This window comes from Bacteroides sp. 2_2_4 (assembly GCF_000157055.1).
Taxonomy (GTDB): domain Bacteria; phylum Bacteroidota; class Bacteroidia; order Bacteroidales; family Bacteroidaceae; genus Bacteroides; species Bacteroides ovatus.
The window spans coordinates 112,946-170,616 of sequence record NZ_EQ973361.1 but is presented as its reverse complement, the minus strand read 5'-3'; the positions used below and the strand labels follow the sequence as shown (position 1 = coordinate 170,616).

At 41.6% G+C, this 57,671-nt stretch carries 46 protein-coding genes, 1 tRNA gene and 1 pseudogene; 24 read left to right on the top strand and 24 right to left on the bottom strand.

From position 1 onward, the window contains the following. Nucleotides 1-357 precede the first annotated feature (357 nt). Entirely contained in the window at nt 358-534 is a 177-nt protein-coding gene (locus BSCG_RS30015; protein WP_008776268.1) for a hypothetical protein, read from the bottom strand. Nucleotides 535-951: 417 nt separating this feature from the next. Here BSCG_RS30015 and BSCG_RS12005 point away from each other — a divergent pair, with 417 nt between their 5' ends. After that, complete coding sequence (locus tag BSCG_RS12005; RefSeq protein WP_008776266.1) at nt 952-1,386, top strand: DUF6078 family protein; 435 nt, start codon at nt 952-954, stop codon at nt 1,384-1,386. Nucleotides 1,387-1,541: 155 nt separating this feature from the next. Here the strand turns inward: BSCG_RS12005 and BSCG_RS12010 are convergent, their stop codons facing one another. From BSCG_RS12010 to BSCG_RS12020, 3 genes are read right to left on the bottom strand one after another with little or no spacing between them, the layout of a single operon-like run. Next, nucleotides 1,542-2,921, bottom strand: coding sequence for a TolC family protein (locus BSCG_RS12010; RefSeq protein ID WP_004312368.1), 1,380 nt, complete (start codon nt 2,919-2,921; stop codon nt 1,542-1,544). Beyond that, the gene (locus BSCG_RS12015; protein WP_008650183.1) at nt 2,918-6,058 is read right to left on the bottom strand and encodes an efflux RND transporter permease subunit; all 3,141 of its coding nucleotides are present in this window, start codon (nt 6,056-6,058) and stop codon (nt 2,918-2,920) included. Before BSCG_RS12015 ends, BSCG_RS12010 begins: the two co-directional genes overlap by 4 nt. Continuing rightward, nucleotides 6,055-7,125 carry an efflux RND transporter periplasmic adaptor subunit gene (locus BSCG_RS12020; protein ID WP_008776265.1) on the bottom strand — a complete coding sequence of 357 codons (1,071 nt, stop codon included), beginning with the start codon at nt 7,123-7,125 and terminating at the stop codon, nt 6,055-6,057. Before BSCG_RS12020 ends, BSCG_RS12015 begins: the two co-directional genes overlap by 4 nt. 179 nt (nt 7,126-7,304) lie before the next feature. Here BSCG_RS12020 and BSCG_RS12025 point away from each other — a divergent pair, with 179 nt between their 5' ends. Further along, nucleotides 7,305-8,165, top strand: coding sequence for an AraC family transcriptional regulator (locus tag BSCG_RS12025; RefSeq protein ID WP_008776264.1), 861 nt, complete (start codon nt 7,305-7,307; stop codon nt 8,163-8,165). Here BSCG_RS12025 and BSCG_RS12030 read toward each other — a convergent pair. Then, nucleotides 8,155-9,507, bottom strand: coding sequence for an MATE family efflux transporter (locus tag BSCG_RS12030; protein WP_008776263.1), 1,353 nt, complete (start codon nt 9,505-9,507; stop codon nt 8,155-8,157). The two genes, BSCG_RS12025 and BSCG_RS12030, sit on opposite strands and share 11 nt — an antisense overlap. 105 nt (nt 9,508-9,612) lie before the next feature. On the opposite strand from BSCG_RS12030, the gene lysS reads away from it, so the two are divergent. From lysS to BSCG_RS12045, 3 genes are read left to right on the top strand one after another with little or no spacing between them, the layout of a single operon-like run. Continuing rightward, the gene (gene lysS, locus BSCG_RS12035; RefSeq protein ID WP_004306657.1) at nt 9,613-11,340 is read left to right on the top strand and encodes a lysine--tRNA ligase; all 1,728 of its coding nucleotides are present in this window, start codon (nt 9,613-9,615) and stop codon (nt 11,338-11,340) included. Nucleotides 11,341-11,366: 26 nt separating this feature from the next. Further along, nucleotides 11,367-12,362 (top strand): NAD(P)H-dependent glycerol-3-phosphate dehydrogenase, encoded by a 996-nt coding sequence (locus BSCG_RS12040; RefSeq protein WP_004299378.1) that lies wholly within the window; start codon nt 11,367-11,369, stop codon nt 12,360-12,362. 18 nt (nt 12,363-12,380) lie between these two features. Continuing rightward, nucleotides 12,381-13,718 carry a glucose-6-phosphate isomerase gene (locus tag BSCG_RS12045; RefSeq protein WP_008650174.1) on the top strand — a complete coding sequence of 446 codons (1,338 nt, stop codon included), beginning with the start codon at nt 12,381-12,383 and terminating at the stop codon, nt 13,716-13,718. A 157-nt stretch (nt 13,719-13,875) separates the two neighbouring features. Here the strand turns inward: BSCG_RS12045 and BSCG_RS12050 are convergent, their stop codons facing one another. Next, complete coding sequence (locus BSCG_RS12050; protein ID WP_008650173.1) at nt 13,876-14,382, bottom strand: DUF5035 domain-containing protein; 507 nt, start codon at nt 14,380-14,382, stop codon at nt 13,876-13,878. A 190-nt stretch (nt 14,383-14,572) separates the two neighbouring features. On the opposite strand from BSCG_RS12050, the gene BSCG_RS12055 reads away from it, so the two are divergent. From BSCG_RS12055 to BSCG_RS12070, 4 genes and pseudogenes are all read left to right on the top strand, one after another. Next, a complete protein-coding gene (locus BSCG_RS12055) occupies nt 14,573-15,394 on the top strand; it encodes a hypothetical protein (protein ID WP_004306654.1) in 822 nt (273 codons plus the stop codon). Nucleotides 15,395-15,417: 23 nt separating this feature from the next. Then, nucleotides 15,418-16,101, top strand: coding sequence for an HAD family hydrolase (locus BSCG_RS12060; RefSeq protein WP_008776261.1), 684 nt, complete (start codon nt 15,418-15,420; stop codon nt 16,099-16,101). A gap of 119 nt (nt 16,102-16,220) precedes the next feature. After that, nucleotides 16,221-19,076, top strand: a pseudogene (locus BSCG_RS12065) (bifunctional fucokinase/fucose-1-phosphate guanylyltransferase); the annotation flags it as partial. Between the two features lie 612 nt (nt 19,077-19,688). Then, nucleotides 19,689-20,117, top strand: a complete 429-nt coding sequence (locus tag BSCG_RS12070) for a hypothetical protein (RefSeq protein WP_004326194.1) — start codon at nt 19,689-19,691, stop codon at nt 20,115-20,117. A gap of 193 nt (nt 20,118-20,310) precedes the next feature. Here the strand turns inward: BSCG_RS12070 and BSCG_RS12075 are convergent. After that, nucleotides 20,311-20,383, bottom strand: a tRNA-Arg gene (locus BSCG_RS12075). Between the two features lie 221 nt (nt 20,384-20,604). Between BSCG_RS12075 and asnA the strand changes: the two genes are divergently transcribed. After that, nucleotides 20,605-21,642 (top strand): aspartate--ammonia ligase, encoded by a 1,038-nt coding sequence (gene asnA, locus BSCG_RS12080; protein ID WP_008776257.1) that lies wholly within the window; start codon nt 20,605-20,607, stop codon nt 21,640-21,642. Between the two features lie 6 nt (nt 21,643-21,648). Beyond that, nucleotides 21,649-22,311: a uracil-DNA glycosylase gene (gene ung, locus BSCG_RS12085; RefSeq protein ID WP_008776256.1), complete on the top strand. Its 663-nt coding sequence runs from the start codon at nt 21,649-21,651 to the stop codon at nt 22,309-22,311. A 155-nt stretch (nt 22,312-22,466) separates the two neighbouring features. Here the strand turns inward: ung and BSCG_RS12090 are convergent, their stop codons facing one another. Both BSCG_RS12090 and BSCG_RS12095 read right to left on the bottom strand, forming a co-directional pair. After that, the gene (locus BSCG_RS12090; protein WP_008776255.1) at nt 22,467-25,181 is read right to left on the bottom strand and encodes a putative LPS assembly protein LptD; all 2,715 of its coding nucleotides are present in this window, start codon (nt 25,179-25,181) and stop codon (nt 22,467-22,469) included. Between the two features lie 89 nt (nt 25,182-25,270). Then, on the bottom strand, nt 25,271-25,807 hold the full coding sequence (locus BSCG_RS12095) for an HDIG domain-containing metalloprotein (protein ID WP_004312347.1): 537 nt from the start codon (nt 25,805-25,807) through the stop codon (nt 25,271-25,273). Between the two features lie 70 nt (nt 25,808-25,877). On the opposite strand from BSCG_RS12095, the gene BSCG_RS12100 reads away from it, so the two are divergent. The 3 genes from BSCG_RS12100 (at nt 25,878) to BSCG_RS12110 (ending at nt 29,104) form a co-directional block, all read left to right on the top strand. Then, complete coding sequence (locus tag BSCG_RS12100) at nt 25,878-27,044, top strand: exo-beta-N-acetylmuramidase NamZ domain-containing protein (protein ID WP_008776254.1); 1,167 nt, start codon at nt 25,878-25,880, stop codon at nt 27,042-27,044. Nucleotides 27,045-27,350: 306 nt separating this feature from the next. After that, a complete protein-coding gene (locus tag BSCG_RS12105; RefSeq protein WP_008650148.1) occupies nt 27,351-28,595 on the top strand; it encodes a TPM domain-containing protein in 1,245 nt (414 codons plus the stop codon). 143 nt (nt 28,596-28,738) lie between these two features. Next, the gene (locus tag BSCG_RS12110; protein ID WP_008650146.1) at nt 28,739-29,104 is read left to right on the top strand and encodes an MmcQ/YjbR family DNA-binding protein; all 366 of its coding nucleotides are present in this window, start codon (nt 28,739-28,741) and stop codon (nt 29,102-29,104) included. A gap of 222 nt (nt 29,105-29,326) precedes the next feature. On the opposite strand, the gene BSCG_RS0127540 is transcribed toward BSCG_RS12110, so the two are convergent. Next, on the bottom strand, nt 29,327-29,797 hold the full coding sequence (locus BSCG_RS0127540; protein ID WP_004312343.1) for a GNAT family N-acetyltransferase: 471 nt from the start codon (nt 29,795-29,797) through the stop codon (nt 29,327-29,329). Nucleotides 29,798-29,804: 7 nt separating this feature from the next. Then, nucleotides 29,805-30,764 carry a transporter gene (locus BSCG_RS12115; RefSeq protein ID WP_032849560.1) on the bottom strand — a complete coding sequence of 320 codons (960 nt, stop codon included), beginning with the start codon at nt 30,762-30,764 and terminating at the stop codon, nt 29,805-29,807. Between the two features lie 81 nt (nt 30,765-30,845). Here BSCG_RS12115 and BSCG_RS12120 point away from each other — a divergent pair, with 81 nt between their 5' ends. The 3 genes from BSCG_RS12120 (at nt 30,846) to dnaA (ending at nt 34,772) form a co-directional block, all read left to right on the top strand. Beyond that, nucleotides 30,846-32,105, top strand: a complete 1,260-nt coding sequence (locus tag BSCG_RS12120) for an N-acetylmuramoyl-L-alanine amidase (protein ID WP_004299350.1) — start codon at nt 30,846-30,848, stop codon at nt 32,103-32,105. 9 nt (nt 32,106-32,114) lie between these two features. Further along, nucleotides 32,115-33,008, top strand: coding sequence for an MlaD family protein (locus BSCG_RS12125; RefSeq protein WP_004299349.1), 894 nt, complete (start codon nt 32,115-32,117; stop codon nt 33,006-33,008). 351 nt (nt 33,009-33,359) lie between these two features. Beyond that, a complete protein-coding gene (gene dnaA / locus BSCG_RS12130) occupies nt 33,360-34,772 on the top strand; it encodes a chromosomal replication initiator protein DnaA (RefSeq protein WP_004299347.1) in 1,413 nt (470 codons plus the stop codon). A gap of 96 nt (nt 34,773-34,868) precedes the next feature. On the opposite strand, the gene BSCG_RS12135 is transcribed toward dnaA, so the two are convergent. Then, nucleotides 34,869-35,612 (bottom strand): NADPH-dependent oxidoreductase, encoded by a 744-nt coding sequence (locus BSCG_RS12135; protein WP_004321972.1) that lies wholly within the window; start codon nt 35,610-35,612, stop codon nt 34,869-34,871. Nucleotides 35,613-35,896: 284 nt separating this feature from the next. Between BSCG_RS12135 and BSCG_RS12140 the strand changes: the two genes are divergently transcribed. From BSCG_RS12140 to folB, 4 genes are all read left to right on the top strand, one after another. Then, on the top strand, nt 35,897-38,440 hold the full coding sequence (locus BSCG_RS12140; protein ID WP_004299345.1) for an adenosylcobalamin-dependent ribonucleoside-diphosphate reductase: 2,544 nt from the start codon (nt 35,897-35,899) through the stop codon (nt 38,438-38,440). Nucleotides 38,441-38,571: 131 nt separating this feature from the next. After that, nucleotides 38,572-41,253, top strand: a complete 2,682-nt coding sequence (locus BSCG_RS12145) for a 4-alpha-glucanotransferase (RefSeq protein ID WP_008776252.1) — start codon at nt 38,572-38,574, stop codon at nt 41,251-41,253. Between the two features lie 302 nt (nt 41,254-41,555). Continuing rightward, complete coding sequence (locus tag BSCG_RS12150; RefSeq protein WP_008776251.1) at nt 41,556-42,608, top strand: acyltransferase family protein; 1,053 nt, start codon at nt 41,556-41,558, stop codon at nt 42,606-42,608. Then, the gene (folB, locus tag BSCG_RS12155) at nt 42,592-42,963 is read left to right on the top strand and encodes a dihydroneopterin aldolase (RefSeq protein ID WP_004307975.1); all 372 of its coding nucleotides are present in this window, start codon (nt 42,592-42,594) and stop codon (nt 42,961-42,963) included. Before BSCG_RS12150 ends, folB begins: the two co-directional genes overlap by 17 nt. 131 nt (nt 42,964-43,094) lie before the next feature. Here folB and BSCG_RS12160 read toward each other — a convergent pair whose 3' ends face one another. From BSCG_RS12160 to mtaB, 4 genes are read right to left on the bottom strand one after another with little or no spacing between them, the layout of a single operon-like run. Further along, nucleotides 43,095-43,619, bottom strand: coding sequence for a methylglyoxal synthase (locus tag BSCG_RS12160; RefSeq protein WP_004299341.1), 525 nt, complete (start codon nt 43,617-43,619; stop codon nt 43,095-43,097). Nucleotides 43,620-43,622: 3 nt separating this feature from the next. Further along, nucleotides 43,623-44,651 (bottom strand): glycosyltransferase family 2 protein, encoded by a 1,029-nt coding sequence (locus BSCG_RS12165; protein ID WP_008776250.1) that lies wholly within the window; start codon nt 44,649-44,651, stop codon nt 43,623-43,625. Between the two features lie 2 nt (nt 44,652-44,653). After that, nucleotides 44,654-45,577, bottom strand: coding sequence for a lysophospholipid acyltransferase family protein (locus BSCG_RS12170; protein ID WP_032849559.1), 924 nt, complete (start codon nt 45,575-45,577; stop codon nt 44,654-44,656). A gap of 2 nt (nt 45,578-45,579) precedes the next feature. After that, entirely contained in the window at nt 45,580-46,899 is a 1,320-nt protein-coding gene (gene mtaB / locus BSCG_RS12175) for a tRNA (N(6)-L-threonylcarbamoyladenosine(37)-C(2))-methylthiotransferase MtaB (protein ID WP_008025005.1), read from the bottom strand. Between the two features lie 110 nt (nt 46,900-47,009). Here mtaB and BSCG_RS12180 point away from each other — a divergent pair, with 110 nt between their 5' ends. Then, nucleotides 47,010-48,683 carry a long-chain fatty acid--CoA ligase gene (locus BSCG_RS12180; protein ID WP_004299337.1) on the top strand — a complete coding sequence of 558 codons (1,674 nt, stop codon included), beginning with the start codon at nt 47,010-47,012 and terminating at the stop codon, nt 48,681-48,683. Nucleotides 48,684-48,842: 159 nt separating this feature from the next. Further along, on the top strand, nt 48,843-49,064 hold the full coding sequence (locus BSCG_RS12185; RefSeq protein WP_004306615.1) for a hypothetical protein: 222 nt from the start codon (nt 48,843-48,845) through the stop codon (nt 49,062-49,064). A gap of 88 nt (nt 49,065-49,152) precedes the next feature. Here BSCG_RS12185 and BSCG_RS12190 read toward each other — a convergent pair whose 3' ends face one another. The 8 genes from BSCG_RS12190 to rpsF form a co-directional block, all read right to left on the bottom strand. Continuing rightward, on the bottom strand, nt 49,153-50,061 hold the full coding sequence (locus BSCG_RS12190) for a sugar phosphate isomerase/epimerase family protein (protein WP_008025008.1): 909 nt from the start codon (nt 50,059-50,061) through the stop codon (nt 49,153-49,155). Nucleotides 50,062-50,210: 149 nt separating this feature from the next. Further along, nucleotides 50,211-51,074, bottom strand: coding sequence for a DUF1080 domain-containing protein (locus BSCG_RS12195; protein ID WP_004316253.1), 864 nt, complete (start codon nt 51,072-51,074; stop codon nt 50,211-50,213). A 44-nt stretch (nt 51,075-51,118) separates the two neighbouring features. Beyond that, nucleotides 51,119-52,606 (bottom strand): Gfo/Idh/MocA family oxidoreductase, encoded by a 1,488-nt coding sequence (locus BSCG_RS12200; protein ID WP_008776248.1) that lies wholly within the window; start codon nt 52,604-52,606, stop codon nt 51,119-51,121. Nucleotides 52,607-52,618: 12 nt separating this feature from the next. Further along, nucleotides 52,619-53,731, bottom strand: a complete 1,113-nt coding sequence (locus BSCG_RS12205) for a Gfo/Idh/MocA family protein (protein WP_004299332.1) — start codon at nt 53,729-53,731, stop codon at nt 52,619-52,621. 239 nt (nt 53,732-53,970) lie between these two features. Next, nucleotides 53,971-55,635 carry a DUF6377 domain-containing protein gene (locus tag BSCG_RS12210; RefSeq protein ID WP_008776247.1) on the bottom strand — a complete coding sequence of 555 codons (1,665 nt, stop codon included), beginning with the start codon at nt 55,633-55,635 and terminating at the stop codon, nt 53,971-53,973. Nucleotides 55,636-55,716: 81 nt separating this feature from the next. Then, nucleotides 55,717-56,160, bottom strand: a complete 444-nt coding sequence (gene rplI / locus BSCG_RS12215) for a 50S ribosomal protein L9 (protein ID WP_004299330.1) — start codon at nt 56,158-56,160, stop codon at nt 55,717-55,719. Nucleotides 56,161-56,174: 14 nt separating this feature from the next. Further along, nucleotides 56,175-56,447, bottom strand: a complete 273-nt coding sequence (gene rpsR, locus BSCG_RS12220) for a 30S ribosomal protein S18 (protein WP_002562536.1) — start codon at nt 56,445-56,447, stop codon at nt 56,175-56,177. 2 nt (nt 56,448-56,449) lie between these two features. Further along, complete coding sequence (rpsF, locus tag BSCG_RS12225; protein WP_004299329.1) at nt 56,450-56,794, bottom strand: 30S ribosomal protein S6; 345 nt, start codon at nt 56,792-56,794, stop codon at nt 56,450-56,452. A gap of 160 nt (nt 56,795-56,954) precedes the next feature. Here rpsF and BSCG_RS12230 point away from each other — a divergent pair, with 160 nt between their 5' ends. After that, complete coding sequence (locus BSCG_RS12230; RefSeq protein WP_004299328.1) at nt 56,955-57,401, top strand: MarR family winged helix-turn-helix transcriptional regulator; 447 nt, start codon at nt 56,955-56,957, stop codon at nt 57,399-57,401. Nucleotides 57,402-57,671: the final 270 nt, after the last annotated feature.

The window sequence follows — 57,671 nt, the reverse complement described above, 5'->3', positions numbered from 1 at the left end:
GCGGCTACCTTTCAGACACGGGCAGACAGCCCGTACCCTATGAGAAGTCATAGAAGTACAGGCGTCTCCCGGTGTCTGAAAAAAAATCCGCTACGATTTCCTGTTCACCGAGGAAACGCACAATCGCATACCATAAAACGGCATGCTACGTTCCAATGACAAAGGTACAAATTCTTTTCGGAAAATAACAAGAGAGATTTATAAATGTTTAGGAAAGAAAACGAATGATGATTGTATAATTAAAGCGTATGTATATAAAAAGCAGGCTTCAATAAGTTTTTCGTTTCATATATAGAATAAAAGGTGTGTCGTTTTGTTTCGTATACAAAACAAAATATTTGATAAAGCTGCTCTAATCTATTTCATAATATCATTCAAGTCAAAATAAAGCAAACGTGTAGCAGAATCCACATCTTCATTATTCAAAGGAATAAATCCATTCTTATCATAAAAAGAAACAGCTGCCGCATACACATCTACAGTTAAAAAGCGACAATCCGTTTTATTTTCAAGTACATTACTTACAGCTAACAAAGCTTCCCGATAAAGAAAAGATTCGTATTTTATTTTTTTAAGATTTTCATTGCCAGTTCATAATCTTTCAACCTTTTTCCCGCTGCTCCGGCGTTTCACTACGCTTCTCTTTCATCCGTTCTTCAAATCGCCGAGCATCTTCTCCGAAAAGTATCGGAGTTTCCTTAATTGGTCTTGCCATACCTATACAACTCCTTTCTTTTGGTTTATACGCTACTAAAACAATTGAATAAATCAGGAAGTGCAAGTTATTACGAAGTTATCTTTTACTCACCAGCTTTATTTTGCATACGAAATAAAGTAAATAGCCTGTATTATTATTTTGTATATAGAACAAAAGACGTACCTTTGCTCTTGCAAGCAGAATATAAAATAAAAAAAGGATAACAACAGCAAACTATAAAAGCATCGAGAATCATGAACAAAAAAATTGACTTTAACGACGTCCCAAAAAATTATTTATACTGCACCTATAACAAATGTCCGCGCCGCAATGAATGCCTACGCCATCAAGCTACGCTCCGTATACCGCAAAACGTTCCTGATTTCCGAACAGTCAATCCCAACCACATAATAGGAAACGAGAATAACTGCAGTTTTTTCAAGCCATACCGTACTTCACGCTTTGCCTGCGGAATAGACCACATATTGGACAACATTCCATATTCTACGGCTGTCATCATCCGCAAAGAATTATATTCTTTGATGGGGCGCAGCATGTTTTACCGCATCCGCAACAAAGAACGGATGCTGCATCCTGACGAACAAAAGCAGATTATCGCTGTCTTTCTAAAACATGGTATCGAAAACAAACCTGAATTCGACCAATATATTGATTTATTCGATTGGTAAGACCTTTATCAGAAACACTATAAAACGGCGTTTCCGGATATTCTGACAAGGGACAATACTCACACCTATGAGAAAAAATACTCATACCAATGGGAATATATTCTCATAGGTATGAGTATTTTTTCTCATAAGGGTAAGTATCATTGAGAATCTTATCATATCTCCGACGAGAGTTGTCCCGCCGCTTTCAAATAAGCCACATAATTCACATACAATTGGAAATGGGCATCCACTTTCGTCTGATAAGCCTGCTGCCAAAGCACTTGTGCTTCCAGATAATCCGAAAGAGTTTCCAGTCCCACTTCATATTGCTTACCACTGACTTTCATATTCTCCTCTGCCTGTTCCAGCGAACGTTCGGAAAGCTCCGTTTCCAACCGGGCCTCATCCAGATTATTGGCAGCTTGCATCAACTCCAGCAACATCTTTTCATTGACATTTTCCTGTTCAAGACGGGCTTGTTCCAACTTCACTTTGGCAGACTTTACTTTATTGGTACGTTCGCCAAAATGAAACAGAGGAACAGAGACATTCAGGAATACGGAAAAAGCACCCTTCTTCATCAAAGTTTCATCATTGACTTCCAATCCGTGAAGATAATCATAACTACCTCTGACGCCGATACGCGGTAACAGCTCACTACGATTCAGCTTTACCTCCTGCTCGGCAATGGCTATTTGTTTGTTCAAGATCCCATATTCGGGACGGGCAGTAATGTCAGAGACCTGCACTTTCCACTCCTGCTCCACTTCCGGAAAATCATCGGATATATCAATCTGTGCTGTCAAAGGGCGGCCGATGTAATGACAAAGATTCATACTTGCAAGACGGAGGGCGTTATCAGCCTTTCGCAAAGAAAGTTCACTCTCGTTGAGCTTCACTTGCACTTTCAGTACATCATTTTGCGGTTTCATGCCATGCCGATGAGCACTCTTTACATTTTTGGAAAGTTCCGTCAGTAAGGCGTGATATTTTTCCGCTACTTTTTTCATCTCCTTGGCTTTCACTAACTGCACGTATGCTTTATCTGTATTCAGAATAACTTCCGAAGTAGTTAAGGCTTCGTTCAAGTGTGCCATTTCTTTTCCCAGTAGTGACATTTTATAGGCGGCACGGATTTTTCCTCCCATATAAAGAGGTTGCTCCACTTGTATACCGCCCGAGTAAACAGTTCCGACCTTATAATCCAGATTCAATCCGGGAAAATAAGCAAAACCACTCGACACCAGTTCTCCGGTAGCAGGATTGGGCAGGAAAACCGGAAGGTTTCCACCCGGAACTCCGAGACTTCCGTCCGCTGTGCTATAAATACCTGTCCCGTTCGCTGTAAAATTAGGGAAAAAATTGGCCTTATAGCTAAGAGACATCAAGCGGGCTGCTTCCGTTTGTTTATTGGCGGCAGCCATATCCTTATTATATTTCAGTGCCATTTCACGGCATTGCGCCAGACTTAGTTTTTCTTGCGCGGCAAGAGAAACCGACAGGCCGAACAATACACCCGCTACACTAATGGCTACAAGAATTTCTTTTTTCATTTGTCTGTCTTTTTTATATGAAAGAATAATGCGTACAAAATCGGGATAAAAAGCAACGTTATCAACGTGCCGAACAGCAACCCACCCATAATAGAAGCCGCCAACGAACCGAACATGGCATCCGGCAACAATGGAATCATTCCCAAAATCGTAGTCAGCGAAGCCATCATCACGGGACGGAGACGACTTTGCGAACTGTCTATCAATGCCGTCACAGGTTCTACTCCCTGATTAATTTGCAAAGTGATCTCATCCATCAAGACAATACCGTTCTTAATAATCATACCGATCAACCCCAATGTACCGACGATAGCCACAAAGTTGAATGTCTTCCCGGTAAGCAGCATTACAGCAACAACACCGACAAATACCAGCGGAATAGTACAGAAGATGATAACCGGTTTCCGGTAATCTTTGAACAGCATGATTAGAATGGATATCATCAGAATGATAGCAAACGGGAAATTCTTGAACAGATATTGCATAGACTTTGTGCTGGCGTTCCTCTCGCCTTGCCATTGAAGCCGATATCCGTCAGGCAGCGGAATCTGTTCAATCTGCGTGGCAATGGATTGCCGCGCCTTCTCCGTTTCTACCCCCGGAACAGGAGAACATTGCACCCGTTGGCTACGCTGCCCGTTATAACGGGGAACCACCGGATCTTCCCACTTCACATCAATCCGCTTACTGATTTGTTTTAACGGAGTTGTTCCCATCAACGTTTCCACCAGTTCTTCTTTTGATAGTGTTCCTGTCTTCAGTTTCATCATCATTTCCTGTGTCAGCAAACCGTTCAGAGAAGGAAGAGACGAGAATATCTGCGTATTGCCCAGGTTTTCAATCGGATTTCCGTGTTCGTCCAGACAACGCAAGTAGATATTATCTTTGTGAATACCTTCGTAGAAAGACCCGATAGGGATGCCGCTGGTAGCGGTCAGTAGAGATAGGCTTACATCATTACGGCTCAATCCGATAGCACGTGCCGCAGGCTGGTCATATTCAATAGTCAGTACCGGAATTTGCGGTTCCCAGTCCGTGGTAATCAGGTAAACATCCGGGCAATTCTCCATAATCTTGCGGGCACTGTCTGCCAACTGATGCAAAACAGCAGGATCAGGACCGGTAAATTGCACTTCAATAGGATATTTCTTGAACATCAGATTGTAGCGGTTCATCTTTACGTAAGCATCCGGATAATGTTGTGAAAGATATTGTTGAATTTCCGCCATGTTATCCACCAAATCGTCCGGAGAGGTGAAGTCGATAATCAGTTCACCGTAAGATAAGGAAGGATTGGCTACGTTACGCACCAAGTTATAACGAGCAGGTGTACCACCGATAGAAGTAGTGACGTGTGTAACTTCCGGACGCTTTTTCAGGTAAACTTCGATTTCTTCCAAGTCACGTGCTACACGAGTGGAGTTAGTCCCTTCCGGCAATTTATATTCCATGTAAAGCTGATCGTAGACCATATCCGGGAAAAAGCCCTGCTTCATAAACCGATAACTGAAAGCCGAAAGCAATACCAAAGCAATCATTGTAAACACAAAACTCCAACGATGTGCCAGACTGAATTTCAATAATGAACGGAGCACAGCATAAATCTTTCCTTCATACACACGTTTTCCGGCAGCAGTAGTTGCCGCAGAGATTTCCGGATGCAAAATCCGGTCAGCCATCAACGGGACGTGCACCAAAGCCAGCACCCAACTAAGCAATAAGGAAACAGCGAGTACGATAAACAAATCGCGCGTATAAACGCCTGCCGTATCAGGAGACATAAAGATAGGAAGAAAAGCGATGATGGCAATCAGAGTAGCTCCCAGCAAAGGCATCGCTGTCTGCCGTCCGATGGCAGTCATTGCCTCCATCCGACTCTTTCCGGCTTTCAAATCTACCAAAATACCGTCGATGATAACAATCGCATTATCCACCAGCATCCCCATCGCAAGCACGAACGAGGCCAATGAAACACGCTGCATCGTACCGTTCATAAAATAAAGGAACAGAAAGGAACCGAATACCGTCACTACCAAACTGATACCGATAATCACCCCGCTCTTAAATCCCATAGCAATCATCAGAATAACAACTACGATAATCACAGATTCTATCAGATTAAGAATGAACGTCCCCAACGAACTGCCTACACGTTCCGGCTGATAGAAAACTTTATGGCACTCTACCCCCGCTGGAAGGCGTTCGACTTTCAGTTGCTCCAATTTCTTTTCCACTTGATGCCCCACTTTGATAATGTCGGCATCCGAAGAAGCGGCCACCATTATTCCTATCGCACGCTGACGGTCATAAAACAATTCGTTGCGGGTAGGATCTTCATAATCTTTCTCAATACGGGCTATATCACTCAACCGCAACTGATCGGCATCATGTCCCTGAATCAGCATACGACCGATATCCTCCACCGTCTTAAACTTGTCACTGACTGTCACCCGGATACGATTATCGCCATTATCATAGTAACCAGTATAAGTCGTTTGGTTCTGTCCGTTCAATGTGGCTAGCACTTCGGCGGGTTTCACACCCAAGTTAGCCATCCGGTCTTGCAAAAGAGAGATATTAATACATTCGGGACGTTTACCGTATAAGTCGACGCGTTCCACCCCATCCAGTTCGCTGACTTCACGTTTCACCAGTTCTGAATAATCAGACAGTTCCCTGTCGGAAAGTCCGTCACCCGTCAAAGCGAAAAACATTCCGTAAACATTTCCAAAATCATCTTTTACAATAGAAGGACTTGCACCTTCGGGAAGTTCTGCCTGTGCGTTCGCCACTTTACGACGCAACAGATCCCAGCATTGTTCTACGTCCGTCTCTTTGACAGTCGTTTTCAGTTCTACCTGAATCAGGGAGAGATCGTTGTAGGAATAACTTTCCACATTATCTATATTCCCCATGGAGCGAATATTCTTCTCCAGTACATCCGTCACCTCTAATTCTACCTGATGCGCAGACGCACCGGGATAGGTGGTGACTACCATGGCAAGCTTTACCGTTATTTCTGGGTCTTCCAGTTTACTCATTTCATAACTGGAATAAGCTCCTCCTACAATCAGTACGGCAATCAGGAAGTAGATTAACTTCTTGTTCTCAAATGCCCATTTACTAATATCAATCATAGCAGTCCTCCCACATTGGTTTCAGTAGCCGGAAGAAGCGGTTCCACCTGTTCTCCCTCTTTTACATGATGTACCCCCGAAGCGACAACCAAGTCACCGGGATTCGCTCCGTCTGAAGTAATCAGGCATCTGCCGTCGCTAAGCAGACGGGTGACGGTCACATCACAACGGCGAATAGCGTGACTGGAAGCATCATAAAGAAAGATACTCGTACGCCCGTTCTCACGAAGAATCGCTCCACCGGGAACCGACAGGTTACACACATCTCCTTCACTACATTCGATAGTTACCATTGTATTCATGCCGGGCGATGGAACTGCCTGTTTATCTTCTTTTTTCAGTTGAAGCCGCATAGTGTACAACTGATTGGCATTTGCCTTAGGGGTGACACTAATCAGTTCCAAAGCATATCTTTGATGAGGATAAATATCGAATGTACAATAGTAGCGGGTAAACTGCTGTCGACGAATATATTCCACTGCCGGAAGATTAATCTCCACCTCCGGGCTTCCCTCACTGATGATGGAAACGACGGGCATACCGGCAGCTACCGTCTCATGGGAATCAAAAAGACGTTTCTGCACATATCCGTTAAAAGGAGCATACAAACGGGTGTATGCCAACTGGTCTTTAGCATGGTTATATTTGGCAGTAATCTGTCTCAATCCGTACACGGCCTTATCATTAGCATCCGGTGTCGTCACATTTTCCTTATAAAGTGCCATCACCCGTTCCGCCTCCGCTTTTACACTTTGATATTCTGCTTCTGCTGCATCCAGCTGAACCTGATAGTCCGTCGGATCCAATTCTGCCAATAGTTGCCCTTTACGCACATAAGCACCATCATTTACATGCATATACTGAATAGTACCACTCACCCGGAAAGACAGACTTATGTCCTGTGCCGCTTTCACTCGACCCGGAAACTGCAAAGCTATTTGTCTGTCGGCAGAAAGTACGGTATCAATCTTCACTGCCGGCTTACTGTCTGTGTTTTGTACACGTTGCCCACACGAAGTCAACAGAACTGCTAAAAATCCTGTTAATAAGAAGTCTAATCGTCTCATATTTTCACTTATTAGTTAGTTGCCACAAAAGTATCCCAAGCAAACATGAGGAGAAAGGTTGATTTAGACGAAACATTGTTCTATTTGTACGTTACCTAAGATAAAAAGCCGAAATAGTTTGCTATTTGTATTTATTTGTTTATTACTTTGTAAAGAAATTCATTTCAACGAAAAGGAATATGGAACCACTGATGCCATTCAAGTATGTTATAATATCTCCGGAAGATACTTCCATGAAAGAAGGATGCATTATTTCCGAATTCAACCAATGCGGACTTTTCCTCTGCCAGAAAGGACAGGCGGAAATCCTGTTGGGAGGTAGACCATATCAGATTAACAAAAGGAATCTTTTCATATATACAGCAGCCAACCTTCTACAGATACGCCAAAGAAGCGCAGACTTGGAAGGAATCATGATAGAGGTCGACCTGGATTATGTCATACCAATAGTAAACAAAGTAGCTAACTCGGAAAATTTGCTTTATTTGCGGGAAAATCCCTGCCTGTCGCTCTCTGAAGAGCAATATACATTTGTAGAGAACTTGCTCAAATCTGTAGAAAAACGAATTAACAGGGAGAATATCTGTAACAGTTCCCGTCAGAAACAACATTTAATTTCTGAATTAATCAAATCCTGGGGACAGGTGATATGCTATGAGTTATTAAACATTTATTTCAGTAACGAACCCCAAACACCACTGCCACAGGATAAAAAGGATAAAATCTTCCAAAATTTCATGATTACCCTTTATCGATATTATCGTCAGGAACGTGATGTTACTTTTTATGCAGACAAGCAATGCTTGTCCGCCCGATATTTTTCTTCTGTCATCAAGGAGAAATCAGGGAGCAGTGCTTTGCAGTGGATCATACAGAATGTCATTACAGAAGCTAAATATCTGCTCGATAATACCGATTTAAGTATTAAGGAAATAACAACCAAACTCAACTTCCCCACACAATCATTCTTCGGGAAATATTTCAAGCAGTATGTCGGTATATCTCCTAAAGAATATCGGAACAAACTTATCAAACAGTAACTTTCTTAAACTGCCGGAACTGCCACCACAACATTCCTCCGGATATAAGACTAGCCGCCAAATCTGCCACAGGCATACTGGCCCAAACGCCCATTTGTCCATAATAGTGAGGTAGAATCAATAAACAGGGAACGAGAAATAACATCTGCCGCGTCAGCGACAAGAAAATGGCTTTACTTGCCATTCCAATACTCTGGAAGAAGTTGGAAGCTACCATCTGAAACCCAACAATCGGGTAGAAAAATACCACAATACGAAAACCTTTAGAAGCAATGCTGATTAACTCTTCGTCCGAAGTAAAGATGGAAGATACGATTTCCGGAATAAACATACCGATCAGAAAACCAATCGTTGTCACTACAGTTGCACAACAAATGGTTACTTTCAGTACTTCCGTCACACGAGGATAGAGCTTCGCACCAAAATTATATCCCGCAATGGGCTGCATCCCTTGGTTTAGTCCCAATACAATCATAATAAAGACAAAAACAATACGATTAACAATACCGAATGCACCGATCGCCAAATCACCTCCATGCTCTTTTAATCCCTGATTAATCAGAATCACAATAAAGCAAGACGCCATATTCATCAGAAAGGGAGACATACCAATAGCCAGCGAATCCAACACGATTTTCCGTTTCAAACGAAAAATCCCCTTTTTCAACCGTATCAGTTCATCTTTGCGGCAGAACAGATGAAGCTGCCAGACCAATGCAATCAACTGCGCACAAACCGTAGCCGTAGCCGCCCCACGGATTCCCCAGTCGAATACAAAAATAAACAATGGAGCAAGCAATACATTGATTATCACTGTCGTTATTGTTGCCATCATCGCTTTCTGCGGATGGCCCGAAGCACGGAGCACTGCATTCAGCCCCAGATATAAATGGGTAACCACATTTCCGAGCAAGATAACCTGCATAAATTCACGGGCATACTTCACCGTTTCATCGCTTCCTCCAAAAAAGTAAAGTATCGGATCGAGAAAAGGAAGAACGATTACCGTAAAAGAGATACCTATAATAAGGTTTAATACAAACACATTTCCCAAAACCCGCTGTGCGGTATCATAATCTTTCTGTCCTAGCTTCACCGAAATCAATGTAGCCGCACCGACACCGACCAACGAGCCGAAAGCCGCGGCAAGATTCATTAGCGGGAAAGTTAATGCCAACCCGGAAATAGCCATCGCACCTACCCCGTGACCGATAAAAATACTATCTACCATATTGTAAAGAGAAGACGCCGTCATGGCGATAATTGCCGGAATGGCATACTGCATTAAAAGCTTCCCAATCTTTTCCGTACCCAACGCAGTGGGTGTCTTTTGTCCTGTCATACCTATTAGTTTGAGACGGCAAAGATACAAAAAAGAGGTGGATTACAGGATATATGAGAAAAGTTTCGTATTTTTGCCTCCAAAATTGAGTTAATACGTAACGAAATGAATATATTAGAACTAAGTGAACAGGAAATCATTCGACGCAACAGCCTGAATGAGCTTCGTGCGATGGGTATTGATCCATACCCTGCAGCAGAGTATGTAACCAATGCTTTCTCTACAGATATTAAAGCTGAATTTAAAGACGACGAGGAGCCACGCCAAGTTTCCGTAGCCGGCCGTATCATGAGCCGCCGCGTGATGGGTAAAGCATCTTTCGTTGAATTGCAAGACTCTAAAGGTCGCATCCAGGTGTACATCACCCGCGATGATATCTGCCCGGGAGAAGACAAGGAACTGTACAACTCTGTATTCAAACGCCTGCTCGACTTAGGTGACTTTATCGGTATCGAAGGTTTCGTGTTCCGCACACAAATGGGTGAAATCAGTATCCATGCTAAGAAACTGACTGTACTTGCAAAGTCTATCAAACCGTTGCCTATCGTTAAATACAAAGACGGGGTAGCTTATGACTCTTTTGAAGATCCCGAACTCCGTTATCGCCAACGCTATGTGGACCTGGTAGTGAACGACGGTATCAAAGAAACATTCCTGAAACGTGCCACTGTTGTGAAAACATTGCGCAATGCTTTGGACGAAGCCGGTTACACGGAAGTGGAAACTCCCATCCTGCAATCTATTGCCGGTGGAGCAAGCGCACGACCGTTCATCACTCACCATAACTCACTGGACATGGATCTTTACCTGCGTATCGCAACAGAACTTTATCTGAAGCGACTGATCGTAGGTGGTTTTGAAGGTGTATATGAAATAGGTAAGAACTTCCGTAACGAGGGTATGGACAAAACCCATAACCCGGAGTTCACTTGTATGGAACTCTACGTACAATATAAGGATTACAACTGGATGATGAATTTCACCGAAAAGTTGTTGGAACGTATTTGTATCGCAGTAAACGGTAGCACAGAAACAGTGGTTGACGGAAAAACCATCAACTTCAAAGCTCCTTACCGCCGTCTGCCTATCCTGGACGCTATCAAAGAAAAGACAGGATATGACCTGAACGGCAAGAGCGAAGAGGAAATCCGCCAAGTCTGCAAAGAACTGAAGATGGAAGAAATCGACGAGACGATGGGTAAAGGCAAGCTGATTGATGAAATCTTCGGAGAATTCTGCGAAGGTACATATATCCAGCCGACTTTCATCACCGATTATCCGGTTGAAATGTCTCCGCTGACCAAGATGCACCGCTCTAAACCGGGACTGACCGAACGTTTCGAACTGATGGTGAACGGTAAAGAGCTGGCTAATGCCTACTCGGAATTGAACGACCCACTGGATCAGGAAGAACGTTTCAAAGAGCAGATGCGTTTGGCCGACAAGGGAGACGACGAAGCGATGATTATCGATCAGGACTTCCTGCGCGCTTTACAATACGGTATGCCTCCTACATCGGGTATCGGTATCGGTATCGACCGTCTGGTGATGTTAATGACCGGACAGACTACCATTCAGGAAGTATTGTTCTTCCCGCAAATGCGCCCGGAAAAAGTAGTGAAAAAAGACGCTGCTGCCAAATACATGGAATTGGGAATTGCAGAAGACTGGGTTCCGGTGATTCAAAAAGCCGGTTACAACACAGTTGCCGACATGAAAGATGTCAATCCGCAGAAGCTGCACCAGGACATCTGCGGCATTAACAAGAAATATAAATTAGAACTGACCAATCCGTCGGTAAACGACGTAACTGAGTGGATACAGAAAATTTAATAAGTTCTTCATCCAAATCCATACAAATGAAATTACCCGGCAAGATAGCGATAATGGGCGGAGGAAGTTGGGCTACAGCCATCGCAAAGATGTGTCTGGCCCAAGAGGACTCTATCAATTGGTACATGCGGCGAGACGACCGCATTGCCGATTTTAAACGATTAGGGCACAATCCGGCTTATCTGACAGGAGTGAAATTTGATACGAGACGCATCACTTTCAGTTCCAACATCAACGATGTTGTGAAAGAATCGGATACACTGATCTTCGTCACTCCCTCTCCTTATCTGAAGGCGCATCTGAAAAAGTTGAAAACCAAGATAAAAGATAAGTTTATCATCACCGCTATCAAAGGAATCGTACCCGATGACAACGTTATTGTATCGGAATACTTCACAAAAGAATATGGTGTGCCACCAGAAAACATAGCAGTCCTTGCAGGTCCCTGCCACGCAGAAGAAGTGGCTTTGGAACGCCTCTCCTACCTGACTATCGCCTGCCCTGATAAAGACAAGGCACGTATCTTCGCACGCCGTCTGGGAAGCAGCTTCATCAAAACATCTGTCAGTGATGACGTGGCGGGTATCGAATACAGTTCGGTGCTCAAAAACGTGTATGCCATTGCTGCCGGTATCTGTAGCGGACTGAAATATGGCGACAACTTCCAGGCTGTATTGATCTCTAACGCCATTCAGGAAATGAATCGTTTCCTGAACACGGTGCATCCGTTGAACAGAAACGTGGATGAATCTGTTTATCTGGGGGATTTATTGGTGACCGGCTACTCCAACTTTAGTCGTAACCGTACTTTCGGAACGATGATAGGTAAAGGGTATTCCGTGAAGAGTGCGCAAATTGAAATGGAAATGATTGCAGAGGGGTACTATGGTACGAAATGTATCAAAGAAATCAATAAGCATCATCATGTCAATATGCCGATACTGGACGCTGTGTATAACATCCTATACGAACGTATCTCACCAATGATCGAGATTAAATTGCTGACTGACTCTTTTAGATAATCTTTAAACAAGAACGATATGATTAGTTTAAACATTGAAAAGACATTTGGATTTATCTCCAAAGAAAAGGTTTTTGCTTACGAAGCTGAAGTAAAAGCCGCACAGGAAATGCTTGAAAAAGGTACAGGCAAAGGTAATGACTTTTTAGGATGGTTGCATTTGCCTTCTTCTATCACTAAAGAACACTTAGCCGACCTAAACGCTACAGCAAAAGTATTAAGAGATAACTGTGAAGTAGTAATCGTTGCCGGTATCGGTGGCAGCTATCTGGGTGCCCGTGCCGTAATCGAAGCTTTGTCTAACAGCTTCACTTGGCTGCAGGAAAAGAAAACGGCTCCTGTCATGATCTATGCAGGACACAATATCAGCGAAGATTATCTGTATGAACTAACTGAATATCTGAAAGATAAGAAATTCGGTGTCATCAATATTTCTAAATCAGGAACTACCACCGAAACTGCTCTTGCTTTCCGTTTGCTGAAAAAACAATGCGAAGATCAGCGCGGCAAAGAAACAGCAAAGAAAGTAATCGTTGCTGTGACGGACGCTAAAAAAGGTGCTGCCCGTGTTACAGCTGACAAAGAAGGATATAAAACATTTATCATTCCTGACAACGTAGGCGGACGTTTCTCTGTACTGACTCCGGTTGGTTTGCTGCCTATCGCAGTAGCCGGATTTGATATTGACAAACTGGTTGCCGGTGCTGCCGATATGGAAAAAGTATGCGGATCGGACGTTGCATTTACTGAAAACCCGGCTGCTATTTATGCTGCTACCCGCAATGAGTTGTACAGAAATGGCAAGAAGATCGAAATCCTCGTTAACTTCTGCCCGAAACTGCACTATGTAAGCGAATGGTGGAAACAGCTTTACGGAGAATCGGAAGGAAAAGACAATAAGGGTATCTTCCCTGCATCGGTAGATTTCTCTACAGACCTTCATTCTATGGGTCAATGGATTCAGGAAGGCGAACGTTCTATCTTCGAAACTGTGATTTCAGTAGAGAAAGTTAACCACAAACTGGAAGTTCCTTCTGATGAAGCAAATCTGGACGGCTTGAACTTCTTAGCCGGCAAGCGTGTGGACGAAGTGAACAAGATGGCCGAACTGGGAACGCAGCTGGCTCACGTAGACGGTGGCGTACCTAATATGCGCATCGTACTTCCGGAATTGAGCGAATACAACATTGGTGGTCTGCTCTATTTCTTCGAAAAGGCTTGTGGTATCAGCGGTTATTTGTTGGGCGTGAACCCATTCAACCAACCGGGTGTGGAAGCATACAAAAAGAATATGTTTGCCTTGCTGGACAAACCGGGTTATGAAGAAGAATCCAAAGCAATCCGTGCAAAACTATAAATCAAGAACGTTTTATAAACGGTAAACTATAAACAATGAACGGTGAACAACTATGCTATATACATGGATTTGTTCACCGTTCATTATTATATTCAATTGATTGCAGTTCCCGATTGTACCGCTTATTGCCCGTTGTACCGTTTACTGCTCACCACTTCTACTTCTCATCTTCCACTTTCGTCTTCAAACCGATTTCTTCCTGTGCTCCTTCACATTCGGCTTTGGAAGAAAGATAGAACTCTAATTTCACATCACCGTTCTTATCTACCTGTTTAATGGTCGCAATCACCATAATTTTGGCTTTTGACACCCCATCCTTAAAACGAAGCTGTCCTTTTTCCACATCTGTCAGATTTCCCTCTGTAGATACTTCTGTTTGCTCATAAAAGAGTTTGGTATCCACTTCATCGTCATTCTGAAGTTTAAAGGTTTTCAGTTCTGCCCCATTTCCATCCAAAAGCAGAAAGGCTTTCACTTCATCTCCCACTTTCAAGGCGGGCAGTTCCTCCCTCTGATTCGCATAGTCTTTTTCATCGGAACTGGTATTTTCACCGTCCGATTCGATCTTCGCATAAAGCTTTTCTATCTTGATAACAGGACTTTCCCCACTATCAGAGCAGGCGCCTAAAAACAATGGTAGCAACAATAATACTCTCTTTTTCATGCTATCGTCGAGTTTATAACGTTACAAAAATACACATATTCTTCTAAACAGCAAATAATTATGTAGTTAATCGCTTGGGAGCGTCATTTGCAACTATCTTCCCTTTCTAACTTATCTCTCATTTTTTATCGTTATCTTTGCCTCGTATACAGTTGTAGATGAAGCGAATCAAACTTAAAAAACAAATAGAATGGCAGGAAATTTATTAAAGAAGTCCAGTGGACTCATGCTACTATGTAGCGTATCATTGCTAATGATAGTCATGACCGGTTGTCAGGAAGCCAAACTCAAAACTGTAATCGGGATAGCCAACAAACAGTGTCCGCTGGACATGGGAGAAGTCGGCAATATTACCAGTATCATCTACGACGGGGATAACGTAGTGTACACTCTCAACATGAACGAGGAAATTACCAATATTAAGATTTTGAAAGATAATCCGGAAAGCATGAAATCATCTATCAAAATGATGTTTCAGAATCCGGCTGCTGATGTAAAGGAAATGCTGAAATTGATGGCTAAGTGTAATTCCGGATTACACATGATATTTGTAGGGAATAAGTCGGGCGAACAAGCGGTTTGCGAACTTACTGCCGAAGAATTGAAAGAGGTTATCAATACAAATGCCGACCCGGCACAAAGCGGACAGACAAAGCTTGAAGCGCAACTGAAAATGGCGAATCTGCAATTTCCAATGCAGGCCAGTGAAGAAGTCGTTGTCGAAAAAATCGAAATCATAGGTGAATCGGTTGTTTATATATGCAGTGTGGACGAAGAGTTGTGTCCTATCAGCCAGATTGAAGAAAACGCAGCTGAAGTGAAAGAGGGTATTGTGTCAACGCTAGCAAGTCAGACCGATCCTGCCACCCAGATATTCATAAAAACCTGCGTGGAGAACAATAAAAATATTACCTACAGATATATCGGCAAGGATTCCGGGAAACAATACGATGTAGTTATTCCCGTGTCTGATCTGAAGAAAATGCTCATAAAAAATAAAATATCATCTTAAAAAGATTCCGCAACGTACAAAGTATGAAAAAGAAACTGAAAGCCGTCCTGTTTGACATGGACGGCGTACTCTTTGACTCTATGCCTTATCATTCGGAAGCCTGGCATAAAGTAATGAAATCTCATGGGCTCACTCTTAGTTGCGAAGAAGCATATATGCATGAAGGACGGACAGGAGCCTCTACAATCAATATTGTTTTTCAACGTGAATTGGGTAGAGAAGCCACACAGGAGGAGATAGAAAGTATCTATCAGGAGAAAAGTGTTTTGTTCAATTCATATCCCGAAGCAAAGCCTATGCCCGGTGCATGGGAGTTACTGCAAAAAGTGAAGAAGGACGGGCTGATTCCGATGGTGGTCACCGGCTCCGGTCAGTTATCCCTGCTCGAACGGCTGGAACACCACTATCCGGGAATGTTTCACAAAGAACTGATGGTTACAGCGTTCGATGTAAAATATGGCAAACCCAATCCCGAGCCGTATTTGATGGCTTTGAAAAAAGGAGGGATCAAAGCGGATGAAGCGGTTGTAGTAGAAAACGCTCCGTTAGGAGTGGAAGCCGGACACAACGCGGGTATTTTCACCATAGCAGTCAATACGGGTCCTTTGAACGGGCAAGTGTTGCTGGATGCCGGGGCTGATTTATTATTTCCATCCATGCAGGCACTTAATGACACCTGGGACATGATGACTGAAAATGACATCTAAAAGCTGAAAAGAAAATTTATTCTTCAAAACAGAAGAAAAATATTGAAAAGCAGGAATATAAATAGTATTTTTACGGGAGTTTAATTCGCTTAGATTCTATCTAAGCCAACGCAGATTCTACTATGCAAAAGTTATTATCTTTACCACCCAATTTGATCCATTGCTTCCACGAACTGGAAGAAGTTAACCATACCGATTGGTTTTGTACATCAGACCCCATAGGGAGCAAACTAGGCTCCGGCGGCGGAACCACATGGTTATTGCAAGCTTGCCATCAGGCATTCGCTCCACAAGAGTCTTTCAGCAACTGGATAGGACACGAAAAAAAAATATTGCTCCATGCAGGCGGACAAAGCCGTCGGCTACCCAGCTACGGCCCTTCCGGCAAAATATTAACTCCTATCCCGATCTTCAGTTGGGAAAGAGGACAAAAGCTGGGACAGAATCTGTTATCATTGCAGCTCCCGCTCTATGAAAGGATTATGAATCAGGCTCCGGCCGGTCTGAATACGCTGATTGCTAGCGGAGACGTATATATCCGTTCGGAAAAACCGCTTCAGGATATTCCGAACGCAGATGTAGTATGCTACGGGCTGTGGGTGAATCCTTCATTGGCAACTCATCATGGCGTGTTTGTTTCCGACCGGAAAAAACCGGAGGTGCTCGATTTCATGTTGCAGAAACCTTCTTTGGAAGAGTTGGAAGGATTGTCGAAAACTCATCTTTTCCTGATGGATATCGGCATCTGGATTTTGAGTGACCGCGCCATAGAAGTATTGATGAAACGGTCATTGAAAGAAGGTACGAAGGATATTACTTATTATGACTTATACTCGGACTATGGTTTGGCTTTGGGAGAGCATCCTAAAACGAAAGATGAAGAAATCAATCAGTTATCCGTAGCTATATTGCCGTTGCCAGGTGGAGAATTCTACCATTACGGCACAAGTCACGAACTGATTTCTTCTACTTTAGCCATACAGGACAAGGTACGGGACCAAAGAAGAATCATGCACCGGAAAGTAAAGCCAAATCCGGCTATCTTTATACAGAATTCCATCACACAAGTTTCTCTTTCTGCCGACAACGCCAATTTATGGATTGAGAATAGCCAGATGGGAAAAGAATGGAAATTAGGTTCCCGCCAGATTATTACAGGAGTTCCTGAAAACCAGTGGAGCATAAATTTGCCGGATGGGGTTTGCATCGACATTATTCCTATCGGTGAGAATGAGTTTGTTGCGCGTCCGTATGGATTGGATGATGTATTCAAAGGAGCGTTGGACAAAATAACGACTACTTACCTTAATGTTCCTTTTACCCGTTGGATGGAAGATAGAGGAATTACCTGGGAGGATATAAAAGGGCGTACAGATGATTTACAATCGGCATCCATCTTCCCCAAAGTGGCTTCTGTTGAAGATTTAGGCATATTAGTACGCTGGATGACCTCGGAGCCACAACTGGAAGAAGGGAAAAAACTTTGGTTGAAAGCAGAAAAAGTTTCTGCAGACGAAATATCCGCAAGCGCCAACCTCAAGCGTCTTTACGAACAGCGCAATGCTTTCCGTAAGGAGAACTGGAAAGGATTGGCGGCCAATTATGAGAAGAGCGTATTCTATCAACTCGATTTGCTGGATGCCGCAAATGAATTTGTACGTTTCAACCTGGACATGCCTGACGTCTTGAAAGAAGATGCTGCCCCCATGTTACGGATACACAACCGGATGCTTCGTGCACGTATCATGAAACTACGTGAAGACAAAGATTGTGCCAAAGAGGAACAGGCAGCCTTTCAACTGCTTCGCGACGGTTTATTGGGGGTAATGAGCGAACGAAAGAGCCATCCCATACTCAACGTTTATTCCGATCAAATCGTATGGGGACGCAGTCCTGTGCGTATTGATGTGGCCGGAGGGTGGACGGACACACCTCCCTACTCTCTTTATTCAGGGGGAAGTGTTGTAAATCTTGCTATCGAACTAAACGGTCAACCACCGCTACAAGTATATGTGAAACCATGCAAGGAATATCACATCACTCTTCGCTCTATCGACATGGGTGCAATGGAAGTGATAAGGAATTACGAGGAACTGCAAGATTATAAAAAGGTAGGTTCTCCATTCTCTATTCCGAAAGCCGCCCTTACATTGGCGGGCTTTGCACCGGCATTCTCTACGGAATCTTATCCTTCTTTAGCTAAACAGCTGGAAGATTTCGGTTCAGGAATCGAAATTACTCTGCTGGCTGCTATTCCTGCGGGCTCTGGCTTGGGAACCAGTTCCATACTGGCATCTACCGTGCTCGGAGCAATCAATGATTTCTGCGGATTGGCTTGGGATAAAAATGATATATGTAGTTACACATTAGTATTAGAACAGCTCCTGACCACTGGAGGAGGTTGGCAAGATCAATATGGCGGTGTCTTTTCCGGTATTAAGTTGCTTCAATCCGAAGCTGGTTTCGAACAGAATCCATTAGTACGCTGGTTACCCGATCAGTTCTTTGTTCATCCTGATTACCGCGACTGTCATCTGTTATATTATACGGGAATTACTCGTACTGCTAAAAGTATTTTGGCAGAGATCGTCAGTTCCATGTTCCTCAATTCCGGTCCGCATCTAAGCTTGCTGGCCGAAATGAAAGCTCATGCAATGGATATGAGTGAAGCCATTTTACGAAGTAATTTCGAGAGTTTCGGTCGTTTGGTCGGCAAAACCTGGATACAGAACCAGGCATTAGACTGCGGAACCAATCCACCGGCAGTAGCAGCCATTATCGAAAAAATCAAGGATTACACCCTGGGATACAAACTCCCCGGTGCAGGTGGCGGAGGCTATTTATATATGGTAGCCAAAGACCCGCAAGCAGCCGGACAAATCCGACGGATACTGACGGAACAAGCCCCCAATCCTCGTGCTCGTTTTGTAGAAATGACTCTTTCTGATAAGGGACTTCAGGTTTCAAGAAGCTAAAGAGAAAGCGTTACCATATTGCCGGTCAATCATCCGGAACCATAAAAAACAAGCTTGGACAGATTCAAACGAAATGTCCAAGCTTTAATTTTTCAACGCCATAATGATCTGTTTTACATGTTGAGACTTGAAATAACTGTAAAGTAAATCATAATAATGATAAAAGCAATAGCTCCGATAATCAGCGCAACACTACCCCATTTCTTTTTTCTAGCTTCTTCCATTCTTATTTATATTTATTGGGATTAATATAATTTATCGTCAAATGTCTACATCTGGAAAGCTATGAACATACTACTACAGAATATCATTCCTTACTTTTTCATATCTACAAAGTTAGCATTTCTCACGAGAATCCTTTTATTTAAATCAACTTTTTCATTCTATTTAGGCTAAATTATGCAACTACATACAATAATAACTAACTAGGTTTGAGAAAATGCAAAGCAAAATACATGACTGACTATCTAAGGATTATGAATGTAAATATCAAGAATATGAAACACATTTATTTTACTCATTACCGCTTTTATATCACACAAAAACTGTACATTTGCACTATAAATAATATACTAGACTAAAAAAAGGATCAAAAACAAATAAAATATAAAGATGAAATTACTTAAACTATTATTCTTATCCGCCATCTTGCTATCCGCATGCAACAATGACTCGACAGACACTCCGGAAACAGGAGAGCCCAAACAGATTATCGTAGAAATGGCCTCCAATGATTTTACAGATGTCTCCGGCACATATACTCTTGAGAACAATAAAGAATACTGTACTCGGGAAGACGGAAAATATAAGATATTATTGGTCAAGAGTACATATATAAATAAGGAGGGAAAGGAAAAGGATATTCTTACCTATGGCATTCTGGATGTAGCAAATAAAAAATACATCTGCTATACAGCCAACATAGATGTAGCCCAAAGACTTGAAAGAGACTGGGAATTTTATAATCAAATAACTAATCCGGATTTTCCAGATGACCCAAATAGACGATTAGTTTGTAATTCTTATACAAAGAAAGACTAATAATAGAACCTCTTACGAGATAAAAGAAAGATTTCACTTTGATAGTCAACATATAACATTGGTTTCTTGGGAACAACAATAGACCAACAAAAATCAATTACAAGGGCTAAATCCTGCATTTAGTTTTAGTTATCCAAGGTATAAGAAAACAGAAATCCCTCAATAATCAACTGATTATCAAGGGATTTTTCTGTGACCCCGGTGCGATTCAAACGCACGACCTTCAGAACCGGAATCTGACGCTCTATTCACTAAGCTACGGGGCCATTCTTTCTAAATGCGAGGACAAAAGTATAAAAAATCTTCTCATCTTCCTAATGATTCTCCTTTTTTTATAGTTCTTAAGGTACTTCCCTATATTAGAAGACTGTTATTTTGAAATGCTTTAGAGCATTTACTTTATCAAATTGACAATCTTTTAGAGAATATCCATTACATATATCAATTTTATTCCTATCTTTGCCGACAATTAACATTTAACAAACCTATGAGTTACTTGATAAAACCTAAGAACTATAAGCCGCTACTCGACCTCAAACAGACCGAGCTGGGAATCAAGCAAATAAAAGAGTTCTTCCAATTAAACTTGTCATCCGAACTACGCCTTAGACGTGTGACTGCCCCTCTTTTCGTATTGAAAGGAATGGGTATCAATGATGATTTGAATGGAATAGAACGACCTGTTTCTTTCCCAATCAAAGATCTGGGCGATGCGCAAGCCGAAGTGGTTCATTCATTGGCTAAATGGAAAAGGTTGACCTTAGCTGACTATCACATCGAACCGGGATATGGTATTTATACGGATATGAATGCTATTCGGTCAGACGAAGAACTGGGCAATCTGCATTCTCTCTACGTAGACCAGTGGGACTGGGAACGTGTTATCACCAATGAAGACCGGACTGTGAACTTCCTAAAGGAAATCGTCAACCGTATTTATGCGGCTATGATCCGTACAGAATATATGGTATATGAAATGTATCCGCAAATCAAACCTTGCCTGCCACAAAAGCTACATTTCATTCATTCAGAGGAATTGCGCCAGCTTTATCCGAACCTGGAACCTAAATGTCGCGAACATGCCATCTGTCAGAAATATGGAGCTGTGTTTATCATAGGAATAGGCTGTCAACTTGGTGATGGCAAGAAGCACGACGGACGTGCACCGGACTATGACGACTACACTACCAAAGGACTGAACGACCTGCCCGGACTAAACGGCGACCTCCTATTGTGGGACAATGTACTGCAACGCTCCATCGAATTATCATCGATGGGAATCCGTGTAGACAAAGAAGCCTTGCAACGTCAGTTGAAAGAAGAAAAAGAAGAAAAAAGACTGGAACTTTATTTCCACAAGCGATTGATGAATGACACCCTTCCACTATCTATCGGAGGAGGTATCGGACAATCCCGCTTGTGTATGTTCTACCTTCGCAAAGCTCACATTGGAGAGATACAAGCCAGCATCTGGCCCGAAGATATGCGCAAAGAATGTGAAGAACTTGATATACACCTTATATAACAGACTATGAACGTACAAATTGAAGAAAGCTGGAAAGCACATTTAAAACCCGAATTCGACAAAGACTACTTTCGCACACTGACCGATTTCGTCAAAAGCGAATATAGCCAGTATCAGATCTTCCCTCCGGGAAAACTGATCTTCAATGCTTTCAACCTTTGTCCTTTCGACAAAGTGAAAGTTGTAATTATAGGACAAGATCCTTACCATGGACCGGGACAAGCACATGGTCTCTGTTTCTCTGTAAACGACGGAGTGCCTTTTCCCCCTTCATTAGTGAACATATTCAAAGAAATCAAAGCCGACATCGGTTCAGATGCCCCGACCACGGGAAACCTGACTCGCTGGGCAGAACAAGGAGTATTATTACTCAACGCAACTCTGACGGTACGTGCCCACCAAGCAGGTTCACATCAGAATCGTGGCTGGGAAACATTTACCGATGCTGCAATCCGTGCCCTGACAGAAGAAAAAGAAAACCTGGTATTTATCTTATGGGGATCATACGCTCAAAAGAAAGGGGCGTTTATCGACCGCAACAAGCATCTGGTGCTCACCTCTGCCCACCCCTCTCCTCTTTCAGCTTACAACGGCTTCTTCGGAAACAAACATTTCAGCCGTACAAACGATTACCTGAAAACCCATGGAAAAACAGAAATCGCATGGTAGTTGGAGAAGTTGAGAATGGAGAGTTGAGAATAAAGAGTAAAGAGTAAAAAAAATGGCTGCACTATTCGTCGAATGATAGCGCAGCCATTTTTCTTTTCTATATTCTAGCAAAACAATTACACGTCCGAATTTCCACTCTCAACTCTCAACTTATCCTAGTACCACTGAATGTTACTTTGCGTTTGGCTTCTCTGCTCATACTTCAAGTCTTGCAAGATGCTTGCATTCGCACGGATGGTAACATTGTAATATTTCCAGCGTCCGAAAGGAGAAAGACTGGCGGACAGGTTGAAACAGTGCAAGTCACGGGAGATTGTACAAGAAGTCTGCGTAATCTCTTTTGCCTGAAAATCATAGCCCGAGTTGAACGAGAGCGACCAGTTATTAGAAATCTTTATATTTCCGTTTGCATTGATGTTATGCGTATACGTATAAGGATATCGCATGGAATAACGGTTAATAGGCTTAGACCTATCTTCACGGATATTAAACGAATAGCTAAGGCTCAACGACCAAGGCATCTTAAACACCTGATAACCATCCGGGTCTGCCTGTGCTTTCTCTACTTTCTTAGGTGTAGTACCATCTCCTTCCGTTCCGTCAGATTCTTCATCATCACTATCCTCCGACTTCTTATCTTTTCCTTTTTCATCCTCCTCTTTCGGACCGAACCATTTCTTCCATGTGTCATTATTAAAGGTATAGTTGAAAGAAGAGCCATATCCTTGGAAACGCCCAAAACGACCATACGACCATTCTGTACGATTACTAGTCACTACATTACCGCTTTTATCGAATGTATAGGCATACGTAGCGAATTGGGCATTCATATTGAAAGTATAATTCTTGGTCAGTTTCAGACGGAGGTTCATACTTAAGTCACTCCACGGTCTTTCCTTTGCCGCCATATTATAGGACATATTGGCACTCAAATCATCAATAAGGCTAACTTTCTTGACTGTATCATTCTTTGCGTCATAATACTTCATCTCCAAGTTATTAGCTATCGAGAAACTAACCGTTCCCGACCCCTCACGAGAAGGCACGCCATAAGGCTGATTGGTAAAAGGAGAATAATATTGTGTATTACCATTATAATCGGTATATTCTTCCCAGTACTTGCCAAATCCCGGAGCACCACTCAAACTCACCTGCGGTGTGAATACGTGACGAATCTGTATCTCCTTCTTCTTCGCAAAGATCGGTTTATACATACCATACAATTTCGTACTTAGAGCCAAACTAGCCGAGTAATTGGATACACGATAAAAGCCGTTAAGAGAATCGCCCGGCAATGATTCCAGCCTGCGAGTATCTTCGTTATAATGCTGATTGATTTTACGGGTGTACCATCGTTCTGTATAATTCACAGAAGGATTGACCTGCAAATATTTGAACAGCGTAAAAGTAGCACTGATAGGAATGTTATGGTTCATCGCATTCTCCCATGAGCTTAGTCCGGCTTTGAACAAGTGGTCGTCTTTGGTACGGATACTGTTTGTCAGACGTCCCGTATAACCAATGGAAATCTTTTCGTACCAACGTTCGGCTCCTGCCGCTTTCTTACGCTTGAACGGAAACAGACGGCTCAACGTAATATTCAAGTCAGGCAAAGTGACCGCAATAGAAGAGTCACGCATTGTCTGTGCGATATTGGTAGTTCCGGATAAGGTCAGACCGATATCGGGAAAACTACGAGAATAACTAATACTTGATGTTTTGGTATTTTGAGTCAACAACTGCGAATTATAAAGGTTGTTGATATTAGAACGTTCATAACTACTGGTCGAGAAGTTCACACTGGCAGAGAATGTAGTGTTCGGACTGGCTTTGGCATCCTGCCGATGGTTCCATACTACCTTAAAGTCCTTAGCAACTGTATAGTCCGGCATCCCTTTATCTCCTGTCTTGGTGACCTGATAGTCCGCTTGCAGCGTACCGGAATATTTATATCGTTTATTATAGTTTGTCAATCCGGACAATCTCCATGAACCTTTCGTGAAGATATCTCCCGTTATTTTCAAGTCCATGATATCACTCATGGCAAAGTAATATCCTCCTTCTGCCAAACCGAAACCACGGCTGGAGTCGTCCATATAAGTCGGCATAATGAAACCGGAAGAGTAACTGCTGGAGAATGGGAAGAAGAAGAACGGCACAGCCAATGGCAGAGGCACATCTTCCACAACCAGATAGGCAGGTCCTGTCACCACATTCTTTTTAGGGCGCACTTTAGCTCTCGTCAACTGCATATAGAAGTGGGGATGATCGTGATGATCGCAGGTTGTATAACGCCCATGCTCCATGAAAATTTCATCATTGGCCCCTTTCTTCGCCTTGCTTCCGGTCACATATCCTTCTCCCTGCTGGGTGACGATATCAGTAATTCCCGCTTTCTTGGTTTTGAAGTTATATCGGATTGTTTCCGTATCATACGAGGTATCACCTTCTTTAAATACCGGTTTACCTTTTTCCACTCCGGTAGTATCCTTGATACCATAAGCATGCACAGTACTACTATCCAGATTCATCGAAATAACTTCCGCAGCCAGTTCGATGTTCTGATAATTCACTTTTCCGCTACCATAAAGTGTAGCGGCTCCTCCCAAAGTAAAGACAGTGGAGTCGTTGGATTCATAAACAACCGGTGCATCGAGTGGTTGTTTCTTCTTTACCGGTGCGATGGAATCAATGCGTACCGTTACCGTATCTGCTTTCAACGAATCATTTCCCTGAAGGGAATCCGTTTGTGCGGTATTGGAGGCAATCATTCCTCTTCTTCGACGCTGAGACGTAGCCTCATCGGGAAGCATCAGTAAGACAATCAGCAGTATGAATGATATAAGTATTTTTGCTTTCAATGGCGCCATTAACTAATAGTTTACGCTTGAAGTGGCAAAAGTACACAATCTTCACCAAATATGAGTTAGAATCTTCGTTATTTAATTATTTTTTAGTGCTATAAAAAGAGAGAACACCATCTATCAAAGCGGCTTAGGCCTTCTTCACCATATTTTGCAATACTTTGCCGCGCTTTTTCCACAGTTTTCTCTTCATCCAGATGGGTTTTAGAAAAGAATTTATCCGCAAAGCAAATCAATTGCTCTTCCAGGGTAATGGGCAGCATCTCACGATGAGGAACGGGGAGCTGCTGGGCAATGATATCTTCCAACGAGAGTCCGGCTCCCGTATGGCGTTCGCACACCAATGCGTGTTGGGGGAAACCTTCCGCCCGCAAGATTTCAGCTCCCAAATATCCGTGGGCGATATAAGGATGAGTGCCAAAGCACTGAATGGTGGGAGCATCGGTCTGAAAAATTCCAATATCATGCAACAGAGCAGCTTCTTTCACAAAACTCCGGTTTAAACGCAATTCGGGATGAGCATCCAGCATTTTCATTGCCTTTCCGGACACCGCCAGACTATGAATTACTAAGATTTGTCTCTGCTGCGTATTTTCCGGATAATATTTATCAATGATTTCGTATGGATTCATGTGCTTTATTTTTTGCTCTCTTGATGAGAAATTAATATTTTTGTGCAATATTACAAAAAAAATTACCGATATGCAAACTCGAGCTTCCTTCATTCTTATATTTCTATTCATTATGTTGTCACCAATGCGTGTAAGCAGTCAAATTGTCACGGGAGCAGAACAAATGGATCAATATATGCCGTTGCTGAAAGGAAAACGCATCGGAATGGTAGTCAACCACACTTCTGTCGTGGGAGCAAAGCGGGTTCATCTTCTCGATACCTTATTAAGGAGAGACGTCCGGGTAGTCAAAGCATTTGCCCCCGAACATGGTTTCCGCGGTAACGCGGATGCAGGTGAAACGGTGAAAGACGGAAAAGATTCCCGCACCAGTATTCCTATCGTATCGCTTTATGGTGATAACAAAAAGCCGTCTGCCACCCAACTAAAAGATGTTGACGTGATCTTATTCGACATTCAGGATGTAGGGGCACGCTTTTATACCTATATAAGCACGATGTATTATGTGATGGATGCTTGTGCAGAGAACAAGAAAGAAATGATTGTACTGGATCGCCCCAATCCGTGCGACTATGTGGATGGTCCGATACTCAAACCTGCTTACCGGAGCTTTGTCGGCATGCTTCCCATTCCTGTACTTCACGGATGTACTATCGGCGAACTGGCACAGATGATAAACGGGGAAGGATGGATTGCCAACAAGAAAAATCCTTGTTCATTAAAGGTAATTCCAATGACCGGGTGGAAACATGGAGAGCCTTATTCACTCCCCATCAAACCGTCGCCCAACCTCCCGAACGATCAGTCTATCCGATTGTATGCTTCACTCTGTCCTTTTGAAGCTACCCGCGTCAGCGTGGGACGGGGAACAACTTTTCCTTTCCAAGTATTAGGCGCACCTAATAAGAAATACGGAAGTTTCACTTTTACTCCCCGCTCCTTACCCGGTTTTGACAAAAACCCGATGCACAAAGGTATCACCTGCTATGGGGAAGACCTCCGGAATGTAACCGATGTGAACGGATTTACACTCCGCTACTTCTTGAACTTTTATCGCTTATCCGGTGAAAGCGCAGCCTTCTTCTCCCGTGCCCGATGGTTTGATTTGCTGATGGGAACTGACAGCGTACGCAAGGCTATCCTCAAAGGAGAATCGGAAGAGGCTATCCGGAATAGTTGGCAAAAGGAGTTACAGGATTACAAAGAGATTAGAAAAAAACATCTTCTCTATGAGTAAAAAACTAGTATCATACTCTCATTCATTTTTATAAACCACTTATAATTAAAAGAATAAGTATGATAGATACCCATATTTCATGAAGAAAGTATGATAGATACAAAATTTCAGAAACATCTATCATTCTTATTCATCAGATAATAACTATATTAGCAAAAAGAATGAGAGTTATGATAGTTATTTTCTACTCTAAGAACAATCAGTTAATAACACAATAATGAAAGATAAAACACAAAAAGTTTCAGGGGAATAGTCCGGATATTACTTCTTGTTTTCTGTTATACCTTTGGTAGTCATGCTTTTGCATTGGCTTTAGAGCACGAACAAACAGTAGATATTTATAAAGTAACAGATGTCCCCAATCCGCGTAATGAAAGCTCTTCCAATTGGGTCAGCAATCCGAATCAGATATTGGATGAAAGTTATGTGTGGGAAATAAATAATATGTTGTCACAGTTAGAAGATTCATTGAGTATTGAAGTGACAGTTGTTGCACTCCCTTCTATCGGTGAAGATATTCCGGCAGAGTTTGCCCACAAGCTTTTTGAACACTGGGGCATCGGAAAGAAAGCGGACGACAACGGATTACTGATTCTTTTAGTGCTCGATCAACGTAAAGTCACTTTCGCAACCGGATACGGTTTGGAAGGAGTACTTCCCGACGCTTTATGCTTTCGCATTCAACAGAATGAAATGGTTCCGTGGTTTAGAAAAAACGACTTTGACAGAGGAATAACAGAGGGAGTCCGGGCTGTAACATTGGTGCTTTATGGAAGCGACTATGAGCCCGTTTCTCAAGGCACTTCTGATAATTACTGGAAAAGTGCCAGCAATACGTTGTGGAATTTTCTGGCAAATCAACCGCTCATGCTTTGGATATTCTTGATACTGGTAAATGTTCTCACTTATCGCATGAAAGTAAACAAAGCTCGCCCCAAAGACAGTTCAGCATTAGCAGCAATCAAAGTCCTGACACATTACAGCCCACTTGGATGTCTTGTATTGTTTTTTCCGGTCTGGCCTGCACTTATTGCGGCATCCTTATGGTACAAGTTCTACCAAAAACAACGTGTTATTTTGCAGAGTAAAACCTGCGATTCTTGCAAAGCTGTGGCTTTACAACTTTTACCCAATGAGCTTGCAACCCCTTTATTATCTGCTTCCGAACAAATGGAACACAAACTAGGTTCTGCTATCCACCGTATTTATCAATGTACTTCCTGCGGCTGGCTTTTACGGTATAAATCTATCACCATAAGCGAATATAGGATGTGTAATCAATGCCATACCATTGCTTCCAAGCGTATCAGCCCGTGGAAAACAATTAAAGAGCCCACATATTCCGATGCCGGATTGGAGGTTGCCGACTATCTTTGCCTGATGTGCGGAGATAAAAAGCAGACAACACAGAAGATCCCCCGCAAGACACCCCCCAATAGTGACAGTTCTAGTAATAGTCACAGTAGTAGTGGCAGAAGCAGTAGTAGAAGTAGTAGCGGCAGTTTTGGTGGTGGACATAGCGGTGGCGGTGGAGCGTCAAGTAGTTTTTAAGATCAACTATCCATCCGAAGAAGTCGACTAACCAAATAAAGGACATGAAAACACATCTCACCTGAATATTTTCATAGAAAGATGGTTGTCCACTCCCTTATTCTAACTATTTTTGCATAGATAACCGAACATAAAAAAGTGAAATGAATATAGAAGAATTTAGAGAATATTGTCTGTCTTTTAAAGGAGTTCACGAGAAGATGCCTTTTCCCAATGTACCCGACCAATATAGCCGTGACGTTCTATGCTTTTATGTTGCGGACAAATGGTTTTGTTTCGTTAACATTGAGATTTTCGATTTTTGTTGCATCAAATGTAACCCTGACGAATCTGGAGAACTGCAAACTGAATATGCCGGTATAAAACCAGGCTGGCACATGAATAAGAAATATTGGATCAGCGTTTATTTCAATCAAGACGTATCTGATGATAAGATCAAAGAACTCGTAAGCAAATCCTATGATATTGTAGTCAAAAGTCTGACAAAGAAAGAACGGGTTTCTGTTTGAGATTGCAAAAAGTCTTCCAGTGCTTTCAGGTCTTTTATTTCAAATATTCTTTCCATCGTTTTCATTTTCAGCTCCGATGTCTTGTGTTGGGGAATGTTTTACATTTTTCACAGCGTGCACTATTCAATTGCGCTCCCAGACAAGGATTTTTTTGCCGTGTATAGGTAGGACACCCACCACAAAACACGCCACATGCCGGGACACGACCATTATAAATTTTCATCATACAAGGCTTTTGGCCATCCAATAGTTAGTAAGAGACAGCTGATTAGCCCTGCGTTTTTGCTCTACTTCTACTATATACCCTCGCTTTTCAAAAAATGGACGGGCTGTTATACTCACTTCAGAGGTAATCCGCGTAATCCCGGCTGCGACGGCATAACGTTCTATCTCATTCAACAATAGTGTAGCAACACCTTTGCCCTGAAAATCCTTATGAATAAACATTGAATGCAAATAGCCCTGAGGTGTAATGGATGAAAAACCGACGATTTCAGATTGCCGATTAACAGCAACAATAAAATAGTGAGTTTTTATCATACCCTCTATTTTAGAAGGATCATCTCCGCACGATGCCCAATCTTCAACCTCGGCCTGTGAATAGTCACGCCTGTTTATCACTAACACTGTGTTTCGATATAGAGACTGAATTTCCTCTATATCCGTATTTAAAGCTATCCTTATAGTAATCATATAATCCCTAATTATTCACTATTTTATCTCTTTCTCTTTTCCACAACTGCCACGAATTGATTATATTCTGCCACAACACATACGAACCGGGAGCCACAGAAGACAATGGATTCAAATAGGTATGCGCCATCCAAATAGCCAGAATTGTATTCTTTTGTCCAAGTGCTTGCCCACCACTGATACGGTCATTATAAATCGAGCCGATTGTCTTCCCCAAAAAGAACTGCAAACAACAGGCAATCAGTGCTCCGACAGCAATCATGATTTCCGTAAAACCATCCGCCGGGTCATTGAGCAAAGAATACAATGTTTGCGCAGTTACGATAGCTAAAGATACAGCCCACAAATAAAAAGCAAGTTCATGATAACCCAATAACTTCTGATGTACTTTCGGCAAACACTTGCTCAACAACCAGGCAACCAAAAAAGGACAAATTAACAACGGAAATACCTTACCCAAAATAACAAGAAATGCCTCCCAAAAAGTGACATCAGGATGGACCTCCACCAAAGGAAAAAGAATGGGCACAGCAATAGCCGCTCCAATATTTGCTATCAATGTATAAGTAGTCAGACTAGCCGCACTCCCTCCCAACTTGGAAGTAATCACCGCAGCAGCCGTAGCCGTTGGACAAATAATGCAAACCATCACTCCTTCTGCTACAATTTTATCAAAGCGATAAAGCAACAGATAAGCAGCCAACGCTCCACCAATCTGAATCAATAACAACCACATATGAAGAGGTTTTAGCTTCAAATCACGAGGAGATACCTTACAGAAGGTCAATAGCAACATCGTAAAAATAAGATAAGGAGTCAGGAAAGAAAGACTGATAAACAGTGGATAACCCACAGCACCTACCAGCATAGCAATAGGTAACGTCCAATTCTTCAAAAACTTAAGCATCGTCGTACATTTTAACTTCGAAGCACAAAGTAACGGAGATTTCAGGAAAAAAGCTACCATTAAACCGAAAAAAACACAAAACTTAATGGCAAATAATGAGTTTTCTACAAATTTCTACTACATTTGCACCGTATTATAGATATGAAACTGAATAGACCGTACATATTATACATATTCATTTGCCTCTGGCTACTTTTTCTACCCTCATGTACTAACCACTTATGGGGGAAGGATTTTGTAGTAGTTATCGACGCAGGACATGGCGGACATGATCCGGGCGCCATCGGCAAAATCTCGAAAGAGAAAAATATCAATCTGAACGTTGCCCTGAAAGTGGGAAATCTGATTAAAAGGAATTGCGACGACGTCAAAGTGATTTACACCCGTAGCAAAGATGTATTCATCCCTTTAGACCGACGCGCAGAAATTGCCAACAACGCGAAGGCTGACCTCTTTATTTCCATTCACACCAACGCACTGGCTAACAACCGTACCGCAAAAGGTGCTTCAACCTGGACACTGGGTTTGGCCAAATCAGACGCAAATCTGGAAGTTGCCAAGCGAGAGAACTCCGTAATCCTCTACGAAAGTGACTACAAAACAAGATATGCCGGTTTCAACCCGAACTCTGCCGAGTCATATATTATATTTGAATTCATGCAAGATAAATACATGGAACAGAGTGTACACCTGGCTTCTCTGATGCAGAAACAATTTCGCCAAACTTGTAGAAGGGCAGACCGTGGAGTGCATCAAGCCGGATTCCTTGTCTTAAAAGCGAGTGCCATGCCGAGCATTCTGATAGAACTAGGATTTATCTCTACGCCCGAAGAGGAGCGCTATCTGAATTCTGAAGAAGGGGCCGGCACCATGGCAAAAGGCATCTACCGTGCTTTCTTAAATTATAAGAGAGAACATGAACTGCGCCTAACAGGAGTCAGCAAAACGATCGTCCCAACCGAACAGGAAGAAGACAATGCCCCAGCAATTGCCCAAAAGGATACCGAAAGCGTGAACACAGCTCCCCAACAGGAAAAGCTATTGGCCGAAGCAAAAACAAAACCTGCCGCGACAGCAAAAACAGCACCGAAACGCCCAATTGTAGTAGAGAGTGCAACCAATGACAGTGAAATTACGTTTAAGATACAGATACTTACTTCTTCCAAACCTCTCGCCAAAAATGACAAACGGCTGAAAGGACTGAAAGAGGTAGATTATTATAAGGAAGGGGGAATATACAAATACACGTATGGAGCCTCCTCCGATTATAACAAGGTGTTGCGTACGAAGCGCACCATTACGGCACAATTCAAAGACGCCTTTATCATCGCTTTCCGGAACGGCGAGAAAATGAACGTCAATGAAGCGATTGCCGAATTCAAAAAAAGAAGAAATAAATAAAAAGATAAAATGAAGTACATTACAAAAGAAGTCAGAATAGGTATTGCAGGTATCGTTGCACTATGTGTGCTTATATACGGAATTAACTGGCTGAAAGGTATACACATGTTTCAACCTTCCAGCTATTTCTATGCCAAATTTGAAAACGTAAACGGACTCACCAAATCAAGCCCGGTATTTGCCGACGGTGTTCGTGTAGGTATCGTACGTGACATCTATTATGATTATGCCAAACCCGGAAATGTAATTGTCGAAGTGGAACTGGACACGGAACTACGGATTCCCAAAGGAAGTAGCGCCGAGCTTGTATCCGAACTTATGGGAGGCGTACGCATGAATATTCTTCTGGCAAACAACCCGCGCGAAAAATATGCCGTAGGAGATACGATCCCCGGCACACTGAACAACGGAATGATGGAAAGCGCGGCGAAACTGATCCCAAAGGTAGAAGAAATGCTTCCGAAACTGGATTCTATCCTCATCTCTCTGAACAATATATTAGGAGACAAGAGCATCCCTGCCACCCTGCACTCGATAGAGAAGACAACCGCCAACCTGGCAGTAGTCAGTTCGCAGGTAAAAGGGCTGATGAGTAATGACATACCTCAACTCACCAGCAAGCTGAACACCATCGGAGACAACTTCGTTGTTATCAGCGGAAATTTGAAAGAAGTAGACTATGCAGCCACTTTCAAAAAAATAGACGAAACGCTGGCTAACGTAAAAATACTTACAGAAAAATTAAACAGCAAAGATAACACAATCGGACTGCTCTTCAACGACCCGACTTTATACAATAATCTGAATGCAACAACTGAAAATGCAGCCAGCTTATTAGAAGACCTGAAAGAGCATCCGAAACGGTACGTTCACTTCTCATTATTCGGCAAGAAAGACAAGTAGCAAATTATCGTTATATAGATTTTATCTAAATAACGAAGGGCTTTCAAAAGAAAGTAGATTGCTCTTCAAATGTCTATCTACAAACCGAAATAATATTCCCGTACAAACGTACAAAAGTGAGAAAAAAGGCTAAAATTATATATATAAGACATTAACATACAGATACTTATAAAACTGCAAGAGAGGGTAAACAGAGTGTGTCCGACAACAAACGCATAAGTCATTGAAAGTAAACACATTATTGTTAGCATGAAAAAAACAAGAAAAAATAGATTTGTTTTTTCCGAATAAGATTCCCAATTTTGCAAACGTAGAAGTTTTGCTTAATTAATAAATGTATTAAAAGTTACTATGATTGAATCAAATCATGTCGTACTTTGGAACCGCTGTCTCGACGTTATTAAAGACAATGTTCCCGAGACGACATATAATACTTGGTTTGCCCCTATTGTTCCGTTGAAATATGAGGACAAAACGTTGATCTTACAGATCCCGAGCCAGTTTTTCTATGAAATACTGGAAGAGAGATTCGTAGATCTTATACGTAAGACATTATATAAGGTCATTGGCGAAGGAACCAAGTTGATGTACAATGTCATGGTGGACAAGACTTCGATTCCGAATCAAACCGTGAATCTCGAAGCAAGCAATCGTTCTACGGCTGTTACTCCCAAAAGCATAATCGGAGGAAACAAAGCTCCCAGCTTCCTACAGGCTCCTGCCGTTCAGGATTTGGACCCGCATTTGAATCCCAATTATAATTTTGAGAACTTCATTGAAGGATACAGCAATAAACTTTCAAGAAGTGTGGCGGAAGCCGTAGCGCAAAAACCGGGAGGGACTGCTTTCAACCCGTTATTCCTTTATGGAGCATCCGGAGTAGGAAAGACGCACCTGGCAAACGCAATAGGCACGAAAATCAAAGAAATTTATCCAGAGAAAAGAGTATTGTACGTTTCGGCACATTTGTTCCAGGTACAATATACGGATTCTGTACGCAATAACACGACCAACGACTTTATTAACTTTTACCAGACGATTGATGTATTAATCATTGATGATATTCAGGAGTTTGCCGGTGTCACCAAGACTCAAAACAACTTCTTCCATATCTTCAATCATTTACACCAGAACGGCAAACAGCTCATATTAACTTCAGACCGTGCTCCTGTATTGTTGCAAGGTATTGAAGAACGCCTCCTGACCCGTTTCAAATGGGGTATGGTAGCCGAGCTTGAAAAGCCGACGGTAGAACTTCGCAAAAACATTCTACGCAACAAGATACACCGCGACGGGTTACAATTCCCGCCGGAAGTGATCGATTATATTGCCGAAAATGTGAATGAAAGTGTACGCGATCTGGAAGGTATCGTCATTGCTATCATGGCTCGTTCCACTATTTTCAACAAAGAAATAGATTTGGATTTGGCACAACACATTGTACATGGCGTGGTTCATAACGAAACTAAAGCGGTTACCATCGATGATATCCTCAAAGTGGTATGCAAGCATTTTGATCTGGAACCGTCTGCCATACATACAAAATCCAGAAAAAGGGAAGTCGTTCAAGCACGACAGATCGCCATGTATCTAGCTAAAAACCACACAGACTTTTCAACTTCTAAGATAGGTAAGTTTATCGGTAACAAAGACCATGCAACGGTACTTCACGCCTGCAAAACCGTAAAAGGACAATTGGAGGTGGACAAAAGCTTTAGTGCAGAAGTACAGGAAATAGAATCGTTACTGAAAAAGAGAAACTGAAATCAAGTATCAAGTATTAAGCATTACCGTTGCTATACAATATCGCATGATAAAGTCCATCCGCATGGATAATACTTAATACTTGATACTTAATACTTATTTCAAGAATCCTTGCTGGCGAAGTACTTTCAATAGATTTTCGGACATAAATTCGTTATCTTTCTTTGTGTAACGCACGTCTGTAAAGACTTGAGCCAATGTTTCTTTTTTATTTTCTTCGATAAACTGCTTGTTTTCCGGCAATGATTCTTTGTAGGCATAGAGTTTATCTATTCCTTCCGGTGTATAGTCGTGATATTTTTCATCGTGCACGGCAGCTTCCAAAGGCAAACGGTCTACTTGTGCGGGAATACCGTCCGGATAGCCTACCGTTATTGTGGTGAGAGGAAATACCAGTTCGGGGAGTTGGAGGGTATCAATAATCATTTGAGGATTATAAGTGGTAGTTCCTAAATAACAAATGCCGAGTCCTGCTTCTTCCGCCAGCGTACAAAAAGTCTGCGCAACAAGCAAAGTATCCATAGACGCATTCATAAAAGACATTAAATTATCGTAGCCCGGCACTGCTTTCCGCTGTTCACACCATTTGCTGAAACGACGGAAATCAGCACAAAAAGTCAATACGACTGGAGCATTTTTTACCATCGGCTGATTGAAATGAGCAGGCGAAAGTTTCTCCTTCATTTCCGCATCGCGAGTCACAATCACACTATAAAGTTGCATCCCACCCATCGTAGAAGCACGGAAAGAGGTTTCAAGCAAATCATTTAACAAACTCGGATTTATATCTTTAGGCAGATATTTCCGGATAGTTCTTCTGTTCTTTACGGTTTCAAACATATCTTTTTTTTGCAAAGATATAAAAAGAAAAAAATAATCCACCACACTAGTGGAATAGAATAGTTTTCTTTTTGGAGAACTTTAACCTTTGAACAAAATTCAATTCTAACTGTTTATCAAATACTTAGCATAAACAAATGGAAAACTTGCAACCTGTTAATAAATTAATTCATTTTTATTTTGATAGATGAAAAAACATTCTTAGCTTTGCGCCTACATTTGTTAACGATAAGTAAACTTCTACATATTACTTATTAAAAACGAGATTTAACACAAATTGAATCGTGGAAAAACAGATTTATTCTTACGACGAAGCCTATGAAGAATCTTTACGATATTTTCAAGGCGACGAGCTTGCTGCAAGGGTTTGGGTAAACAAATACGCAGTAAAGGATTCTTTCGGTAATATCTATGAAAAATCCCCGGAAGACATGCATTGGAGAATTGCAAATGAAGTGGCACGCGTAGAATCGAAGTATCCGAATGCGTTGACAGCAAAAGAACTGTATGATTTACTGGATCACTTCAAGTACATCGTCCCCCAAGGTAGCCCGATGACAGGAATCGGTAACGACTACCAGGTTGCTTCACTATCCAACTGCTTCGTTATCGGAGTGGACGGTGCAGCCGACTCTTATGGCGCTATCATCAAAATCGACGAAGAACAGGTACAACTAATGAAAAGACGCGGTGGTGTAGGTCATGACTTATCACACATCCGTCCGAAAGGTTCTCCCGTTAAAAACTCGGCGTTGACTTCTACCGGTCTTGTTCCGTTCATGGAACGATATTCGAATTCCACTCGTGAAGTAGCTCAAGACGGACGTCGCGGTGCATTGATGTTGAGCGTGTCTATCAAGCATCCGGATTCGGAAGCATTCATTGATGCCAAGATGACCGAAGGTAAAGTGACCGGAGCAAACGTTTCTGTCAAGTTGGACGACGCTTTCATGCAGGCTGCCGTAGACGAAAAGCCGTATGTACAGCAATATCCTATCGACTCTGCCCAACCTACATTCACCAAGGAAATCGACGCTTCTACCTTATGGAAGAAAATCGTTCACAATGCATGGAAATCGGCAGAACCGGGCGTTTTGTTCTGGGATACGATTATCCGTGAATCTGTGCCTGATTGCTATGCAGACCTAGGTTACAGAACGGTATCTACCAACCCATGCGGAGAAATTCCTCTATGTCCTTACGATTCTTGCCGCTTACTGGCTATCAATCTATATTCTTATGTGGTAAATCCGTTCAAACCAGATGCTTATTTTGATTTCGACCTGTTCCAAAAACACGTGGCTCTCGCTCAACGGATCATGGACGATATTATCGACCTCGAACTAGAGAAGATCGAACGTATCATGACCAAGATTGACGAAGATCCGGAAAACGAAGAAGTGAAACATGCGGAACGTGCACTTTGGGAGAAAATCTACAAGAAGAGCGGACAAGGTCGTCGTACCGGTGTAGGTATCACTGCAGAAGGTGATATGCTTGCTGCATTAGGATTACGTTACGGAACGGAAGAAGCAACGGAGTTCTCTGAAAAAGTACACAAGACAGTAGCTCTCGGTGCCTATCGTTCTTCAGTGGAAATGGCCAAAGAACGCGGTGCCTTCGAAATATACAATAGCGAACGTGAACAGAACAATCCGTTCATCCAACGCCTGGCAGCTGCTGATCCGAAACTGTATGAGGACATGAAGAAATATGGTCGCCGTAACATTGCCTGCCTGACGATTGCCCCAACCGGAACGACCAGTTTGATGACGCAGACCACTTCGGGTATCGAGCCTGTATTCCTGCCTGTTTACAAACGTAGAAGAAAGGTGAACCCGAACGATACGAATGTGCATGTAGACTTTGTAGACGAAACAGGGGACGCATTCGAAGAATACATCGTATTCCATCATAAATTTGTTACCTGGATGGAAGCTAACGGATACGACCCGGCCAGACGTTACACTCAGGAAGAGATTGACGAACTGGTTGCCAAATCTCCTTATTACAAAGCGACTTCTAACGATGTCGACTGGTTGATGAAGGTGAAGATGCAGGGAAGAATCCAGAAATGGGTAGACCACTCTATCAGCGTAACCATCAATCTGCCGAACGATGTGGACGAGGATTTAGTAAACCGCCTGTATGTAGAGGCATGGAAATCCGGCTGCAAAGGTTGTACCGTATATCGTGACGGTTCACGCTCCGGAGTGCTGATCTCTACGAAATCGGATAAAGACAAAAAAGAAGGACTTCCTCCTTGCAAACCGCCTACGGTTGTAGAGGTACGTCCGAGAATATTGGAAGCAGACGTTGTCCGTTTCCAGAACAACAAGGAAAAATGGGTAGCTTTTGTCGGATTATTGGACGGACACCCTTATGAAATATTCACTGGTTTGCAAGATGACGACGAAGGTATCTTGCTGCCTAAGAGTGTGACTTGCGGACGTATCATCAAAAATGTGGATGAAGACGGTACCAAACGTTACGACTTCCAATTCGAGAACAAACGCGGATATAAGACGACCATTGAAGGATTGTCAGAGAAGTTCAACAAGGAATACTGGAACTATGCAAAATTGATTTCCGGCGTGCTTCGCTACCGGATGCCGATTGAACAGGTTATCAAACTGGTTGGCTCTCTGCAATTGAACAGTGAAAGTATCAACACTTGGAAAAACGGTGTAGAACGTGCATTGAAGAAGTATATTCAGGATGGAACGGAAGCCAAAGGTAAGAAGTGCCCGAACTGTGGCAACGAGACATTGGTTTATCAGGAAGGCTGTCTGATTTGTACTACTTGCGGCGCTTCCAGATGTGGATAATAGTCCTACGTATGTTAATTAATATATAAACAAAAGATTAAAAGGAGTCCGGTGCGGCTCCTTTTATTTTTTATTCAAAAAAATGTCTTATACTTGCAGTGTCTTACATATACAATCAAAATCTAATATATATGATTCTATCATTTAATATTGAATACCGCACCAATTGGGGAGAAGAAGTAAGGATTTCCGGCTTATTTCCGGAATCAATTCCTTTACACACCACCGATGGTATCTATTGGACGGCAGAACTTGAGCTTGAAGTCCCTCAAGAAGGGATGACTATCAATTATAGCTATCAGATAGAGCAAAACGGAATAGTTATCCGCAAGGAATGGGACAGTTTTTCGAGATCTATTTTCTTATCAGGAAGCTCCAGGAAGATATACAGAATCAATGATTGCTGGAAAAATATCCCGGAACAACTGTATCTTTATAGTTCTGCTTTTACAGAAGCCTTACTGGCACATCCTGAAAAAGAGAATATCCCGCAAAGATATAAGAAGGGACTGGTTATCAAGGCCTACGCCCCACGTATCAACAAAGATTATTGCCTGGCAATTTGTGGCAACCAGAAATCATTAGGTCACTGGGACCCGGAGAAAGCGGTGTTGATGAGTGATACCAATTTCCCGGAATGGCAGATAGAATTGGACGCCAGCAAACTAAAATATCCGCTGGAATATAAATTCATCCTCTACAACAAACAGGAAAAGAAAGCAGACTGCTGGGAGAAAAACCCTAACCGCTATCTGGCAGACCCGGAACTGAAAACCAACGAAACGCTCGTGATTTCCGACCGATATGTTTATTTCGACATCCCCGCATGGAAAGGGGCAGGAATCGCTATACCCGTATTTTCTTTAAAATCAGAGAAAAGTTTCGGAGTAGGTGATTTCGGCGACTTAAAACGTATGGTCGACTGGGCAGTAAATACTCGCCAGAAAGTTATTCAGATTTTACCGGTCAACGACACCACCATGACTCATGCATGGACGGACTCTTATCCTTATAACAGCATTTCTATTTATGCTTTCCATCCGATGTATGCGGATATCAGGCAAATGGGAACTCTGAAAGATAAAGAAGCGGCATCGAAATTCAGCAAGAAACAAAAGGAACTGAACAGCCTCCCTGCTATTGACTACGAAGCGGTCAACCAAACTAAATGGGAATTTTTCAACTTACTGTTTCGCCAGGAAGGAGAAAAGGTATTGGCTTCCAAAGATTTCAAAGATTTCTTTGAAACGAACAAGGAATGGCTGCAACCTTATGCAGTCTTTAGTTATCTGCGCGATGCCTACAAAACGCCCAATTTCCGCAAATGGCCGCGACACTCTGTTTACCAAGCGGAAGATATAGAAAAAATGTGCCAACCGGGAACAGCAGATTATCCTCACATCTCGTTGTATTATTATATCCAGTATCATTTGCATCTGCAATTGTTGTCTGCAACCGAATATGCCCGCCAACACGGTGTCGTATTAAAGGGGGATATTCCGATTGGTATCAGCCGCAACAGCGTGGAAGCCTGGACAGAACCCCATTACTTCAATCTCGACGGACAAGCGGGTGCTCCGCCCGATGATTTCTCGATCAACGGGCAAAACTGGGGATTCCCCACATACAACTGGGATGTCATGGAAAAAGACGGATACCGCTGGTGGATGAAGCGTTTTCAGAAAATGGCGGAATACTTCGATGCTTACCGGATCGATCATATCCTCGGTTTCTTCCGTATTTGGGAAATACCAATGCACGCTGTACACGGATTGTTAGGCCAGTTTGATCCTTCTTTGCCGATGAGCCGGGAAGAAATCGAAAGTTATGGTCTAACGTTCCGCGATGAATATCTGCTACCATTCATCCATGAATCTTTCCTCGGACAGTTGTTCGGACCGCATACCCATTTAGTCAAACAGGACTTTCTTCAATTGGTTGATGACTCCGGACTTTATCGAATGAAACCGGGATTCGAAACACAACGGGAGGTAGAACAATTCTTTATCGGTAGAAATGATGAAGATAGTGTCTGGATTCGGGAAGGGCTTTATTCATTAATCAGCAACGTCTTATTTGTTGCGGATAAGAAAGAGGAAGGTAAATACCACCCGCGCATCGGTGTACAACGGGATTTCGTATTCCGGTCGCTGAACGAAGAAGAGAAAAATGCGTTTAACAGACTATACGACCAGTATTATTATCATCGGCACAACGAGTTCTGGTATCAACAGGCAATGAAGAAGTTACCCCAACTGACACAATCAACCCGTATGTTGGTTTGTGGAGAAGATTTGGGGATGATTCCTGCTTGTGTATCGTCGGTGATGAATGATCTCCGGATTCTTAGTTTGGAAATTCAGCGGATGCCTAAGAATCCGATGTATGAATTCGGGCATTTAAATGAGTATCCGTACCGGTCTGTCTGCACAATCTCCACTCACGATATGTCTACGTTACGTGGCTGGTGGGAAGAAGATTATCAACAGACCCAACGTTACTATAATGCAACGTTAGGACATTACGGAGTTGCACCGACAACTGCCACCCCGGAGTTGTGCGAGGAAATCGTACGCAATCATCTCAACAGCAATTCCATTCTCTGTATCTTGTCTTTCCAGGATTGGCTATCGATAGACGGGAAATGGAGAAACCCGAATGTGGCGGAAGAACGAATTAATGTTCCATCCAATCCACGAAACTACTGGAGATACCGGATGCATCTCACTCTTGAGCAGTTGATGAAAGCAAAAACACTTAATGATAAGATTAGCGAATTGATTAAATACACAGGAAGAGATCCGAATAAATAGAATAAAAGGTACAAGTAACTTTCAAAAAGGATATTTTCCGGACACTACCGACGCGGATAACACTAGATTAAGAACGCCAAAAATCTATGTGATCCGCGTCATTCGTTTTTCAAGGATATATTGATAACAGAGGTAAAATAAGGAGTTTCAAAACATAGTCTACCGTTTTTTTCGCAATAATATCATTACTATATATCATACTTTTTCGCTTTTCGCATCATTCGTTTATTTTTTCAATGTTCCTCTTTTTATTCCGATTTATAAAGTATCTTTGCGCCGAAAAAGAGAAATTAAAAGAGATAATGGAAGGCAACCAGAGCAGACGTATTGATTTTGTGGACTTAACCAAAGGAGTCTGCATTATCCTTGTGGTAATGGCACATGTTGGAGGAGCCTTCGAACAACTGGATACGAATTCAATGTTATCCTGTTTCCGCATGCCGCTTTACTTCTTTATCTCGGGAGTGTTTTTCAAATCATACGAAGGCCTGTTCGGATTCATCCTGCGAAAAATAAACAAATTGATTATTCCTTTTCTTTTCTTCTATCTAAGTGCATTTCTAATGAAATACATTGTTTGGAAGATTGCTCCGGGGGTATTTCAACTGCCTGTGTCGTGGAATGAACTCTTAGTTGTATTTCATGGACACGACCTTATCAAGTTCAATCCATCGATCTGGTTTCTACTCGCATTATTCAATTGCAACATCCTGTTTTATCTAATTCACTTTCTGCGCGAAAAGCATCTGCCTGTCATGTTCGCTGTGACAATCCTGATTGGTTGCGCAGGATTTTATCTCGGAAAATTACAGATAGAGTTACCCCTGTATATAGATGTTTCCATGACTGCCCTCCCCTTCTATGTGGCCGGTTTCTGGATCCGACGGTATAATTTCTTTCTATATCCCAGCCATCGTTTCGACAAACTGATACCGGTTTTTGTTGTATTGGCACTGGTGGTAATGTACTTTACCGCTACTACATTGGGGATGCGTACCAACAATTATACGGGAAATATTTTTCAAGTATATATCGCTGCGTTTGCAGGAATATTTATGATTATGTTACTTTGCAAAAAAGTGAAGAAGATAAAGGTTGTTTCTTACTTGGGACGATATTCAATCATCACCTTGAGTATTCATGGACCGATACTCCATTTTTTAGGTCCATTAGTCAGCCGTTATATTCACAATAGTTGGGCACAGGCAAGCGCACTTTTGCTTATAACATTAAGCATCTGCTTTCTGCTCACACCCGTCTTTCTTAAAGTGATTCCACAAATGGTTGCACAGAAAGACCTGTTAAAAGTCAAACAAGATCACACTAAAAAGACAGTATATGAAGATAAACAGTAGCTATATCCTTTTGAAAGAAATTCGTTGTTACGCCTATCATGGTGTCGCACCGCAAGAAAATCTGATTGGGAATGAATATCTCATTGACCTGAAACTGAAAGTAGATATCAGCAAAGCTGCCCAGACAGATGAAGTTACCGACACCGTCAACTATGCTGAAGTACATCAGGTGATAGAAAATGAAATGGCTGTTCCCTCAAAATTGCTGGAACACGTTAGCGGACGGATTATACAAAAACTCTTTGACCAATTCCCTTGCATTGAAGAAATCGAACTCCGGCTTTCCAAACGAAACCCACCGATGGGAGCAGATATAGAGTCTGCAGGAATTGAGCTACACTGCAGCAGGAAATAAGATAATCACAGCTGGAAATGAAACATAAATGACGAAATGCAGATAATACGATATTAATAAAGTAATCCGTATCATCTGCATTCCTTTTTAAGCAAGATCTGCTTCTATTTTCACAGCCGTAAACTACCGGCTTATTTTCTCTTCTTTTTTCTTCTATTTACCGATTCTACAGCCTCCGTCACCACGGGTTTATCCTGGAAACGTTTCGTATAACTAGAATAGTCCGGATGAATGCGTTCGTAATCAGGATCCATAAATAACGGACTGGAAATTATATGGTCCGCCGTAGAACGGTTACAACAGAAAACAATATTTTCTACACCGGCCAAACGGGTTAATGCTTTTACATCCGTATCATGCGGTTGCAATGTCATGGGGTCCGTGAAGAAAAAGAGATAATCAATCTGCCCATCCACAATACGTGATCCCATCTGTTGGTCACCACCTAACGGACCTGATTTTAAAATCGTAAAATCCCACTCTTCATCAGGATGTTTCTCCTTCAATGCTTCCAATATCAAAGTACCCGTAGTACCTGTACAATAGAATTTATTACCCATCAACAGTTCCGAGTTCCACAGTACCCATTCGATGAGGTCTTTTTTCATTGCATCATGCGCTACCAGCCCGATGCCTCTTCTAACCTTTGATTTCATTTGCTATCCTTTTAAATCCGACAATTGAGAGAATCGTTTGCATCCCCTCACATAAAATTGCCACAAGATACTACTTTTTGTCCGTTCAGGTATCGGATTCAAAGTTTTTTTTCTCATATTTTCTTCACGGGATAAAGAAAATGACGGACATAATCGTTTATACTCTTTCCGCGCACGCATCACAGCACTAGCATTATCCCAGTGCCCTTGCAACAAGAAATTGAACGCCGCCAGATAATCGAGACAGATCCGGATACGCATCACTTTATTTAACTCCTCCTGTGGAAGATTCTTATAGAGCATGACAAGATTATTACGGAAATTAAGAAAAGTCTTATGAGGATTCTCTTTTTTAAGAGTAGCTCCTCCCACATGATAGACAATGCTTTGAGGTACACAGACAATCTCACGATTCCGCGAACGGAGCCGCCAGCACAAATCTATTTCTTCCATGTGAGCAAAGAAACGTCCATCCAATCCTCCGACATTCACATAATCAGCACGCCGGATAAACAACGCTGCCCCCGTGGCCCAGAAAACAGGAATTACCGTATCATACTGACCTTCGTCTTTCTCCACAACTCCCATGATACGTCCCCTACAAAAAGGATAACCGTATTTATCAATAAAGCCACCGGCTGCCCCGGCATATTCGAAATATTCTTTTTGCCGCTGGCTCCGTATCTTCGGCTGACAAGCAGCTACCTCCGGATGCTTATCAAGATAAGCAATCATTGGTTTCAACCAATGCTCCGTCACCTCAACATCCGAATTCAAAAGAACTACATATTCTGCGTCGACCTGCTGCAATGCTAAATTATATCCATCCGCAAAGCCATAATTCTGGTCGAGAACAATCGTTCTGACAGAAGGAAATTCCTGTTGAAGCAAAGTAACGGAAGCGTCCGTAGAACCATTGTCAGCCACGCAGACCTCAATCCCCTCCCCTTCCGAATACCGGACGACGGACGGAAGAAAAGTACGGAGCATATCACATCCGTTCCAATTTAAAATTACAACTGAAACTTTCATTGTTATTCCTTCTTCTTGTTCAATTCTTTCTCTTCTAATCGGTCAGCTTCTTCACGAGTCATTTTCCAACGTTTATGAGACCACAACCAATATGCCGGTTCTTTACGAATCGTCTGTTCTAATCTATGAGCAAACATTTCCGTGATTTCTCCTTCTCTTGTTTCTTTCGGTGTTTCCGTCATCAACTTGAACTCCGCTTCACAGTATCCTCTGCGCTTCTTACTAAGTTCACAATAGAAAACAGGGAAATTCATCATTTTGGCAATTCGCTCCGCACCATTCAGAAAAGCAGTTTCCTGTCCTAAAAAGGTAGTCCAATATTTATCATATCCACTGGGCCATTGATCAGTAATCAAACCGACTACCATCTTTTTTCCATCATGTTTGAGCTTAATAATTTCACGGGCTGTAGAATGTTTCGGAATATTATACCCCCCGAAACGAGAACGAATACGTTTAAACAACTCATCCAAATATTTATCCCTCAACGGTTTATAAACCTGTACGGGAACATCCCCCGGTTTCATGATTGCTCCCATGCCTATCAACCACTCATAATTGGCATAATGAGGAATCATTACTATAATACCTCCATACTTTTCTGTCAGTTCAAGATATTGTTCCGTATTCTTATAAGTCATTCTCTCACAAAGTTCTTCGGCAGACATATGCAACAATTTCAAATCTTCAAGCATATAATCCGACAAATAGCGATAAAACTTGCGTTCTATCTGTAATCTCTCCGCATCAGTTTTTTCCGGAAATGATCTCAATAGATTTCCCCGAACTACTTTCCGACGATATTTTCCAACACGATACATCAGCAGATAATTAAAATCCGAAAGCATATATAAAACCCGGAACGGAAGAGCTGAAAACAGCCACATTCCACTGTATACCAACCAATAGATAAGTTTTGATCTCATACTTATATCAAAATTATACCTTTAAGTGCTGTCATCTCCTCATTAAAATCTCCCAGACGTACATTAACCACCTGATTATCCAGCGAGTCATCACTTTCCACCTCTACACGAATATAATTCTCCGTAAATCCATGCATCGGAGCACCAGCTTTCGATTTTTCCATCAATACCGGCATTGTCTGCCCGATATGACGTGCATAAAAAGCCTGTGTCTTTTGATCCGATAGTGCCAACAGACGCTGACTACGCTGATGCTTCTCTTCCGGAGAAACCACATATTCTATTTTTAAGGCTTGCGTTCCGGGACGTTCGGAATAGCTAAACACATGCAACTGCGTCACATCCAGACCATCAATAAACTGATAAGCCTGTTCAAAGTATTCGGGTGTTTCTCCACGGGTTCCCACAATCACGTCCACTCCGATAAAAGCATCCGGCATCACCTCTTTTATCTTCTTCACTTTCGAAGCAAAAAGAGCAGTGTCGTAACGACGGCGCATTAACTGCAAAACTTCATCGCAACCGGATTGCAAAGGGATATGAAAATGAGGCATAAAACTGCGAGAATGAGACACAAACTCGATAATCTCATCAGTCAACAGATTGGGTTCTATGGAAGAGATACGATAACGTTCGATTCCCTCTACCTGATCCAATGCTTTTACCAGATCAAAGAAACTCTCTCCTGTTGTTTTACCAAAATCTCCGATATTTACTCCGGTCAGAACGATTTCTTTTCCGCCTTCAGCAGCTGCTTGCCGGGCCTGCTCAACCATGGAAGCAATAGTCCCGTTACGACTTCGCCCGCGGGCGAAAGGAATCGTGCAATATGAACAGAAGTAATCGCATCCATCCTGCACCTTCAAGAAGAAACGGGTACGGTCTCCCCGTGAACACGAGGGAGAAAACGAACGGATATCTTTGGTTGTAGTAGTGATAGCCTCTCCTTTTTCATGCTTTTGGAGGTCGCCCAGATATTGAAGTAACTCTCCCTTCTGTTCCGCTCCCAGCACTACATCTACTCCATCTATCTTTGCCACGTCGCCGGGCTTCAATTGCGCATAACATCCGGTCACTACCACAAAAGCATCGGGATGCTGCTTTACCAGACGATGAATGGCTTGCCGGCATTTTTTATCCGCCATCTCCGTCACCGAACAGGTATTTACCACACAGATATCTGCTTTCTCTCCTTTGCGCGCAGTCCGGACTCCTGCCTCACGCAGGATTTTACCGATAGTTGAAGTCTCTGAAAAATTTAATTTGCAGCCTAAAGTATAATAAACGGCTGTCTTATTTTGAAATACAGTGGTATCTATCATAAGCTGTTATAAACACATTAACTTTGCAAAGTTACACATTATTATCAGTAAAACACTTTAGGATACGAAAGTTTATTCCTATTTTTGCACAATTCACTAAAAAACGTGCAATGATTAAAGAGAATTTCATTAAACTATACGAAAATAGTTTTCGTGAGAATTGGGATCTGCCTTGTTATACTGATTATGGAGAAGATACCCAATACACATACGGTGAGGTAGCTGAAAAAATCGCCCGTTTACATCTGTTATTCAAACATTGTAGCCTTCGCAGAGGAGATAAGATTTCAGTTATCGGCAAAAATAACGCTCATTGGTGCATCGCCTATATGGCAACGATCACATACGGAGCGATCATTGTCCCTATCCTTCAAGATTTTACGCCTAATGACGTTCATCATATCGTCAATCATTCCGAATCTGTATTTCTGTTCACCAGCGACAGCATTTGGGAGAATCTGGAAGAGGAAAAATTAACGGGGCTACGGGGAGTATTCTCATTGACTGATTTCCGGTGTCTTTATCAACGCGACGGGGAAACCATACAGAAGTTTCTGAAAAATACCGATAAAGAGATGCATGCTTTGTATCCGAAAGGATTTACCCGTGAAGATGTTCAGTACACCACTTTATCCAATGACAAAGTGATGCTGTTAAATTACACTTCCGGAACCACCGGTTTCAGTAAGGGTGTGATGCTGACAGGAAACAATCTTGCCGGCAATGTCACTTTCGGTATTCGTACCGAACTCCTTAAAAAAGGGGATAAAGTGCTGTCTTTCCTTCCCCTCGCCCACGCATACGGTTGCGCATTTGACTTTCTGACAGCAACGGCTGTCGGCACCCATGTCACTTTGCTTGGAAAAACACCTTCTCCTAAAATTATAATGAAAGCTTTTGAGGAAGTGAAACCTAATCTTATTATTACCGTCCCGTTAGTGATTGAAAAGATATATAAGAATATTATCCAGCCACTCATTAATAAAAAAGGTATGAAGTGGGCACTCAATATTCCTCTACTCGACACCCAAATCTACAACCAGATACGTAAAAGACTGATTGATGCACTGGGAGGACGGTTTAAAGAGATCATTATCGGTGGCGCCGCTATGGATAAGGAAGTAGAAGAATTCTTCTACAAAATCAAATTCCCTTTTACTATCGGTTATGGAATGACAGAATGCGGTCCACTTATCAGCTACGCCCCCTGGGATGAATTTGTACTAGGTTCTTCCGGAAAGATTCTAGATATAATGGAAGCACGTATCTATAAGGAAACCCCGGAAGCAGAAACCGGAGAAATCCAGGTTCGGGGAGAAAATGTGATGGTGGGCTACTACAAGAACCAGGAAGCAACGCAGGAAGTATTCACGCAGGACGGCTGGCTACGTACGGGTGACCTCGGTTCCATGGACAGCAACGGAAATATTTTCATCCGGGGACGACTCAAGACTATGATCTTAAGTTCTAGCGGACAGAATATCTTCCCCGAAGAGTTGGAAACCAAACTGAATAACCTGCCTTTCATTCTCGAAAGTCTTGTTATCGAACGCAATAAAAAATTAGTGGCACTTGTTTATGCCGATTACGAAGCGTTGGATTCTCTCGGATTAAATAATCCGGATAACCTGAAAACAATCATGGATGAAAATCTTAAGAATCTGAACAGCAACGTAGCCGCTTATGAGAAAATCAGCAAGATCCAACTCTACCCTACTGAATTTGAAAAAACGCCCAAAAGAAGCATAAAAAGATACTTATATAACAGTATTGCTGTCGATTAGCATGTTCTAAAACATATAAAAAGGGGAGAAAAGTGCCCAGTTACAAAAAAAAATATAAAAAAAGTTGGCGTTTCGAGAACAACATATTGAAAAAGTACATACCTTTGCATCGTTTTAATAAAGCAATTGATTGTATTACGTTTTTAAAAAGCAAAGAAAATGAAAAAATTAGTTTTGATGGCCGTAGCTATCGTAGCAGTATCATTCGCATCATGTGGTAACAAAGCAGCTGACGCAGCAAAAGCAACTGCAGATTCTATCCGTATCGCTGACTCAATCGCAGCAGTAGAAGCAGCAGCTCTTGAAGCTGAACAAGCAGCAGCCGCAGCAGCAGATTCTTTGAATGCTGATAGCACTGCAACTGAAACTGTAGCTGAATAATTCAGAAACAGCTAGAGAGAATTGAAAGTCTGCCATGCGAAAGCATGCACAGACTTTTTTTTATGCCTTTATTTTAGCAAGCCACACGTTATTTAGCGTATGAACTTTTCACAAAAGGAGCGTTCAATAAATAATCCAGACTTTCTTCTACACTTTCCTCTACCGGAACACTATACTTTTCGATTTCAGCAACGAGATAATTAACGCCTGCAGTTTTTGCATTCTTAAAGATAGCATCAAAACCGACCATTCCACTTTGTCCAATCTCTCTGTGATCTTTCACATGGAATATCTGGAAGCGACCGGGATATTTATTAAAATAATCAACAGGACTGTTTTGTCCGCGAACTACCCAATAAAGGTCCATCTGGAAGAAAACATATTCAGGATTCGTATGTTCTAACATATAATCATACATCACTTTATCTTCTACCTTCTGAAATTCATGAGCGTGATTGTGATATCCGAACGACAAACCTTGTTGTTTGCAACGCTTGCCTATTTCATTATAATATGCACAATATGTTTCTAAATCCTTGAGTGTCTTAGGTACATCCATCCACGGAGCTACAATATATTTCATACCGGCAGCTTTGTGATCGGCAATACATTGATCCCACCATTCAAGTGACTTTGAATAGTCGCCGGAAGCCAATTCTTCTTTAGACAATTGTCTTGTACAATGTGAAGACAAGACTTTTAATCCTGCCGATTCGACATCTTTCTTAAATTGTTGGGGAGTACGGTCATAAAATTTACCGTTGTTATAATTGGCAGCTTCAACACCGGTATATCCCATGTTTGCCAATTTCTTCAGAAGAGCAGTATAAGTGGGGTCACACTTACCATTTTTGTTGTCTACCTTGTTTAATATATCTCTGACAGAATAGAGCTGAATTGCTACTTCTTTTTTAGCTTTTTTCTTGGTTTGTGCCGTTACTGCCAGTGGAATCATGAAAAGAGCAGCCAATGCACAGATATAAATTCTAGTTTTCATATAATAGATATTAGTGGGTTACAATTATTCAGGTTTACATAGAAAAAACAGGCACGGATTACACAGACTTCACGGTTACTCCATGGCAATCGCCATTCAAAAAAAACGTGAAATACACGTAACCCGTGCCTTTCTTTATTACTATTCGATTAGTCCAAAACTTTCACGCGGATGTTGCGGAACCAAACATCGTCACCGTGATCTTGCAAACCAATGAAACCTTCGTGATTTTCGCCACCGCAATTATTCAGCAATTCAAATGCCAAAGGCCATTTTTCTTCACTGAACTTACTTGCTTGCAACATATCAGTCCATTGTTTTGTCCACAAATGATATTCAAGTACGTTTTCATCGTTTTGTCCGTGAACAACAGTACCTTTATAAACCATAATCTTAGCCTTGTTCCATTCGCCAAACGGTTTAGAGTTTTGAGGAACTGCCGGAATCATGTCATACAAAGAAGCTGACTGACGATTGTTGTCCTTACCCAATTTAGCATCCGGATGATTGGCATTGTCCAACACCTGATATTCGGGCGCAGAAATATAAATAGGCTCAAGCACATCATTACCGTCTTTATCTTTCGATGTAACTTCCTGAGCTAAATAGAAAATACCGGAGTTACCACCTTTAGAAACCTTCCACTCCATTTCCAGTTCGAAGTTTTTAAACTTGTGAGCAAAAATCAGGTCACCACCATCACCGTCTTGAGCTTCACCGCCACCAGAACCGTTGAATTTGATACAACCGTCTTCAATTGTCCATTTAGAAGGAACACGGTCTTTTCCATAACCACGCCATCCGTTAAATGTTTCGCCATCAAAGATTGTGATATAACCATTTTCATCAACAGGCAAATTCAAGCTATCTGTTTCTGCCGCTTTCAATGATTTAGAGTAAGTCAACGCAACTTTTTGCTCTTCCGGAGCATTTGCTTTCTTCTGACCACCGCAAGAAGCGAAAACGCCTGCAGCAAGACAACAACAAGCTAATGGATAAAATACTTTTTTCATGATATCAACTATTTAATTTTTAATCTTTAATTTTTAATCTACTTTTATCTTGGCATATCAGGCAGTCTCCAGCCTTCACGATAATTATGTTTCACTAATTCAGCCGCAAACTGTTTTGCATTGATCGGATCTGTCCATGTCTTATCAAATGTAGGATGACCATTATGAATCTTGAATCCGTCTTTGATAACAGTACGAATGGTTTCGTTATCACCGATATTTGTAAAACACATGTTAGCTCCATCCCACTCGAGAGTCTTATTCAGAGCTTGCAAACGAATAGCCAATACACCCATTGCTACCATTTCATTCATAGGTCCGGCTTCTGAGAAGTCAGATTTAGTCATGATACGATTAGATTTATCTTCTTTACATGCACGTACCCAATCCATTTCGTGACCACCATTCATTGCTTTAGGAACACGACGGCAAACCTTCGGTGCATTTGGTTTACGACCTGAAAGCAACCAAGGATTCTGTCCATAACATCCGCAAATCAATGTATCTTTTGTTCCGTGGAAAATAGTCAAACCACCACCGCTCTGCATCAGTTGTTTTCCTTCTGGGAATCCTTTCGGACGTTCTGGCATCATACCGCCATCATACCAATGTATTTCCACTTCAGGCATAGCTACTTTCGGCATATTTTCACGAGCAGGGAAAATCATTTTCACGTGTTGTGCCTGTGGAGCACAAGCATTCAACAATAATGTCGATGAACCTTCCACTTTGGTAGGATACTGCAATTTCAATGCTTTAAACGGCTGATGCAAAATATGACAAGCCATATCACCCAATGCACCTGTTCCGTAATCCCACCATCCACGCCAGTTCCAAGGATGGTAAATAGCATTATAAGGATTCATTTTAGCAGGACCTGTGAATAAATCCCAATTCAATGTGCTAGGAATTTTATCAACCTTTTCAGGAACATTCAATCCTTGAGGCCAAATAGGACGGTCTGTTGCACATTCAACTTTCGTTACGTCACCGATTTCACCATTCCAAATCCATTCACATACTAAATCCGTACCTTCATCCGATGCCCCCTGATTACCCATTTGGGTAACCACGCCCGTTGATGCAGCCAGTTTTGTCAACAAACGAGATTCATAAACAGAGTGGGTCAATGGTTTCTGACAATATACATGTTTTCCCATTGTCATTGCGTCAGCAGTGATAATAGCATGAGTATGGTCGGCAGTTGCGATAATCACACCGTCGATAGATTTACCCATTTCATCATACATCTTACGATAGTCCCAGTATTTTTTAGCCTTGGGGAATTCGTCGAACACGCCTTTTGCGTACTTCCAATCCACATCACAAAGAGCCACAATATTTTCAGTGCCCTTTACGTGATTAATGTTGGCATGTCCCATGCCACCAATACCCACAGCTGCAAGATTTAATTTGTCAGTAGGCGACACATGCCCGTGACTCATACCTAAAATTGTACTAGGAGCAATGGTTATACCTGCTAAAGCAGCGGCTCCCGTTTTGAGAAATTTTCTCCTCGAAATGTTTGACATGATTTTATTTGTTTAAGGGTTAATAATCTTTGGAAGGTTGCCGTGCAACAATCCATATCCATTTTTCATGTTTTTTCTTCGTTCGCGTATTTGCTCCAAAGTGCGCAAATTACCAATAGCGGGCAAATCGTGTTTGCGGGTATCTTTCAAGAATGTCCATGCATATTCGGATGCAATAGCCGAATCGCGCATTAGCGGTAATCGTGAACTGCGTTTTCCGGTTTCTACCGAATCAGCAAACAGGTCACACAACACGTCTATATTCTTGCCGCCAAAAGGTTTCTCTACACGGATAGTCTGATTGACACCGTGTAGGTCGACAACAGCAGTATTGAAGTCATGCGTCATACGCACAACCCCTTTTGTACCTATAATATCTACATACGAATTATGTGTCTGGTCTTTAGATAATTGCCCATAAACAAATCCTTGGGTAATATCAAAAACGACCCCATTTTGAAAAGTTCCGTGACATTGCACCCACCAAGGATCTTTATAGTTCCACATATTCACTCCCTGGGCATTCCATGTTCTATAATCACATCCTGCATACCAACGGGTAATATCTACATAATGCATTCCGCAATCATGGAAAGCAGGTCCCTCATACTCATGACCTTCACCTGGTGCCAAGCCGGGAGTCATGTGACAAATACGAATAATAGCCAACTCTCCGATTTCCCCTTGCTGGATATATTCCTTCATTAAATTATGATACCAGGAATTTCGCAGATACAAGTTTACCGTAGAAATGAGATTTGTGTTTTCTGTCATTTCTACAACTTTCCACTCATTTTCCATTGTATCTGCAACTGGTTTTTCTGAAATAATGTGTTTACCGTAACGAATAGCTTTTTCTATTTGTTCCATCCGCGAGTCAGCCAAAGTGAAAAGCCCGACTACCTGCACACTTTCATCCTCAAAAATCTTTTGATTATCTTCTACTATAATAGAGTTAGGGGAAAGCTTTTTAGCCAACTGACGTGATGCCGGATCGGTATCACAAATATAAGCAATATTCCACCGATCACTTTTAGTCATCGCTTCCCAGTAGAATCTTCCCATCCTACCAAAACCGATAATTCCAACTTTAATTCTCGTGTCTACTGAAGATTGCGTGTTCATAATTAAACATAGTGAATTTAAGTACAAATAATAGATAAAACATCAACTTCTAACTACCAAACTGATGAGCTAAAAACTGATATTGCAAATCTAGCTAAATAAATAACGGCTTATTTGACTTACACTACTTTATGTAGATATAAAAATAGCATTTTTTACTATTAATCAACAACTTAGCTAACTTGACACATCAAAAAAATGTAGATGATTTGGAAAGTATTATAATGTTAAAATGATAATTATGTCTCTTGTGTTGAACTAATTTTCATAATTTCATTCTCAAATTCATCCCTGTCGACGGCTGCCTTATTTCTCATTTTCGTACGATAATTATAAACCGTACTTGTAGAGCAACGGAGAAAGTTCGCTATCTTTCCACTATCCGTAATACCCAAGCGTAATAAAGCATAAATACGAAGTTCTCTATTCAATAAAGCATCCGGTTTTAAAATAATTTTCTCTTCATCTTTCAACAGAGCGTTAAAATCAGAAACAAAAGTAGGATACAAACCCAAGAAGACCTTATCAAAACGAGTATATAAAGCGCTAAGTTCATCGTCGATAAGCGCAGATGATTTTAGCTTCTTAATCAGTTCATCATAGTATTTATTAATAGCTATTTTATACAGCATATTCTGATATTTCTCCATTTTATGGATATAGCTAAAGCATACATCAAAGAATTCGGCTATATAATACTCCTTTATACTATTAATTTCGCACAACTGATTATTTGTATCATTCAGCTGGCTGTTCATGCTATTCAGCTTATTGTTCAATCGCAAAAGCTCCTCATTACTCTGCGCTAATGCCTGTTTTATTTTCAACGTCTTTTTCATCTGAATATAGATGAAAAGCACCAACAAGAGTAAAAGAAAAAGGATAATACTCGTAGAAATAAGGAAAGTAGTCAAATGCGACCGTGATCTGGCCTGCTCTGCCTGATAAGCAGTATTAATAATAGAATTGAATTTATAAATTTCGATGGCCCGGAAATGAATACCAGAAGAAATAACGTCATCGATAGCGGACTGCGTAAATTTAAAGGCATCGGCTAAATTCTGTTCATCATAGGCTATCAATGCAAGAGATTGCAGGGATGCATTTTCCCGCGTAGCATTCCGTGTATCGGCTATTGCTGACAACATCAGATATTTTTTTTCCTCATCATACTTTTTCTGATGGTGGCATAACCTGGAATACGAATGAGTTATCATGGCATAATTAGGCGTCCCCACTTCTTCTATTTCCAGTAGTTCTTTAAAAATCTCTTTCGATTTCAACGTATCACGCCAAATATAATAAGAAGCCTGGGACATTCGATAATCCCAAGAAGTGTGGTCAATGAGGGCAAAAAGCGAATCCTGATATGCAGCCTGCTGCTTACCATACAGATTGTTGGCGACAGAAATCGAATAGTGTCCCCAAAAACTGGAATAAGTTTGATAATAGTTTATTAATAAATCTCTGGGAAGTTCTGAAGTCTTTATACTTTTCAAAATAATCTCCGCTTCACGGAACCTGCCACACATCGAATATAAAAGACTAAGATGTAAAGACGACTGGTTGGTGAAATAAGGTCTATTCAACTGACGGGAAATCTCAATATTGCGATCAACATAATGAATAGCGGAATCAATATGAAATTTTTTATATTCGTTATATAACCGTAGATTGATTCTATATTCTCCTTCAAGAGTCAAACCAGGACTTTTCAACATACATTTTATCCGGTTTATCCGATCCTCTTTCTCTTTAACAAAGACATGCTTTTCATCTATCACTCTACGTAAAGAATCAGTCAATAGTTTCAACTCATCATTCGCATAAAGAGCACTGCCAATTCCCAAAGCAATCAGCAGAAGCAAAAACCTCTTCTTTAGCAAACAACAGTTGAATTTCATAATAGTAATAGCAAAGATAACAAAAAAAGCGATTCATCCATTCAGAACAAATCGCTTTTTGTATATGAAGTAAATTTGCTCTTATTCAGCAACTACCTCGAAAGGAATCTCTACTGAAACTTCCTTGTGAAGCTTAACGATAGCCTTGTAACTACCAACTTCTTTTACAGCGTCTTTTACAACGATGATCTTTCTGTCAACTTCATGACCCAGCTTAGACAAAGCCTCAGCGATCTGGATGTTACCAACAGAACCGAAGATAGTACCGGTTGAGCTAACTTTAGTTGCAATAGTCAAAGAAACGCCTTCCAGCTTAGCCGCCATAGCCTCAGCATCTTTCTTGATTTTCTCAAGTTTGTGAGCGCGCTGTTTCAGTTCTTCAGCCAACATTTTCTTTGCAGAAGGAGAAGCGATGACAGCTTTTCCAGTCGGGATCAGATAATTACGACCGTATCCGGATTTCACGTTTACGATATCGTTCTTATAACCCAAGTTTACTACGTCTTCTTTCAATATAATTTCCATACTTTTCCTCCTTCTTATTTCATCATGTCAGTTACATAAGGCAGCAATGCCAAGTGACGAGCTCTCTTCACAGCCTGCGCGATACGACGTTGGAACTTCAAAGAAGTACCTGTAATACGACGCGGAAGGATTTTTCCTTGTTCATTCAAGAATTTCTTCAAGAATTCAGGATCTTTGTAGTCGATATACCTAATACCACTCTTTTTGAAACGGCAGTATTTTTTCTTCTTAACATCTACTGACGGCGGAGTCAAATATCTGATTTCTGATTGAACTTGTTGTGCCATGATTAATCCTCCTTTTTGTTTGATTTAACACTTCTTCTTTTTGCAGCGTATTCAGCAGCATACTTATCCATCTTGAAAGTCAAGAAACGGATTACGCGTTCATCACGACGGAAATTAATTTCCAGCTTGTCAATTACAGTAGGATCTGCATTGAACTCAATCAGTTGATAAAAACCTGTAGACTTCTTCTGAATTGGGTAAGCCAATTTCTTCAGTCCCCAGTTTTCTTCATTAATAATCTCAGCACCTTCAGCTTGAAGAACGCCTTTGAATTTTTCTACCGCTTCCTTCATCTGAACATCAGATAAAACGGGAGTTAAAATGAAAACGGTTTCGTATTGATTCATACTTCGTTTAATTAAATAAATAAATTATTTGATTTTAAATGCGGGTGCAAAGTTAGACATTTTATTTTGAACTACAAATATTTAATCTTTTTTTGTATCCGAAGATAGGATTTATCCGGGAAGTGACTTACCTTTGCAAAGTTGTTTAAACAATAATTTCATGATAGAGCAATTCAATTTCGATATCCGGCTTATATTCGCCATATTAAATGGCAAAGTTTCCGCGGCAATCAACCGTAAGCTGTACCGTAACTTCCGTCAGAACGGGCTGGAAATCAGTCCGGAACAATGGACGGTACTCATTTTTTTGTGGGAAAAAGACGGTGTTACACAACAAGAGTTGTGTAATGCAACTTTTAAAGACAAGCCCAGCATGACCCGTTTGATAGATAATATGGAACGGCAACATCTTGTTGTGCGCATTTCCGATAAAAAAGACCGCCGCACCAACCTGATCCATCTGACCAAAGACGGGAAAGAACTGGAGGAAAAAGCGCGTGTCATTGCCGGACAGACTCTGAAAGAGGCTCTTCACGGTATCACTCTCGACGAATTGAGCATTGGACAGGAGGTACTGAAAAAGGTGTTCTACAATACAAAAGATTAGATAGAAGAACTTCTCTCCAAATCATAAAATCCACTAAATCGTGCATTTATAATGGAATTTTTATCCAAATAATTTCGCCCGTTAAAGAATTATGCTTTAATTTGTGACTGGAATATTATAATCTATTAAAATACACACACATGAAAGGTTTATTAAAGAACTTAGGATTGATATTAATCTTGGTCGGAGTAGTCATCCTGCTGGCTTGTTCCTTTACAGGGAATGTAAACAACAACGCCATCCTGGGTACTTCAGTAGTACTTGTAGTAC

Coding starts and splice junctions, on each gene's coding strand:
- BSCG_RS12150 (WP_008776251.1), top strand. CDS start 41,556: ATGGAAGGCAACCAGAGCAGACGTATTGATTTTGTGGACTTAACCAAA.
- BSCG_RS12095 (WP_004312347.1), bottom strand. CDS start 25,807: ATGAATCCATACGAAATCATTGATAAATATTATCCGGAAAATACGCAG.
- BSCG_RS12110 (WP_008650146.1), top strand. CDS start 28,739: ATGAATATAGAAGAATTTAGAGAATATTGTCTGTCTTTTAAAGGAGTT.
- BSCG_RS12050 (WP_008650173.1), bottom strand. CDS start 14,382: ATGAAAAAGAGAGTATTATTGTTGCTACCATTGTTTTTAGGCGCCTGC.
- lysS (WP_004306657.1), top strand. CDS start 9,613: ATGAATATATTAGAACTAAGTGAACAGGAAATCATTCGACGCAACAGC.
- BSCG_RS12005 (WP_008776266.1), top strand. CDS start 952: ATGAACAAAAAAATTGACTTTAACGACGTCCCAAAAAATTATTTATAC.
- BSCG_RS12030 (WP_008776263.1), bottom strand. CDS start 9,507: ATGACAGGACAAAAGACACCCACTGCGTTGGGTACGGAAAAGATTGGG.
- BSCG_RS12125 (WP_004299349.1), top strand. CDS start 32,115: ATGAAGTACATTACAAAAGAAGTCAGAATAGGTATTGCAGGTATCGTT.
- BSCG_RS12060 (WP_008776261.1), top strand. CDS start 15,418: ATGAAAAAGAAACTGAAAGCCGTCCTGTTTGACATGGACGGCGTACTC.
- BSCG_RS12180 (WP_004299337.1), top strand. CDS start 47,010: ATGATTAAAGAGAATTTCATTAAACTATACGAAAATAGTTTTCGTGAG.
- BSCG_RS12045 (WP_008650174.1), top strand. CDS start 12,381: ATGATTAGTTTAAACATTGAAAAGACATTTGGATTTATCTCCAAAGAA.
- asnA (WP_008776257.1), top strand. CDS start 20,605: ATGAGTTACTTGATAAAACCTAAGAACTATAAGCCGCTACTCGACCTC.
- mtaB (WP_008025005.1), bottom strand. CDS start 46,899: ATGATAGATACCACTGTATTTCAAAATAAGACAGCCGTTTATTATACT.
- BSCG_RS12165 (WP_008776250.1), bottom strand. CDS start 44,651: ATGAAAGTTTCAGTTGTAATTTTAAATTGGAACGGATGTGATATGCTC.
- BSCG_RS12195 (WP_004316253.1), bottom strand. CDS start 51,074: ATGAAAAAAGTATTTTATCCATTAGCTTGTTGTTGTCTTGCTGCAGGC.
- rpsR (WP_002562536.1), bottom strand. CDS start 56,447: ATGGCACAACAAGTTCAATCAGAAATCAGATATTTGACTCCGCCGTCA.
- BSCG_RS12025 (WP_008776264.1), top strand. CDS start 7,305: ATGGAACCACTGATGCCATTCAAGTATGTTATAATATCTCCGGAAGAT.
- BSCG_RS12185 (WP_004306615.1), top strand. CDS start 48,843: ATGAAAAAATTAGTTTTGATGGCCGTAGCTATCGTAGCAGTATCATTC.
- BSCG_RS12040 (WP_004299378.1), top strand. CDS start 11,367: ATGAAATTACCCGGCAAGATAGCGATAATGGGCGGAGGAAGTTGGGCT.
- BSCG_RS12010 (WP_004312368.1), bottom strand. CDS start 2,921: ATGAAAAAAGAAATTCTTGTAGCCATTAGTGTAGCGGGTGTATTGTTC.
- BSCG_RS12055 (WP_004306654.1), top strand. CDS start 14,573: ATGGCAGGAAATTTATTAAAGAAGTCCAGTGGACTCATGCTACTATGT.
- BSCG_RS12020 (WP_008776265.1), bottom strand. CDS start 7,125: ATGAGACGATTAGACTTCTTATTAACAGGATTTTTAGCAGTTCTGTTG.
- dnaA (WP_004299347.1), top strand. CDS start 33,360: ATGATTGAATCAAATCATGTCGTACTTTGGAACCGCTGTCTCGACGTT.
- BSCG_RS12145 (WP_008776252.1), top strand. CDS start 38,572: ATGATTCTATCATTTAATATTGAATACCGCACCAATTGGGGAGAAGAA.
- BSCG_RS12120 (WP_004299350.1), top strand. CDS start 30,846: ATGAAACTGAATAGACCGTACATATTATACATATTCATTTGCCTCTGG.
- ung (WP_008776256.1), top strand. CDS start 21,649: ATGAACGTACAAATTGAAGAAAGCTGGAAAGCACATTTAAAACCCGAA.
- BSCG_RS12160 (WP_004299341.1), bottom strand. CDS start 43,619: ATGAAATCAAAGGTTAGAAGAGGCATCGGGCTGGTAGCGCATGATGCA.
- BSCG_RS12190 (WP_008025008.1), bottom strand. CDS start 50,061: ATGAAAACTAGAATTTATATCTGTGCATTGGCTGCTCTTTTCATGATT.
- BSCG_RS12200 (WP_008776248.1), bottom strand. CDS start 52,606: ATGTCAAACATTTCGAGGAGAAAATTTCTCAAAACGGGAGCCGCTGCT.
- BSCG_RS12135 (WP_004321972.1), bottom strand. CDS start 35,612: ATGTTTGAAACCGTAAAGAACAGAAGAACTATCCGGAAATATCTGCCT.
- rplI (WP_004299330.1), bottom strand. CDS start 56,160: ATGGAAATTATATTGAAAGAAGACGTAGTAAACTTGGGTTATAAGAAC.
- folB (WP_004307975.1), top strand. CDS start 42,592: ATGAAGATAAACAGTAGCTATATCCTTTTGAAAGAAATTCGTTGTTAC.
- BSCG_RS12015 (WP_008650183.1), bottom strand. CDS start 6,058: ATGATTGATATTAGTAAATGGGCATTTGAGAACAAGAAGTTAATCTAC.
- BSCG_RS12070 (WP_004326194.1), top strand. CDS start 19,689: ATGAAATTACTTAAACTATTATTCTTATCCGCCATCTTGCTATCCGCA.
- BSCG_RS12115 (WP_032849560.1), bottom strand. CDS start 30,764: ATGGTAGCTTTTTTCCTGAAATCTCCGTTACTTTGTGCTTCGAAGTTA.
- BSCG_RS12090 (WP_008776255.1), bottom strand. CDS start 25,181: ATGGCGCCATTGAAAGCAAAAATACTTATATCATTCATACTGCTGATT.
- BSCG_RS12100 (WP_008776254.1), top strand. CDS start 25,878: ATGCAAACTCGAGCTTCCTTCATTCTTATATTTCTATTCATTATGTTG.
- BSCG_RS12170 (WP_032849559.1), bottom strand. CDS start 45,577: ATGAGATCAAAACTTATCTATTGGTTGGTATACAGTGGAATGTGGCTG.
- BSCG_RS12210 (WP_008776247.1), bottom strand. CDS start 55,635: ATGAAATTCAACTGTTGTTTGCTAAAGAAGAGGTTTTTGCTTCTGCTG.
- BSCG_RS12205 (WP_004299332.1), bottom strand. CDS start 53,731: ATGAACACGCAATCTTCAGTAGACACGAGAATTAAAGTTGGAATTATC.
- BSCG_RS12230 (WP_004299328.1), top strand. CDS start 56,955: ATGATAGAGCAATTCAATTTCGATATCCGGCTTATATTCGCCATATTA.
- BSCG_RS0127540 (WP_004312343.1), bottom strand. CDS start 29,797: ATGATTACTATAAGGATAGCTTTAAATACGGATATAGAGGAAATTCAG.
- rpsF (WP_004299329.1), bottom strand. CDS start 56,794: ATGAATCAATACGAAACCGTTTTCATTTTAACTCCCGTTTTATCTGAT.